Below are 50,056 nucleotides of genomic sequence, written 5' to 3'. Positions count from 1 at the left end.
GCCGTTCACAGCGATAGCATGAACGCATGATTTGACGGAACGCGATCGCGGAGGAATGCATCGGTTCCGGCAAGCAGGTGCGAACTGAACATCGCTGTCGAAATAGTGAGGAATCCAAATGCTTAACGTCTCTTCCGTCCTGATCAGCCTCGCTCCGATGTGGGCCATCCTGCTCGTTGCGTCTTCGGCAGCCGCCTATTTCGTGTTCTGGCGCAAGGTCATCAAGTAAGCGCGGCGGGAACGCCGGTGCGGGCGTGGGCGGTAACGCGGAACGCGGTAACGCACACCGGTGTCGCACGGCTCGCTGCAAACCCGTGGTCCGTCAGCGAACGGCCGCCGTCGCGTTGCCGCGCGTCATCGCCGTCATTGCACGGCCGTGACCGGCACGTTCGTAATCCGCACCAGCCGGCTCATCACGCTGCGGCGGAACACCGACATCAACGCATGTAACGGATCGTGCCGCGGCGCGGCGACCACGATCTCGTCGCACCCCGTCTCGGCCGCCACGGCGGCGATCGTATCGGCCACCGGGCCGACCTTCATCACGACGCTGTACTTGACGCCGGCTTCCTGCAGGATCCGCTCTGCCATGGCCAGGTCGGCGGACGCGAACTTCTCCTCGATCGAACGCAGCCGCGACAGCGGATGGTAGGCCTCGAGCCGCGTCGATTCGAGCGGCGCCTGAACGTTGATCAGTACGATTTCCGACGCGCACCGTTCGCGATACAGGAATGTCGCGTGGCGAACCGCCTGAAGCGAGCGGGGCGAGTGGCCGACCGGAACCAGCAGCTTGAGCATGAACGTTGTCCAGGAAACGAGATGATTCCAGCGTAGCGTGCGGCCGGGACGAACGATCTAAAGAGAACGGGCGGCCGCGTAAAAATGTCGTTAACGCGCACCGTCTCGTCCCGCACCTGATAGAAATATAAGAAATTTAAGTTTATGCGCATAAACGATTTCATCCGCGCGGGCGGCGCGTGCGAAGCGCGGCCTGTCGCCCCGATTCAGTCGGAACCGCAATGAATCGCGGCGGAAAATATCGGAGGTTGCCGATCCGGCGTCGCGTAGAGTAGTGCATCGGCCGCGGCGCGGCCCCCGCCCGGCCGTTTCGGGGGCGTCCGCCGCCATGCGGGCCGCCATTCCATTCCGATTCCAGGAGACTCCGCATGCCGCACGGCGCCCCGCAGCTTCTCGCTCCCGCTTCCATCCCCGTCGACCCGATCGTGCGCCTGTCGGCCGGCGAACTCGCGTCGGCGATCCGCGGCAAGGCCGTGTCGTGCGTCGAGACGATGCGCGCGTATCTCGATCACGTCGAGCGCGTGAACGGCGCGGTCAACGCGATCGTCGCGCTGCGCGATCGCGACGCGCTGCTCGCCGAAGCCGCGGAAAAGGATGCGGCACTGGCGCGTGGCGAGTACCACGGCTGGATGCACGGGATGCCGCAGGCGCCGAAGGACCTGGCGATGACGAAGGGGCTGCGGACGACCTACGGCTCGCCGATCTTCCGCGAAAACGTGCCGCAGGCCGATTCCGTGTGCGTCGCGCGGATGCGCGCGGCCGGCGCGATCTTCATCGGCAAGACCAACACGCCCGAATTCGGGCTCGGCTCGCACACGTTCAACGAAGTCTACGGCGCGACGCGCAACCCTTACGACCTGACGAAAAGCGCGGGCGGCAGCAGCGGCGGCACGGCGGCGGCGCTCGCGTCGCGGATGCTGCCGGTCGCGGACGGCAGCGACTTCGGTGGTTCGCTGCGCAATCCGGCCGCGTTCTGCAACATCTACGGCTTCCGCCCGTCGCAGGGGCGCGTGCCGCGCTGGCCGGGCGTCGACGTGTTCGTGCAGCAGCTCGGCATCGAAGGGCCGATGGGCCGCACGGTCGGCGACGTCGCGCAGCTGCTCGCGATCCAGGCCGGCTACGACCGCAACGATCCGCTGTCGCTCGCGGAGGATCCGGCCGTGTTCGCGCAGCCGCTCGACACCGACCTGCGCGGCAAGCGCGTCGCGTGGGTCGGCGACTGGAACGGCTATCTCGCGACCGAGGCCGGCGTGCTCGCGCTGTGCGAACAGGGGCTGGCGACGCTGCGCGAGATCGGCTGCGACGTCGATGCCGCACTGCCGGCGTTCGCGCCCGACCGGATCTGGCGCCTGTGGCTCGCGCACCGGCACTTGTTGTCCGGCGGCGGGCTGCTGGCGCACTATCGCGACCCGGCGCGGCGCGCGTTGCTGAAGCCCGAGGCGATCTACGAGGTCGAAGGGCTGCTCGCGATGCAGGGCGCGGCCGTGTTCGAGGCGAGCGTCGAGCGCACCGCGTGGCATCAGGCCGTGTTGAGCTTCTTCGACCGTTACGACTTCATCGCGGCGCCGACCGCGCAGGTGTTCCCGTTCGACGTCGACCAGCGCTGGCCGACGGAGATCGCGGGCCGTGCGATGGATACCTACCACCGCTGGATGGAAACGGTCGTGCCGTGGACGCTGGCCGGCTGCCCGGTGATCAGCGTGCCGGTCGGCTTCAACGACGCGGGGCTGCCGATGGGGATGCAACTGATCGGGCGTCCGCGCGGCGATCTCGCCGTGTTGCAGCTCGCGCGCGGCTATGAGCAGGCGGCCGGATGGGTGGACGGGCGGCTGCCGGCGTGGATGGCGGGGTGATACGGCGGCCGGGCGATAGCCGGTTGCGGATGGCGGATGACCAAGCGGGCGGCGACAAGCCGCTCGCTTTGCTTTTGTTTCCGAACGTGTTGCCGGGGCATGTCACGCCGAGCCCGTGCTGTTCGTCGGCGCGCATCACGCTGATCCCGGCACGGGCGCATTTGCGCGACGGTGTGGCGTCATGTGATTGATGCGGCACGGCACGTTCCGCGTCACGCCGCGCCGTGCTGTTCGTCGGCACGCATCACGCTGATCCCGGCACGGGCGCATGTGTGCGACGGTGTGGCGTCATGTGATTGACGCGGCCCGGCACATTCCGCGTCACGCCGCGCCGAGCTGTTCGCCGGCGCGCATCACACTGATCCCGGCACGGGCGCATGTGCGCGACGGTGTGGCGTCATGTGATTGACGCGGCCCGGCACATTCCGCGTCACGCTGCGCCGTGCTGTTCGTCGGCGCGCATCACACTGATCCCGGCACGGGCGCATGTGCGCGACGGCGCGGCGTCATGTGATTAATGTGGCCCGGCACGTTCCGCGTCACATGCCGCCGGTCGATGTTGAATCCGACGTGCGGTTCAAGACGTGCGACGGCTGGCAGGCCACCGGCCGCGTCACCGTGCAGACGCCGACATTCACCGACATTGATGCGCCTCGAGAACGAATGTCGGCACACGCGCGATATCGCGCGGCAAACCGGGACAAATCCACTCGAGCGCGTACGCCGGCCGCGGAATTGCAAGCCGCTGCACCGCATGATTTCGTTTCGATGTGTTTCAGTCGTTGCGGCGGCGCGCGGCGCGCTTCGACAATATCGGCCTCGATCATTCCGGCACGAGGAACACACATGAAACACATTCGCGCGACGGGCCGGTACCTGGCCTCGGCAGGCATCGCGTTCGGCATCCTGGCAAGCGGCGCCGCGCACGCGCAGCTCGACCTGCAGTCGCTCGGCGCGTCGCTGCTCGGCGGCGGGCAGCAGCAGGCGGCACCCGCGCAGGGCGGCGTTTCCCAATTGCTGCAGGCTTACGTCGGCGCGAACCAGCAGGTGCTGACCGGCCAGTCTTCGCTCGCGTCGGCGATGGGCCTGACCGGCGCGGCCGGGCAGGCGCAGCAGGCCGCGAGCCAGCTGGCCGGCGGCGATGCGCTGACGCCGGCCGCGCTGTCGCAGATGGGCGGCGCGCAGCAATCGGTGTCACAGGCGCTCGGCCAGGCGTTCGCGAGCGGCGGCGCGACGCACGGGCCGATCGACAAGCAGGCGTTCAGCAACGGCCTCGCGTCGCTCGGGCAGGGGCTCACGCAGTATTCGCAGCTGCAGTCGGGGCTCGGCAATCTCGGCTCGACGAGCGCGGCGTCGCTGTTGCAGTCGGGCCTGAACCCGCAGAACATGCAGGCTGCGTCATATATCGCGCAAAGTGCGCCGGGCCAGTTGCAGTCGCTCGCGGCGACGCTCAGCCAGGCCGTGCAGTTCGCGACGAGCCAGGGCATCTCGGTGCCGTCGGTCGCGTCGTCGGCGCTGAAGCTGCTGCCGTAACGTTGCGCGGGGCCGCGCGATGCAGTGCCGGCATCGCGCGCGACGGCGAAGATCGCCCCGCACAACATGGGGATTTCGCGCGATGTTATCGTGGCATGTCCCTTTTTTCGGTGCAGGTTCATGACTGACTCGTTCGACCTCTCGCGCTATTTCTCCCGCATCGGCTACGACGGCCCGGTCGAGCCGACGCTCGACGTGCTGCGCCGGCTGCACCTGCTGCACCCGCAGGCGATTCCGTTCGAAAACCTCAATCCGCTGACCGGCGCGCGCGTCGCGCTCGACCTGCCCGCGATCGTCGACAAGGTGATCGAACGCCGCCGCGGCGGCTACTGCTTCGAACTCAACAAGCTGTTCTACACCGCGCTCACGACGATCGGCTTTCGCGTGACGCCGATGATCGCGCGTGTGCGCTGGATGCAGCCGCCGGAAGTCGCCACTGCGCATACGCACATGCTGCTGCGCATCGATCTCGACGGCGCGGCGTGGCTCGCCGACATCGGCTTCGGCAGCGCCACGCTGACCGCGCCGCTACGGTTCGTGCCGGACGAGCGGCAACTGACGCCGCACGGCGCGTTCCGCGTCGTCGCCGCGCCGGTCGACGGTGAATTCGACATGCAGTTCGAGACGCCGGACGGCTGGCAGACCACCTACCGCTTCCAGTCGAAGCGGGTCGAATGGATCGATTACGACGCCGCGAACTGGTTCACGTCGACGTATCCCGAATCGATCTTCCTGCACAACCTGATCGCATGCCGCGTGCTGCCGGACGGCCGCGCTGCGCTGCGCAACACCACGCTGACGATCCGCGATGCGGCGGGCGCCGGGCACTCCGTCACGTTCGACGATGCGGCCGAATGGGGCGCGTGCCTGCGCGACACGATCGGCATCGATACGACGGGATTCGATCTCGACGCGCTGTTCGCGCGGCTGGTGGCGCGCGCTGCGACGTAACGCGGGCTCACGATACCCGATCGCGGCCCGCGCAAATGGGCTGCATCCGCACTTGATTTTTGCTAGATTACTAGCATACTAGCCGCCATGACCGACGAAGAAGTGAAGCAATTCAACGTGTACCTGCCGCTGAGCCTGATCCGGCAGGTCAAGCATCGCGCCATCGAAACGGAGCAGTCGCTGTCCGCGCTGGTGGCCGATGCATTGCGCGCGTACCTGGCCGCGCCGCAGCCGGGCGCGGGGCCGTCCATCGAGGAGGAGTGACATGTCATCCGAGCGAATCGAAGCCGTGTACCTGACGACGCACAACTGGGGCAAGTCGGCGAAGTTTTTCCAGGCGCTGGGCTTTACGCTGGAGTTCGAAACCGATCACAACTCGGGCCAGCTGCGTCGTGGCGACGGCCCCTTCCTGTTCATCGCCGAAGTGCCGCCGGGCGAAACGCCGGACATGCAGGTCGTGCTCAAGGTGCCGAACGAACAGGCGGTGCAGCCGCAGCCGATCGTCGACGTCGTCACGCCGTTCGAGGATACGCACTGGGGCACGCGCGACATGACCGTACGCGATCCGGACGGTCGCGTGTGGCGCCTGCAGGCGCCAGGGCAGCAGGGCGCGTGAGGCCGACATGAGCGAACCCCGCGAAAGCGCTCCCGACAGCACCGCCGCGCGCGTCGCGCTGTGGCGTGCGCTGCACGTCGAACTCGATGCGCCGCCGCATGTGCTCGCCGACGAAGTCGGGCGGCAATTGCTCGCACCGGAACCCGGCTGGCAGCAGCGCGGTGACATGGATCCGCAGTTCACGCGGCCGTTTCGCGCGTCGATCGTCGCGCGGGCGCGCTTCATCGAGGATCTCGTGGTGGAGCAGGCCGCGCGCGGCGTGAGCCAGTACGTGATCCTCGGCGCAGGGCTCGACAGCTTCGTGCAGCGTCGGCCCGACATGGCGTCGCGTGTGACCGTCTTCGAAGTCGACCAGCCGGCGCCGCAGCGCTGGAAGCAACGGCGCCTCGTCGAGCTGGGCTTCGGCGTGCCCGACTGGCTGCGTTTCGTGCCGGTCGATTTCGAGGCGAAACAGTCGTGGCGCGCGGCGCTCGTCGGTGCGGGCTTCGATGCCGGCAAGCCGGCGGTCGTCGTGTCCACCGGCGTCAGCATGTACCTGACGCGCGAAGCGAACGCGGCCGCGTTGCGCGAAGTCGCCTCGCTCGCGCCGGGCTCGACGCTCGCGATGACGTTCCTGCTGCCGCTGGAAAATGCGGATCCGGACGTGCGTCCGGGGCTGGAAATGGCCGCGAAGGGCGCGCGCGCAAGCGGCACGCCGTTCATCAGCTTTTTCATGCCGGCACAGATGCAGGCGCTCGCGCGGGAGGCCGGCTTCACGAAGACCGAGCACGTTTCGGCTGCCGAACTGACGCGTCGCTATTTCGCGGATCGTGCGGACGGACTCAGGCCGCCGAACAACGCGGAGGAACTGCTGGTCGCGACGGTCTAGCCTCGCGCGTGCGCAAGCATGCCGGCAGCGAGCGCGCCGGTTCCGGTCACGCGGAACCGGCGACGCTCGTCCACCGGGCGCCCGCCAGCCTGGTCACGCGCGTTCGAGCACGGCCATTTCCCGCACGACCACGAGCAGCACCGCGAGGCTCGCGCCGCCGGACGCGCGCAAGTCGGCGAGCAGGTGTTCGTAGCGTGCGAGCGCGGCTTCGCGGCGCGCGCGCCACGCGCCGACGATCGTCTCCGGCGTGGTCGAATCCGGCGATTCCGCAAGCGCGCTCGCCGCGAGCGTGCGCTTGAGGCGCGCGACTTCCGCGAGCGCGGCCGCGCGCGCCAGCATGTCCCAGTGCGTCGGGGTCGGCAGCGTCGCCGCGCGCTCGCCGATCCAGCTGTAATTGAGCAGCGTGCCGAGCGAGAAATACACGCCCGCGACGAGTTCGAGGCTGCGGTTGCTGGTCGCGGCCACTTCGGCGATGTCGAGCAGCGCGGCCGAGATGTCGCCGCTCGCGACGCGCACCGCGAGCGCGCTGTCGACGCCGGCTTCCACCAGCACGCGCTGCCGCCCGGACAGCGCTTCGAGATCGTCGGCCGGCAACAGCGACGGCAGTTGCGGCGCAAGCCGCTCGGCCGCGTCGCGGCAGCGCGCGATCAGCTCGGCGACGCCGCCGTCGGCCACCGCGCCGGATTGCAGATGCCGCAGGAACCACAGCGCCGCGCGCTCCAGCAGCCGCGCGACGTCGACGAACATGCGCGCCTGCACGTCGTCGGCGACGCGGTTGTCGAGCGCATCGATGTCGCGCCACACCGCATCGAGGTCGAACACGTCGCGCGCCATGATGCACGCCCGCACGATGTCGCCGGGCTTCGCGTCGGTTTCTTCCATCAGCCGGTGCACGAATGCGCAGCCGACGCGGTTCACGAGCGCGTTGGTCAGATGCGTCGCGAGAATCTCGCGGCGCAGCGGATGGCGGCGCATCGGTTCGCTGAAGCGCTGCTGCAGCGGCTTCGGGAAGTAGTCGACGAGCATCGCGGCAACCAGCGGATCCTCGGGCACGTCGGATTCGAGCAGCGCGTCGTACAGCCACATCTTGCTGTACGCGAGCAGCACCGCGCGTTCCGGCGACGTGAGGCCGAGCTTCGCGGCTTGCCGTTCGGCGACTTCGTCGTCGGTCGGCAGGAATTCGATCACGCGGTTCAGGCGGCCCGCGCGTTCGAGCCAGCGCATCAGGCGCGCCTCGGCATCGAGCAGCTCGACCGCATAACGGCCGGCGATCGACAGCGCCTGCGTCTGGTAGTAGTTGTCGCGCAGCACGAGCAGCCCGACTTCGTCGGTCATCTCCGCGAGCAGGGCGTTGCGCTGCTTCCCGGTCATCTCGCCGTCGGACACGACGAGCCCGAGCAGGATCTTGATGTTGACTTCGTGATCCGAACAATCGACGCCGGCCGAGTTGTCGATCGCGTCGGTGTTGATGCGGCCGCCGCGCTGCGCGAACTCGATCCGGCCAAATTGCGTGCAGCCGAGGTTGCCGCCTTCGCCGACGACCTTGCAGCGCAGGTCCGCGCCGTTCACGCGCACCGCGTCGTTCGCGCGGTCGCCCACTTGCAGGTGGGTTTCGCGCGCCGCCTTCACGTAGGTGCCGATGCCGCCGTTGTACAGCAGGTCGACCGGCGCCTGCAGGATCGCGCGGATCAGCTCGGCCGGCGGCAGCGCGTGCGCGTCGATGCCGAGCGCGGCCTGCACGGCGGGCGACAGCGGGATCGTCTTCGCGGTGCGCGGATAGACACCGCCGCCCGCCGAGATCGCGGCCGGATCGTAGTCGGCCCAGCTCGAGCGTTCGAGCGCGAACATGCGCGCGCGCTCCGCGAAGCTCGTCGCGGGATCGGGGTTCGGGTCGAGGAACACGTGCCGGTGATCGAACGCGGCGACGAGCCGGATATGCGGCGACAGCAGCATCCCGTTGCCGAACACGTCGCCCGACATGTCGCCGACGCCGACCACGGTGAAGTCGGTCGTCTGCGTATCGATGCCCATCTCGCGGAAGTGGCGCTTGACCGATTCCCACGCGCCGCGCGCGGTGATCGCCATCTTCTTGTGGTCGTAGCCGACCGAGCCGCCGGACGCGAACGCGTCGTCGAGCCAGAAGCCGTATTCGTGCGAGATCGCGTTCGCGTAGTCGGAGAAGGTGGCCGTGCCCTTGTCGGCGGCGACCACCAGGTACGGATCGTCGGGGTCGTGCCGCACCACGTCGGGCGGCGGCACGATCGCGTTGCCGGCCAGGTTGTCGGTCAGGTCGAGCAGGCCGCGCAGGAAGGTCTGGTAACACGCGATGCCTTCGCGCATCCACGCTTCGCGATCGCTCGGCGGCGGCGGGTTCTTCACGACGAAGCCGCCTTTCGAGCCGACCGGCACGATCACGACGTTCTTCACCATCTGCGCCTTCATCAGCCCGAGCACTTCGGTGCGGAAATCCTCGCGGCGATCCGACCAGCGCAGGCCGCCGCGCGCGACGCGCCCGCCGCGCAGGTGCACGCCCTCGACACGCGGCGAGTACACCCAGATCTCGAACATCGGCTTCGGTTCGGGCAGCCCGGGCACCTTCGCCGGATTGAACTTGAACGACAGGTACGGTTTCGATTCGCCGTTCGCGTCGACGAGGAAGTAGTTCGTGCGCTCGGTCGCGTTGATCACGCCGAGGAACTGCCGCAGGATGCGGTCTTCGTCGAGGTTCGGCACCTGGTCGAGCGCGCCTTCGATCGCCTTCAGCAGCCGCTCGGCCTGCACGTCGCGCGTGTCGCCGGTGGCCGGGTCGAAGCGCAGCAGGAACAGCTCGACGAGCTGCCGTGCGATCGCCGGGTTGCCGGTCAGCGCGCGCTCGATATACGCGTCGCTGAAGGTCGAGCCGACTTGCCGCAGATACTTCGCATACGCGCGCAGGATCGTCACTTCGCGCGCACTCAGATGGGCGCGCAGCACGAGGCGGTTGAAGTCGTCGTTCTCGATCCGGCCGCTCCAGATCTGGTCGAACGCATCCTCGAACAGGCCTTTCACGCGCTCGATGTCGAATTCGGTGTCGTCCGCGAGCTCGAGGCCGAAGTCGTGCACCCACGCATGCGCGGCGTCCTGCGTCTGGATCCGGTACGGCCGCTCCTCGTCCACGCGCACGCCGAGATGCTCGAGCATCGGCAGGCTGCGCGACAGCGCGATCGGGTCGCCCGCGCGATAGACCTTGAAGCGGAACGCACGCGCTTCCGCCTCGATCGGCCGGTACAGGTTCATCGCGAGCTGCCCCGAATCCTTCACCCGCTCGATCAGCTCGATGTCGCGCACGGCCGTGCGCGCCGGATAGTCGTCGCGGTAGCCGGCCGGGAACGAATCGGCATAACGCTGCAGCAGCCGGTTGCCTTGCTCTTCACCGAAGGCGTCGAGCAGCGCGTCGGCGAGATCGTCCTGCCAGCGGCGCGTGACCTGTACGAGCCGCGTTTCGAGCTCGCGCGTGTCGACGTCGGGCATCGTGCCTGGTTCCGCATGCACGACGAAATGAATGCGCGCGATCGCAGATTCGGACAGCAGCGGCGTGAATTCGACGTTCACGCCGTTGTACGCATCGACGAGCAGCTTCGCGATGCGCCGGCGCAGGTCGGTGTTGTACTTGTCGCGCGGCACGAACACGAGGCACGACACGAAGCGGTCGAAGCGGTCGCGCCGCACGAACAGGCGCGTGCGCTGGTGTTCCTGCAGCCGCAGGACGCCGAGCGCGATGTCGTAGAGCTGGTCTTCGTCGGCCTGGAACAGTTCGTCGCGCGGATAGGTTTCGAGCACCGTCACGAGCGACTTGCCGAGATGGCCCTTCGGCAGGAAGCCCGCGCGCCGCACGATGTTCGCGCACTTGCGGCGCACGATCGGGATCTCGGTATACGAACCGAAATAGGCGGTCGACGTATAGAGCCCGATGAAGCGGCGTTCGCCGGCGACCTTGCCGTCGGCGCCGACGAGTTTCACGCCGACGTAGTCGAGATAGCCGGGCCGGTGCACGGTCGCGCGCGAATTCGCCTTGGTCAGGAAGATCGGCCAGGGGCCGGTGATGATGTCGGCGGCGGCCTGCGGCAGCGGCGTGACGTCGGGGGCGCCGGACGTGCGCAGCGATTCGCGCAGGATGCCGAAGCCGGTGCCCTCGATTCCGCGCAGCCCGAAGCCCGTGCCGTCGGACACGAGCGCGTAGTCGCGCTGGCCGAGGAACGTGAAGTGATCGGCGGCCATCCATTCGAGGAACGCGCGCGCCTCGATGTCTTCCGCGGTCGATTCGCGCGCCTTCATCTCCTTGATCGTCGCGCGGGCGATGTCGACGATCTTCGGCCAGTCTTCTACCGATGCGCGCACGTCGCCGAGCACGTGCGCGATGTCGTTGCGCAAGGTGTTGAGCAGCGCGGCATCGCCGCAGCGATCGACTTCGAAATGGATGAACGACGCGAGCTGCGACTGGCCGTCGCCGGGCGTCGCGCCGCCCGCATCGACGCGCTCGATGCCGCCATCGGCGCCGCGCCAGATGCGGAACACCGGGTGCAGTGCCGAATGCAGCGCGAGCCCGAGGCGGTTGACGGCCATCGTCACCGAATCGACGAGGAACGGCATGTCGTCGTTGACGATCTCGATGACCGTGTGGTCGGAATGCCAGCCGTGCTGTTCGAGGATCGGGTTGTACACGCGCAGCCGTTCGCTGCCGGGCACGAATTTCTGGGCGGTCTGCCAGTGCGCCATCGCCGCGCCGTAGAGATCGGCGATGCTGCGGCTCTGCAGATCGTCGGCATCGGCGAAATCGTAGTAATGACGCAGGAAGGGTTCGACGATCCGGAACGTGGCTTCGGGCAGGCGCCCGCGCGCGAATTCGACGACGTCCGAGAGCAGGTGTGCGACGACTTCCTCGTTCTTCGCTTCCATGGCGGTCTCCTCGTCGGGTGGCCATCGGCTGCTGCGTCTGAGCCGCATTATATGCACCGATCGCGTGACAATGCGATGTGCGCGCGCACAACGGGAGGCGGAGAAGGAAGCCGCCTGCAGCGCCGCCGGGCGGGCGCCGCAGGTGATGTATCAGTGCGATGCAGGCGGGTGTTCAAGCATCGCCGGGGGTGACGTTCAGCGCTCGTCGCTCCACAGCTTCCCGGCCGTCGCCCAGTTCTCCTTCTTCACGTCGGTGAGGATGATGTCGACCGCGCCCGGCTCGCAGCCGAGCGTCTCGCACGTGACGCGCGTGATTGCTTCGACGAATTCGCGCTTCTGTTCGACGGTGCGGCCTTCGAAGAGCTGGATATTGAAAGTCGGCATGACAAGTGCTCCGGTTGAGTGTGTCGGGTTCGGCCGCGATCGCGGCCAGGGATGCGTCAGTCGCGATACGACGGATCGATCCGGTCGAGCCGGCGCAGCAGCGCCGGCCATTCCAGTTCGCCCTCGATCGCGCCGCCGTCGCGCAGTTGTTCGGCGGTGCGGTCGGCCACTGCCGGGTCGGGCAGCACGAGCGGCCCGCCGCCGGCCTGCGCGCGCACCTGGATATCGCAGGCCTTGATCAGCGTGTCCATCAGCACATAGGCTTCGGCGACGGTGCGGCCGACCGTCAGTGTGCCGTGGTTGCGCAGCAGCATCGCGGATTTCGCGCCGAGGCTCGCGGTCAGCCGCGCGCCTTCCGCCGGCGAGAACGCGAGCGCCTCGTAGTCGTGGTACGCGAGGTCGCCGTGGAAGCGCAGCGCGTGCTGCGACGCGGGCAGCAGCCCGTCGCGCTGGATCGATACGGCGATGCCGGCCGTATTGTGCAGATGCATCACGCAGACGGCGTCGGCGCGGGCGGCATGCACGGCCGCGTGCAGCGCGAAGCCCGTCACGTTGACCGCGTGCTCGCCGGCGCCGATCCGGTTGCCGGCCAGGTCGATCTTCACGAGGTTCGATGCGCGGACCTCGTCGAACGTCAGGCCGAACGGATTGATCAGGAAGTGGCCGGGCTCGCCGGGCACGGTCGCGGAAAGATGCGTGTAGATCAGGTCGTCCCAGCCGTTCAGCGCGACGAGCCGATAGGCGGCGGCGAGGTCGACGCGCAGCCGGCGTTCGGCGTCCGAGATCGGGCCGCCCAGTTTCACGGCATCAGGACGGTGTGCGAATGACGACATCGGGTTCTCCGAAGGTGAGGCGGCGCGCGACGGCTACGGTCACCCACGATGCAAGGGCGAACGGCGCCGTGAACACGGGGATGCCGGCACGCATCGCGAGCCACTGGATCAGCGCGGCGAGTGCGGCGGCTGCAAGTGCCGCGCGCGGGCCGCGCGACATCAGCGCCAGTGCGGCGAGCGCGCCGTTGAAGCCGAGCAGGCCGTCGGCGAACAGCGCGCCGGTCGCGCCGAGCATGAGCAGCAGCACGGTCGACACGATCGCGCCGCCGAGCGCGAACGCGGCCGCGCGGCGCGACGCGACGGCGAGGCCGGCGACGATCAGCGCGCCGGCCCATGCGCCTTGCGCGAAGGTCGTCTGAGCAACTCCCGACAGCAATGCGTCGGTGACGGACGACGGCGTCAGTGCCATGCCGGCCGTCGCGTCGGTCGCGTGTTGCGGTGCGACAAACGGCAGCCACAGCGCGGTGACGGCGAGGCACGGGCTCGAATACGGGCACTGGCGCCAGCGGGCGAGCGGCGTGCGCATCGCGCGCTGCACGAGCGCCGCGCCGATCGCGGCCAGCGGCGCCAGCGCGACGGCTGCAAGGGAAGCGGGCGCGAACAGCGCCGCGATCAGCGCGGCGAGCGCGCCGTTGAAGCCATGCAGTCCCTGTTCGACGTCGTGGCGCGCGGCGCCCGTCAGCACGGCGGTCATGCTGGCGGCGGCCGAGCCGAGCAGCGCCGCGCATGCCAGCCGCAGATCGGTCAGCGCCAGCGCGGCGAGCAGCAGCGCGCCGGTGAGCGCGTTCGCCTGCAGTACGATCTGACCGATGCCGCGCAGCAGGATGCGCAGGTCGATCGACGGCGAGGCGGAGCGGGCGATAGGCATGATGGCGGCGGAACAGGACGAGCCGCGAGCATAGGACACAATCCGATGCACCGGAATAGGGAATTCTGGATAGTCAGGATTTGTCGGCGCTGCCCCGAAATGGGGAATGCGGGCGGCCGGCCGTGTCCAGGCGGGTGCCGCATGGCGTTTTTCGAGGCGAACGTTTCGTGGTGAGCGAATTCAGGCATCCGCCGGCGTTTTCGTCGGCGGATTCGTGCGACAGTGTCCCGCAGCGGGGAAACCGGGAGGGGGAACGATGCGTGAAGTGCGATGGGCGTCGCTCGAAGGCGACGGGGTCGAACATCTGGCGTTCGACCGGAGCGGCGGCGGGATCGTCGTCGAAAGTGCGGTGGTCGGCCAGCGGTACGGCCGTGCGTACGGGCTCGCGTATCGCGTCGAGTGCGACGCGCACTGGCGCGTGACGTATGCGGTGTTGAAGGTGATGGGCGGCGGCACGCTCGAACTGCGCGGCGACGGCGAAGGCCACTGGCGCGACGGCACGGGCCGTGCGCTGCCCGAACTCGACGGCTGCATCGACATCGACATCGCGGCGACGCCGTTCACGAACGCGCTGCCGATCGGCCGCCTCGGGCTCGCGCGCGGCGAGCGGCGGCCGATCGACGTCGCGTACATCTCGACGCCGGACCTGAAGGTCACGCCGGTCAAGCAGGCTTACGCGTGCATCGAGCCGGGCCGGCGCTACCGCTACGAAGGCATCTTCCGGAATTTCGCCGCCGAGATGGACATCGACGAAGACGGGCTCGTGATCGACTACGAGACGCTGTTCAGACGCCTGCCGGCGCCGACGGGCCGTTGAACCGCGGCGTTCGAGACGATCCTCGCAGTGGTCGCGGGCCTCACGCCCGCCGGCGCGACGATGATCTCGCAAGACCTGTACGCGCAGATGTGGGCGCGCGGCAAGCCCGACGAGCGCCTCGAGATGCGTATCTCGCGCGCGGCGACGATTGCGTTGTCGGTGGTCGCGATCGGGCTGCCGATCCTGTTCGAGCACGTGAATGTCGCGTTCATGGTCGGCCTCGTCGCGGCGGTGGCCGCGAGCGCGAATTTCCCGGTGCTCGCGATGTCGATCTTCTGGCTCGGGATGACGACGCGCGGCGCGGTGCTCGGCGGCGGCCTCGGTCTCGTGTCGGCGGTCACGCTCACGGTGCTGTCGAAGTCGGTATGGGTCGACGTGCTGCATCACGCGCACGCGCCGGTGTTCCTCGACAACCCGGCGCTCGTGGCGGTGCCGCTCGCGTTCGTCGGAATCGTCGTCGGTTCGCTCGCGGATCGCGGCGAGCGTGCACGGCGCGAGCGCGACGCGTTCGCGCAGCAGGAGTTCTACGCGCAGACGGGCTTGCTGGCGGGCGAGGCGGTGCAGCACTGATCCGTGATTGTGGGTGGTGAAACCCAGAGGATCGAGATCTCTCGGGGTTTCGTTTTTTTGGGGGGCGAGGCGCCGAGGTAATCGCCAGTAGAGACGGAATTTGCGACAAGGTGGCCGGGGCAATCTGGCTCGATCGCGGATACGACCAGGGCAACTCACGAATATGGTGGAGGCCAAGTCGCGGAAAAAGCGCAACTTTCGGATTCGTCCAATAGACGGGGATCTCGCAATAGTTAATCGTTGCCGCTGGGCGTTCAGCGAGCAGCTTAACTATGGCTATCCAATCCGACCTGCGCTTTACCTTCACCGCTGGCAACGAGTCGTTCGAAGTGGTGGAGTTCACCCTGCACGAAGGCCTGTCCGAGACCTTCCTCTTGCAGGTGGAATTGGCCAGCACGAATCCCGACATCGACTTTGGCGAGGTGCTTGACCGCAACGGCCTGCTCACGATTTGGCAGGGCGGCGTGCCGGTGCGCTACGTGCACGGCGCCATCTCATCGCTTGCCCAAGGCGAGACGGGGTTTCGACGCACCCGCTATTCCGCCGTGGTCGAGCCGCGCCTGGCGCGCCTGAAGCTGTCCTCCGACTGGCGCATCTTCCAGACGCTGAGCGTGCCCGAGATCGCGACGGCCGTGCTCAAGGCGCACAACCAGACGCTGGACTACGAGCAGCGCATCACCGCCGAGCACTTGGCGCGCGAATACTGTGTGCAGGCGGGCGACACCGACTACGACTTCATCGAACGTATCTTGCGCGAGGAAGGCTTCTTCTACGCCTTCCAACACAAGGCCGACGGTCATCGGTTGATCCACTGCGACCGCCTGTTCATCTACGGTCGGCAGCAGGGCGAGCCGGTGCTGTACAACCCCACGCCTGGCGGCGATCAGCCGCGGCCTTGCCTGCGCACGTTCTTTTACACGGAGAACGTGCGTACCGCGCGTCAGGTGCAGCGCGACTACACGTTCAAGAGTCCACGCTATCCGCACGAATATCCGCGCGAGGGCACCGACCTCGATCATCAGGGCCGCGGCTACGCGCGCTACGACTATCCCGGCCGCTACAAGCACGAGGGCAGTGGCAAGGCGTTTACGCAGGATCGCTTGCGCGGCCATCGCCGCGACGCATGCATTGCGCGGGTGAACGGCGACGATGCGCGCCTGCAACCGGGAGTCGCTTTCGATCTCACCGGCCACCCGCGTGAGGACATGAACCGCGGCTGGCGTCCGGTCAGCATCGTCCATCACGGCAAGCAATACATCAGCCAGGCGGAGGAGAGCGCTGACGCGCAGCAAGGCACGCACTACCGCTACGAAGCGGTGCTGGTGCCCGACGACGCCGAGTGGCGCGCCGAGCCGCTGCCGCACCCGCGCATCGACGGCCCTCAGCCGGCGACCGTGGTGGGTCCGGAAGGCGAAGAGATCTACACCGACGCGTACGGCCGAGTGAAGGTGCAGTTCCCGTGGGATCGCGAAGGCAAGTACGACGAGCACAGCTCGTGCTGGATTCAGGTCGCGCAGAACTGGGCCGGCGCGACCTGGGGCCACATGGCGATCCCGCGCATCGGGCAGGAAGTGATCGTGGTCAACCTGGATGGCGATCCAGACCAGCCTCTCATCATCGGGCGGGCGTACAACCGGCTGCAGTTGCCGCCGTACGAACTGCCGCGACACAAGACGCGGATGACGATCAAGAGCCAGACGCACAAGGGCGAGGGCTACAACGAACTGCGCTTCGAGGACGAGAAGGATCAGGAGGAAATCTACGTCCACGCGCAGAAAGATCAGAACATCCACGTCAACCACGACGAAACCACCTTCGTGGGCAACGACCGCAGCGAGCAGGTCGAGCACGACGAAACCATTGCCATCGGCAATGACCGCAAAGAGACCGTGGGGCGCGACGAGCAGGTCACCATCGGCCAGGATCGCCGCCACGATATCGGGCAGGACGACTTCCTGACCATCGGCCGAAACCACACCATCCACACAGCCAAGGACCGCACGGAGGAAGTCGGCAACCATCGTCGCGACAAGACCGCAGCCAACCACACGGTCGATATTGGCGGGCATCTGAAACAGCGCGTGGCAGGCCATGCCGAGCTGGAGGCCGGGCAGGCCATTCGACATCGCACCAAGGTCTATGAAATCCACGCCGCCGAGCTGCTGGAAGTCAAAGGCCCCGGTGGCACCGTGCGCATCGACAACGGCGGCATCACGCTGGAAGGCGTGGCGATTCGTGTGAAAGGGCCGATGACCCAGAACAGAGGGGGAGCGCAAAACGCACTCGCGTTGCCTGCAGCGCCCCGTAAAGGGCAAGGTATGGACCGCGCCTGCGCGATGCGTGCCGATGGTTCCTGCCCACGCAAGCCGTGTCCCTGCGGCAAGGGGGCAGCGTGATGAATACGACGACCGATCAACCCCAATGGTCGCGTCAGGTGGTGAACACACTGCCTCGTACGAGCTGGGCGACGCTGGAGCAGGGGCCGCGCCCCTGGCTTTGGTTAAGCGGCGCACACAGCGAAACGCTCGAAGAGGAAGTGCAGGCGATCATCAAAGGCTTTGATTATCGCTGGGTCTGGCGCAACACGGCCTGGGAGTACGGCTCCCCGGGCTATCGCCAAGGCCCACTGCTGGTGCCGCTCAATGAGTCGGTGTATGTCCACGCCGTCGACCACTGGCTAACTCAACAAGCCGGACTGATCCTGCTGGGCCCCGACGATGGCGACAACCTGATGCTTCACCTCCAACGATTGCGCCAGTTGACGGCATCCGACGGATTTCCGCTCGGCTTCAGCCTGCATGCTGCACGGCAGCTCGAAGAACTCTGCGAAGCCTTGCCGACCGAATGCCTGTCCGAACTGTTCGGTCCCATCCAGCGGTTCATCTGGTACGCAGGTGATGAGCGGACGGGGGAATGGTTGTTTGCCGATTCCCCCTCGACTGGCCGTCCTGCGTCGGTAACCAATGAGCCTATCGCCTTGTCCTTGGACGACGAGGCCGCGCTCGATCAGGCCAGTCTCGCATGGTTCATGCGCGACTGTGCGCGCGAGTTCCGTCAACGCTTTCCGGCCTACGACCATCCGGATAACGAACCGGTGCTATGGCAGCATCTGAACCACTTCGCCAACGAAGCGACTGATCAACTGTCGCTCACTACGGAACGGGACGTGCGCCACTACATGGAACTGCGTTTCGAGTACCCGCATGATTTCTTTGCCAAGGACGCCACCTTGCGTGACATCTTGCTCCAGCGGCAGGTGAAGGGAAAGCAGCGGTTGTTCGACGCCGAGGCGCGATTGGCAACGCGGGCCGCTGCGACATCCTGAAGGAAACGACATGGCAACCAATTCTAAAAAAGCCCTGGGTCCGGATCGTCCCGGCGAGAAGAAAATCCGCCAAGCCGCCTCGGCGCCGCCGTGCGAGCGGGGCGTGCCTATCTACCCGTTGCGCTATGGCATTGCCGATAGCGCTCTAGACAGCAAAGTGTTTTCGACGCTCAGTACCGAGGGCTATCCCGCGCTCAAAGGGGGCAAGGCCTACGGCTTGCGCGTGCTGCGTCCAGGCACCTACGTCTACCTCTGCTATTTCGAGAACGGCCGCATGTGGACGCAGCACTACCAAGTCACCGACGACATGCGCTTTGCTCGTATTTGGTGGACTCGCGCCGATGACAACGACGCCACCCCGGGTCGGCTCGCACGCCCCGATATGGCCGGTGCCAAACCCTTTCTACTTGCCCCGGAGAGCAAAACCGCAGAGATCGTCTATCTGATGGTTAGCGAAACAATGCTAACCCACGCAAGGCTGTGGAATATCGAGATTGATAAAGGTGGCGTCCGCACCAAGCTGGCGACAAAGGTCAGGCCATCCGGTGGTGTCGAACAAACGCACGCATTTAATATCGCACTGATCGCATCCGCCGCACCGGAGCTCGTAAGACCGACATTGAATGGGAAGTCGGGGTACTACAAATGGAGCGAAATAACCGCGCCAGAAAAGTATGCGACCTACGACGTGGTGATTACGGGCGCCCATATGGCGCTTGCTCCGACAAAGGGCGTCGTTCCTTTAGCGGTGGCGCTGCACGATCCGATTGGCATCACCAGTGAGCTAGGACATCTCGCCGCAGTTGCTGCGGCCGAACGGCAAGTATACGAGGCCGACAATAATCATGCTTATACCAGCGCTACCATCGTAAAACTGTATTTGCAGAACCTTCAGAAGAATGCGGATTCTGAGTTTTATGCAAAGCGTCAAAAACTCGTTCGCTACTACGAGAACGAAAATGCAGATCGAGCTTATGGGAATGCCATACCGTTCATGTTTTCATATGAGCGCACGATAAAGAAAAAGCAAGCCGATATAGAGAAGCGAGTGAGCGATCTTGAGCGTTGGGTCAGAACGGCCGGCAGTGCAATGGGCAAGGATTGGCACGATGATTGGCTAAGCAAAGTTTTTGCTTGTTTCGATTTAGGCGCAAAAGAAAACGCGCAAGACTATGAGCGTGTTGTCACGCTATGCGTGGGCGATCTTACTCATAGTGAAGCTGGCCGCGCTGTGTACAAGGACCTCCTCTTGGCGGCCCCTGAAAAGAGCCCAGTATGGCTTTCTTTGGCGCACGGTATACCTGAACTTCACCAGCGTTTCGCCAATCCCGATCTGCTAAAGAATGTGCTTGATATAGGTGTTGCAGGATTTGCGCCAATCTTTCAGTTCAATATCGATCGACCGGCAACGCCGTATTCCGGCACACTAGTCAATTTGATGATGCCGCTGCTCGCTGATAAGGCCTTGCCTAATCCCAAGGCGGATGTGATTACACGGCGCCTGCGTCTATTTGCAGAAATTCGCGTGGGCGAAACCCTGGTCACATACCGAGTTAGCAGTGCCGAAGCCACAAAGCAATATTCTCAGTTCCGTGGCGAACAGATCATGAGCCAAAAGCAACTGAGAAAATGGGGTATTACCCTCGCGAGGCCGTTGCGCAACCTGTCGGCCAAGGTGACGCTGTTCGAGGTGGTCTCCAAGGGGGCTGGCAAAGACTACATCAGTCCGTCTCCCGCAGGTGCGGAGCAGAAGTTCAAGCTGGAGGGTAACGTATTCCAGCGCATGCTAAAGAAAATGCAGGCAAGTCACGGTTATGCTACTGCCCAGCGAGGTATCGTTGGCGGGGAGTATGCGATCACCGGATTGGCCGCGGTGTCTGCGGTGATGGCCTTGCGAGCGTCAACGAGTGATCTTATGCAGGATGGATTTTTGTCAAAGGATTTGCAATCAAGAACCATGTCCGCTGCTACGTTTCTGTCGGCAATATCTGCAGTCCTTAGTGCAGGCTACTACATAAAAGGCGACTTGCTACAACTCCGTTTACTGGCGAGTGGGGCAACACTAAAAGCGTCGAGACTCGGCGGCGCACTAGCGGCGCGAACAGTGGCTACCCGTTTCGGTGCGGGAGCAGCTGCACTAGGCGCTGTAGCTGATGTCGTACGGTCCGCGCGGGCATTCGGCGCTGCCCAGAATAATGAAGCTGGACGAATATATCTGGCTTCAGCGGGTTTCGGCGCACTTGCCGCGGCCAGTATGTTTTTCAGCACGACATCTGTGACGGCAGTCGTGGGTGGATTGGGCATCGCGGGACCAGTAGGTTGGCTAATTCTTGCCGCCCTAGCGACAGGAGCGGTCGTCTACTTTTCCTATCGAGCGTTAGCTGCAAAGTTCCAGCCCGATGAAGTATGGCTTGCACACAGCTTCTGGAGCCGGGGTGATGCTCGTTACCGTTTTCGAACCCTTCAGGAAGAATTGGCGGCCTTCCATGGGGCGGTCTATGGAGCTCGTGTAGTTGCGGAGTGGGAAGATCCGAAGAGTGCTGTGCCACTCACGCTTAGCAATTTAGCTTGGCGCTCTTTTGTCCCCTTCTATGGGATGTGGCAAGACGCCAAGGCGCTTCATCAAGAGATAACCGCCGACGGCGTCGGTACTCTGATTCTTTCGATCGTATTGCCCGGCTATCCAAATGATAGCGAAAAGGTCTCTACGCAAGATCTTGAAATTTTCGCTCCATTCCTTCACAGCTTGCGCGTACATCGCAACGGTAAGTCCTTGAAGCAGGTTGACGGACCGCTTTTCGTGCCTCTGGACTATCGATTTCCCTACGATGATGCGTTTATGTTTACAGGTACTGATGTCACACAGAACGGGGCTCGCGTACTGACGTGGCGCATTACCATGCGTGCTGATGCAAAAGTCGAGTTGGACTACTGCTACCGTCCGGATCCGGGCGGTCAACCTGAATTAGCATTATTGCCGCAACGCCAACCTTTGATATTTACCCGGGGAACCTGGCTAACCGAGCCTATTTCGCCTAGCTTGCTCGATCCGGTGAAGGAGCCACAATAATGGCTGCGTCGAGGGCACGGCGGTTGCCAAAGTTATCTGAAATTCAGGCGCGCTGGAACTCGTTTCGGTCCGCGTGTGATCTGCTGCCGCGTGAAATTGATGGTTCCGCTAAAGCTAGTATTTCCATCTTGCGTCAAAGTGGTCATTGTGTCGAGATCACGTCTGATACTATGCAGCGCGACAATAGCACTTTTGAAATCATAATTTGGTCTTTGGTTGTTTATGTGGTATTGGTTATTTTTTTGGTCTTGATTTTTGGTGGAGGTGACGGATATTTGTTTTTTTTGTTTTTGCCGATTTCTTATATTGTTGGAATTTTGTCTTCTCGGATGCTGGGGGCGAGATATCGTTGTCGGTCATCTCGTGTGAGAATTGAGCGGCGAGAGCGAAAAGTTTACTACGTTTCATACAGTGACGATGGGCAAGGTATGCTTTGGGTGCTTGATTGGGATGATTTACTTGCTGTCGACTATTATCACGGCAGGGGGCAAGGCTATCTCTATCTAGTGGGATATCCGTCAAATCTGACAGGTGAAGAACTCGTCCGAATTCCAATCATTGGCTTACGCATTGGATATAGCAATGCCTCAACATGGGTATGGCTGCAGCGCTACATGGCAGGAGACACAGGCCTTCCGGCCCCCACGATTGAATCGCCGCCTCGTACTTGGCGCGATGTTCTACAGCGTTGCGGGGGGCGCTGGGTGCTGGAATCCTTCACCGATACGAAGCGCCGCTGGTGGCTTCCGCTGACGATCTGGGTGGACCTGGTCATCGTACTGCTGATCATGCCGGTGATGGCGCTGCCTCAACTGGTCATACTGACGTATTCAGAACCTCAGTTCCCTCCCGATAACGACCGGCTCTGCGGTTTTGCTTTGAATTGATCGACGTCCTGACGCCCAAGCTTCTGCATCAGTTGCGCGGTCACGCCGGTATCGAGTGGTGTCAGCAAGAGGTGAACGTGATTGTCCATGAGCACGTAGGCGTGAAGAAGGCTACCCGTGTGCAGCAACGCATCGCGGAGCAGATGCAGATAACGCTGCCGGTCGGCGTCATCGAGAAAGCAGGGGAGGCGATTGTTACCCCGCTGCACGATGTGCTGAGGAATGCTGGGCAAATCGAGTCGAGGAAGTCGGGCCATGAATCCAATGTGGCGACACACCCAAGCTACTGGAGTCATCGGGGATGTGCGGATCGTATCAGCCTTCGGCATGCTGTTGCGCCAGAAGTAAACGTGCCCCCGTTCTTCAAGGCGAATCAGGCGATGTCTGGTCCGATTGAGATTTGGTTGAACCACGGCGCTTGGGGGGAAGCCAGCAAGCACTACTCGCTGAGTCAAGAACTCGAAGCGTGGTACAGCCTGCACTCTCGTCCGCGTGTCGCCGCCAGCCTGGTTTGGCATCTTCCGGAATTTCACCGCGGAGATGGACATCGACGACGACGGGCTCGTGATCGACTACGAGACGCTGTTCAGACGCCTGCCGGCGCCGACGGGCCGCTGAACCGCGGCGTTCGCGACGGGCGGCCGCTCCTGCGCGGACGCGAAGCGGTCGATCCGCGACGCGATGATGTCGGGGTGGCGCAGCACGACCCAGTGGCTGCCGTCGATTTCCTCGCGCACGTGGTCGCCGAGCCAGCGGTCGAGGTCGACCGACATTTCGGGCGTCACGTAGCGGTCGCGCACCGGCACGAGGATCTGCACCGGCGCCTGCGCATACCGTTCGCGCGGTTTGCGCGCCCGCGCAAGGAAGTTCGCGCGGTAAAGCTGCATGCCGTTCAGCGCATTCTTCAGTTGCACGGGATCGCGCTCGGCACGCACGCGTTCGGTGATCTGCAGCCAGCGCGGCCACAGCGCCGCGCCGCCGAGCCGCCACACCAGCGACGGCACGACCGGCAGGTGGAAGAACGCGATGTACCACGACTTCAGGCTCTGCTTGAGCCGCATCTTCGCGCGGAACACGTGATCGAGGCATGGGCCCGAGATCGACGTGTACGACGTGATCCGGCCGCGGAACGCGGGGTCGGTCACGGCCTCCCAGCACTGGATCGAGCCCCAGTCGTGGCCGACCAGATGGAACGGCCGGCCGCCGCAGGTCGCGTCGGCCACGGCCTTCAGGTCGCCGGCGAGCCGTTCGAGCGTGTAGTCGGCGCGGCGGCGCGGCGCATCGGACGCGCCGGCGCCGCGCACGTCGTACGCGATCACGCGGTAGCGCTTCGCGAGCCGCGCGCGGATCGGCGCCCACACGGCCGCCGAATCGGGGTAGCCGTGCACGAGAATCAGCGGCGGGGCGCGACGCGACCCGCTCACGTAGACGGCGAGTTTTACGTCGCCGGACTGGACGGTCAGCATCTCGTGGGCGCGCGCCATGGCGTCATGCCTGCGCAACCGGGTGCAGCGGCACGCGGCGCGGGGCGGCTTGCGCGGCGTAGCGCGCGTTGGTCGCGTCGATGTTCTCGAGCAGCGTGTCGAGCCCCTGCAGGTACTGGTGGTTGTCGTGGTCCCACGGGTGGAAGCCGGGGCGGAAGTAGTCGAGCCATTCGCGCGCGATGCTCGGGAACACGCCGTGTTTCGGGCCGTACAGGTACTTCACGAGCCGCCACATGCCGCCGAACTTGCCGTGTTCGCGACGGTGCGCGCGCATCAGGCGCACGTGGAAGTCGAACACGATCGTCCAGAAGAACACGGTCGTCGTCAGCATCGTGCCCGTGCGCAGCAGGTAGCTGCCGAGGCCCGGCTTCATCACGGTGGTCCATACGTCGTACGACACGGCCTTGTGCTCGGTTTCCTCCATCGCATGCCACATCCACATCTGCTGGTAGCCTTCGACCGAGCCGTCGATCCGGTGCTCGTGACCCGACAGCAACTGGTTCGCGAGGATCGCCGTGTAGTGCTCGAGCGCGATCGTGATGGCGAGCTGCATCGAATGCGGCAGCACCTTCTTGAACCAGCCGAGGATCGTCCACAGGCGCTTGTCGAGCTTGTGCGCGGGCAGGCCGGACGACTGCAGCAGGTCGTTGTATTCGATGTGCTCGCGCGTGTGCATCGCTTCCTGGCCGATGAAGCCGAGTACCTGTTTCTTCAGTTCGGGATCCTCGATCCGGTCGCGATAGTTGCGTACCGAATCCATGAAGAAGCGTTCGCCGGCCGGGAACAGCAGCGACAGCGCGTTCATGAAGTGCGTGACCGGTACGCCCTGTACATGCCAGTCCTTCGCGCGTTCCGGCGGCAGCGCGAAACGGATGTCGCGCCGCACCGGCATCATGTTCGGGGTCGTCATGATTGTTCTCCTCCCTGATTGCCTGCATTGTTGTAGGTGGCGTGCAGCGGCGCGGGTGCCGGCGTGCCGCGCGCGGCGTCACGGCGCGCGCGGGCGGCCTCGCGGCGCGTCGCGAACACGACGAGCGCCTGGTACGCGGACGGCAGCACGCGCGCCATCCAGTCGCCGGCCTTCGCGTCGCGTCCGATCAGCACGCGGCGCTTCTTCTTGCGCACGCCCGCGAGGATCGTGCGCGCCGCATCGTCGGCGGTCGTGATGAAGAACTTCTCGAACGTGTCGCGGCCTTGCTGCTCGCTCGCGACCATGAAGCCGACCATGTTCTTCGACACGCGGCTCGCCTGCGCGATGTTCGTGCGGATGCCGCCCGGATGCACGCAGGTCGCCGAGACGCCGCACTTCATCATGTCGAGTTCCTGGCGCAGCGATTCGGTGAAGCCGCGCACCGCGAACTTGGTCGCGTTGTAGCCGCTCATGCCCGGTTGCGCGAAGATCCCGAACAGGCTCGACGTGTTGATCACGTGGCCGTCGCCCGATGCCTTCAGGTACGGCAGGAATGCCTTCGTGCCGTGCACGACACCCCAGAAATTGATGTTCACGATCCACTCGAGATCGTTGTAGTCCATCCCTTCGATCGTGCTCGACAGCGCGACGCCCGCGTTGTTGAAGATCAGGTTGACCTTGCCGTGTTCTTTCGCGGTGTCGTCGGCCCACGCGAACATCGCATCGCGCTCGCCCACGTCGAGCACGCGTGTCGAGACCCGCACGTTCGGCGCGATCGTGCGGACGATCCGTTCGGTTTCGGCGAGGCCCACGCCGTTCTTGTCGGCGAGCGACACGTGGCAGCCTGCCTGTGCGAGCTGGATCGCGAGCGAGCGGCCCATGCCCGAGCCGGCACCCGTGATCGCGGCGACCTTGTTGGCGAAATCTCTCATGTCGGTTGCTCCTTGTCTGGCTCAGGCCGCTTCGGCGGAAGTCGAAGGCGAAGCGGCAGCGGCCGGCGCGGCGGCGGGCCGCGCCGTGGTGTCGAGTTGCGGCGCGCGATACGCGTGGTAATCGGCGATCGAGAAATGCGCGGTCGCCTGGCGGAAGCGCCACGTGAAGCCCGGCCACAGCGTGGTGTTCTTGCCGGTGCGCGGATCGAGATACCAGCTCTTGCAGCCGCCCGTCGACCAGATCGCCTTTTTCAGCTTGCCCTGCAGGTCGCTGTTGAATTGCGCCTCGACGAGCGGGCGTACTTCGATCGCATCCGCGCGTTCGCGACGCATCGCCTGCAACGCGCCGAGGATGTACTCGATCTGCGACTCGATCATGAACACCATCGAGTTGTGGCCGAGGCCCGTGTTCGGGCCGACGATCATGAAGAAGTTCGGGTAGCCGGGTAGCGTCGAGCCGAGATACGCGTGCGCGCCGTCGCGCCATGCGTCGACGATGTCGAGCCCGCCGCGGCCGATGATCGCGCCGCGCGGAAACGGATCGGCCACCTGGAAGCCGGTGCCGTAGATCAGGCAGTCGACTTCATGGCGGCGGCCGTCGGTCGTCACGACCGCGTCGGCTTCGATGTGGTCGATGCCGGTCGTGATCACGTCGACGTTCTTGCGTGACAGCGCCGGGTAGTAGTCGTTCGAGATCAGCACGCGCTTGCAGCCGAGCGTGTAGTTCGGCGTGACGGTCTTGCGCAGCTCCGGATCGGGAATCTGCTTGCGGATGTGGCGCAGCGCGAGCTTCTGCACGTTCTTCATCAGCGACGGATGGATCGCGAAGCCGAGCACGCGCGATTCGAGCATCCAGTAGATGCCGCTGCGCACGGCCTTCTGCGTGAACGGCAGCGTACGGAACAGCCACTTCTCGAACCCGGTCAGGTTGCGGTCGGGTTTCGGCATGATCCACGGCGGCGTGCGCTGGAACAGCGCGAGTGCCTTAACGCGCGGCGCGATCTGCGGCACGAACTGGATGGCGCTCGCGCCGGTGCCGATCACCGCGACGCGCTTGCCTTCGAGCGCATAGTCGTGATCCCAGTGCTGCGAGTGGAACGCGCGGCCCTTGAAATTCTCGACGCCGGGAATCGACGGCAGCGCGGCGCGCGACAGGCCGCCCATCCCGGACACCAGCACGCGTGCCGACAGCCGCTTGCCGTTCGCGAACGTGAGGCGCCAGCGTTGCGCGGCGTCGTCGTACTCGGCGCGCTGCAGTTCGTGGTTCAGGCGCAGGTGCGCGCCGATCCCGAAGCGCTGCACGCAGTCTTCCAGGTAGGCGCGGATCTCGGGCTGCGGCGCGAACATGCGCGTCCAGCGCGGGTTCGGCGCGAACGAGAACGAATAGACGTGCGATTGCACGTCGCATGCACACCCGGGGTAATGATTGTCGCGCCACGTGCCGCCGACCGACGCGGCCTTCTCGAGGACGACGAAGTCGGTCACGCCTGTTTGCCGCAGGCGGATCGCCATCCCGAGGCCGGCGAAGCCGGTGCCGATGATGGCGATGTCGATGGTTTCGTCCAGGCCGTCGTGGCCGGGCGGACCGAAAGGCAACGTGCGAGCATTCATCCGGGTGTCTCCGATTTGGCTCATTTTCGAATGTTACATTGTTTGATGTAACGATAGTGGGTGAACCCGGAAACCGCAAGAGGCTAGAAGCGGCGCTCTAAGGGCCGGAAGCCAGGCTGGAAAAGGCTGAGCGGGGTTTGGAACAGGCCGGTTTCCGCATCGCGGAATGCGCGGAAAGGGCCGTCGGCAGGGCAAGAGAGGGAGCGGACGAGACCGCCGGCGTGCGGCGGTCTGTTTGAAACGGTATCAGGGACGGATCGGTTGGGCGGCCGTCTCATGGAAAACCCCGGCCACGATCGTGACCTGCGCGAGCGCGTAGAGGCCCCAGATCAGGTACTCGATGCCCGGAAAGCCGCCGAGGAAACGGCCGACGCCGATCAGCGTATCGGAGCCGACGAAGATCAGGCTGCCGACGGCCACCAGCGGGCCGCGCGTGCGGGCCGCGAGCGCGAAGCTCGCCATCACGCAGAGCACGAGCATGTAGACGGCGACGGGTGCGAGCAGCTCGCCGAGGTGCGGGAAGAACGCCACGTAGAACGCCGGGGCGGCGATCCACAGCCCGACGAGCGCGACGACGCGCCAGCCGTGCGGCCGTGCGCGCCAGCGCATGAAGATCGCGCAATAGCACAGGTGCGTGAGCAGGAATGCGCCGAGGCCGAGGACGAACGACAGCGGCCAGTCGGGCAGCGCGAGCAGCACGTCGCCAAGCACGGCGGTCACGAGCGCCGCGCACAGCCACGCGCGTTCGCGCGCCGCGCCGCAGGTGCTGCCCGCCGCGAGCAGCAGGATGCCCATCGCGGCTTTCGCGGCGGCCTGGCCGGGATAGGGGGCGGCAGCGAGCGACAGCCCGTACAGCAGCGCGGCGACGACGGCGAGCGGCCAGAGCCGGCGGTAGGTGGCGGGAAGCGTGGCGATCAAGGCGGGTGTCTCCGGTTTGTTGTTGTCTGCGGTGGACGGCGCACGGTCGAGGGCGCGGCTGCCGGCCATTATCCGGAAGAACGGGCGCGGGAAAACCGGCGAATCCTTCTAGGACGCGGCAGGCAGGGTACGCAAAGGCGCCTGGCCGCAACCGTGGCGGTCCGGCGTTGCCGCGCGCACGACGGCCGAACGCCTTCACCCGGTTTCTTCGACGTGTTGCCCCGGTCGAGCCGTGGCAACGACATCAATTCGGCTTGTTATGATCGCCGCGGTATTGCCGTTGTCGTTGTTCCGCCCGGCCGCGTGACAGGATGCGCAAGCCGGTGCGTGCCCGATGAATCCATGCCGTGCCCGCTCCGCGCGCCGATGCAACGCGGCGCGGGCCGGCCTCCACGAAAAATGGTCCGACCATGACCGAACTTCTCCATGGCGACGGCGCGATCCGTCGCACGACGCCGTACGGCTCGTCGATCGAAAACACCTATGCGGGCGTGCTGTCGTTCATGCGCCGCAACTATTCGCGCGCGCTCGACGGGGTCGACATCGCGATCTCCGGCGTGCCGCTCGACCTCGCGACGACCTATCGCTCCGGCGCGCGGCTCGGCCCGGCCGCGATTCGCGCGGCGAGCGTGCAGCTCGCGGAGCTTCACCCGTATCCGTGGGGTTTCAACCCGTTCGACGATCTCGCGGCCGTCGACTACGGCGACTGCTGGTTCGACGCGCACAACCCGCTGTCGATCAAGCCCGCGATCGTCGAGCATGCGCGCACGATCCTGCGCTCGGGCGCGAAGATGCTGACGCTCGGCGGCGACCACTACATCACGTATCCGCTGCTGGTCGCGCACGCGGAGCGCTACGGCAAGCCGCTGTCGCTGATCCATTTCGACGCGCACTGCGATACGTGGGCCGACGACGATCCGGACAGCCTCAATCACGGGACGATGTTCTACAAGGCCGTGAAGGAAGGGCTGATCGATCCCGCGACGTCGGTGCAGGTCGGCATCCGCACGTGGAACGACGATTTCCTCGGGATCGAGCGGCTCGATGCCGCGTGGGTGCACGACCATGGTGCGCGCGCGGCGGTCGAGCGGATCGTCGACATCGTCGGCGCGCGGCCCGCGTACCTGACGTTCGACATCGATTGCCTCGATCCGGCGTTCGCGCCCGGCACCGGCACGCCGGTCGCGGGTGGGCTGTCGTCGGCACAGGCCCTCGCGATCGTGCGCGCGCTCGGCGCGATCGACCTGGTCGGTGCGGATGTGGTCGAGGTGGCACCTGCGTACGACCACGCGGACATCACGGCGATCGCGGCCGCGCATGTTGCGTGTGACCTGCTGTGTCTGTGGCGGCAGAAGAAGGTGGCGGGGGCGCTGAAGTAAGCAGGCATGCCGGGTACGCGCGTTCCGGCGGCGCGGCGCGCGCAAATTGTCGGCTCGGCTCGATGCGCGGTGTGCCGATTGCCGTTTGCATCCGGTGGATCCGGCAACAGGCCATCGGGGAATTTCGTGGAAGGCCCTTGCCGATCCGTCGGCGACATCCGCGCAACGTCAGCGGGTGGCTGCCTTCGTCGTCCGGCGAGGCATTCGCGTGTCACCGATGTTGCGTGGCGGCGGCATCGAGCAAACAGCTATCGATTCCTGAAGAATGCGGAAAGCATGTCGTCTACCGGAGCAGCACGGTGCTGCGTCGCTCGCTGCTTTCCCGATCGTCCGCGGGATCGCGCGCGATCCGGCTCGACACCGGTGCCAACCGGCCATGTTCCTGTATAAACCGCACGCGGCCGGATGAGATCGGATTGCGCGCGCTGCTCCAGCCCGTGCGCGATCCAGCCGATCGAGCGGCCCAGTGCGAACAGGCCGAATGCGGCACCGACGGGAAGCCGCAAATGTCTGCGCAGTGCCACCAGCGCGAGATCCACGGAGGGCTTCTGGCCGGTGAGCGCGCTCCCTGCATCGAGCATCCTGTTCCATTGAGGATGGCGCGGCAGGATCCGCGACAACAGGTACGTCGCGCGCACGTCGCCGTCGGGATAGAGCGAATGCCCGAAGCCCGGCAAGCCGTCACCCCGGGCGAGACGCTCGCTCATTTTCCGTTCGACATCCTTATTGCCGATTTCGTCCCACAGCGCTTCGCCGCGCGCCGTGGTGGCGCCGTGACGTTCGCCCGACAGGCCGGCCAGGCCGCCGACCACGACGGCCCGCAGGCTCGCGTTCGTCGACGCAATGCACCGGCCCGTGAAGCTCGACGCGTTCAGTTCGTGATCCGCGCACAGCACGAGCGCCGCCCTGATCAGCTCGGCGCCCGCGGGCCCGACGCCCCATGCCCGCGCGCATTGCACGTGGACGGGGGCCGTATCGATCCGGGTGCGCAGCAGGCATGCCGCCAGAATCCGCACGAGATCGCCGCAGCCCTGTGCGTGACGATCGGACAATTGCTGCCAGATCGCCGTCGGCGCGTCCTCGCTCGCGACGGTGAAGAGCGGCAGCAGCGCCTGCTCGGCACGTTGGTCGCCGTAGTGCCTGAAGAGCGTTCGCAGTACCGCGGGCGTAGCAGGGGCCTGGCGGCCGAAAGCGGTCTGCTCGTCGTTTCGCCATAGCAGCGCCGCGACTTCCTCGAGGCTCGCCCGGCTCGCGAGATCGAGCGCATCCGTACCGCGATAGAAGAGCCGGCCGCCGTCGATCAACGTGATGCTCGATTCGAGCACCGGGGCGCCCCAGTTCAGCGCGGCCTTTGCCACTTCCTTCGGCTTGCGGCCTCGTGCGCGTTGATCCGCGAGCCGGTCGACGTCGGCCGCGAGGTAGCGGCTTTCACGGTGGCTGCCGCCGGGTTCCGCGCGAAGCAGGCCGCGGCTGACGTACGCATAAAGCGTTTGCCGCGAGACGCCGAGCCTTGCCGCGGCGTCGGTCGAATTCAGGTAGTTCGACATCGTGCGCAGAGTGAATCGTTCGACAGGTTGATCAGGATAATCAACGTTGACAGCAAATGCGAGCGAGACGATCTTTGCGTCACCTAATTCATGCGAGGCGAACATGCGTGTCGATCAAATATCGCGGGAACGGGCCACGGACGACGAGGATCGGGTGTCGCGCCATTTGCGGACGTTCTGGCTGGCGGCCGGCGGCTCTCCGGCGTTTCTCGAATCGTGCAGCTTCAGCGGCGCCGGAGAACTGGTCTCCGCGTTTCGCGTAACCGACATGGCCGCGGCGGCAATCGGGGCGGCGGGGACGTCCGTCGCCGAATTGCTGCATGCGTCGGCAGGAACGTTGCCGGCGGTACAGGTCGACCGGCGCATGGCGTCGCTGTGGTTCGGCACGTCGCTGCGTCCGCAGGGCTGGACGATGCCGCCTCAATGGGATCCGGTGGCCGGCAACTATCGGGCGCGCGATCGCTGGATCAGGTTGCACACCAACGCGCCGCATCATCGACTGGCCGCGTTGTCGGTACTCGGCTGTGCCGCCGATGCGGAGTCGGTCGCGCAGGCGGTGAGTCGCTGGGATGCCGGTGCGCTCGAGGAGGCGATCGTCGAGCGTGGCGGGTGTGCCGCGGCGATGTACTCGGCGCAGGAGTGGGCCGGGCATCCGCAGGGGCAGGCGGTCGCAACCGAACCGTTGCTGCACGTTCACCCCGCGACGGATGCCGTCGCGCATGCGTGGCGGCCTTCGAGCGATCGGCCGCTGCGCGGCATTCGCGTGCTCGACCTGACGCGCATTCTCGCCGGCCCCGTGGCGACACGATTTCTCGCGGGCCTGGGTGCCGAGGTGCTGCGCATCGATCCGTACGGCTGGGAGGAGCCGGGTACGGTGCCCGAAGTCGTCCTCGGCAAGCGCTGTGCGCGGCTGAACCTGAAGGATGCCGCGGATCTCGATACGCTCAGGCAGTTGCTGCGCTGCGCGGATATCGTCGTGCACGGTTACCGGTCGGACGCGCTCGCGCGCCTCGGGCTCGATGCCGCGCAACGGCGCGAACTGAATCCCGCGCTCATCGACGTGTCGCTCGACGCCTATGGCTGGACCGGCGCGTGGCGTTTCCGGCGCGGCTTCGACAGCCTCATTCAGATGAGCACGGGAATCGCCGAGGCGGGCATGCGCGTGACGGGCAGCGATGAACCGGTGAACCTGCCGGTCCAGGCGATCGACCATGCGACGGGCTACCTGATGGCGACGGCCGCCATCCGCGGGCTGACCACGCGAATGACGCAGGGTGTCGGTACCGAGGTCCGCGCCTCGCTGGCGCGCACGGCGGCCGTCTTGCAGTTGCGCCCGGAGCCGATGAGCGAGGTGGTCGAACTGGCCGCCGACGGTCAGCGAGATCGGGCGGACCATGTCGAGCTCACATCGTGGGGGCCGGCATCGCGGCTTCGCCCGCCATTGCAGATCGACGATGCGCCGCTGCGATGGTTTTATCCGGCACGTGCACTGGGTGCATATGAACCCGGGTGGTTGTCGTCGAACGACGATCTTTGAGGAAGCGCGTTTCCCGGTCTTCGGCGCCGCCCGCCCGGAAGGTCAACGTGACGCGAAGAAGGCGCAGGCGATGAACGGCCGGACGGCTGCCGACACCATCGGCCGGCACGTGACCACGTAGAGCAACCGGGTCAATGGTGGCGCCGAGCGGGGACGTTGGCGAAGCGGGCAGTTGCTCGCCGCCCCGATTCCGCAACGTCGGGCAATGCAGAAAAGGCCGGCGGGCAGCATGCCCGTCGGCCTTTTTCGTATGGACGTGTGCGAGCGTGGGTTCGCGCTACTTCGCGGCGAGCGCGGATGCGATGCTCTTGTCGCTCCACGCGTTGTCGGCCACGCTCAGCTTCTGCGGAATCAGCTTCGCCGCGTAGAACGCATCGGCGACGCCTTGCTGGGCCGCGACGATCCGGTCGTCGATCGGCACCGCGCCGAACGGGACACGCTTGATCCACGTCTCGACGAGCGGTTGCGGCAGGCCGACCTTCGGCGCGATCAGCGCGGCGGTGTCGGCCGGATGCGCGTTGACCCACAGGCCCGTCTCGCGCGCCTGCTTCAGGATCGCGCCGACCACGTCGGGATGCTGCTGCGCGAAGTCCCGCGTCGCTTCGTAGAAGTTGTTGGTCGCCGCGAGGCCCGTGTAGTCGGACAGCGTGCGTACCTTCAGCGTGTTTTGCGCGGCCGCGTAGTACGGATCCCAGACGACCCACGCGTCGACGTTGCCGCTTTCGAACGCGGCGCGCGCGTCGGCCGGCGCAAGGTACACGGGGTGGATTTCGTCATAGCGCACGCCGGCCTTCTGCAAGGCTTCGAGCAGCAGGTAGTTCGCGCTCGAGCCCTTCTGCAGCGCGATTTTCTTGCCGCGCAGGCCCGTAACCGAACGGATCGGCGAATCGGCCTTCACGAGCACGGCTTCGTTGTGCGGCGCCGGCGGTTCCGCGCCGACGTAGACGAAGTGCACGCCGGCCGCCTGCGCGAACACGGGCGGCGGCGCGCCCGTATAGCCGAAGTCGATGCTGTTCGCGTTCAGTGCTTCGAGCAGTTGCGGCCCGGCCGGGAATTCGAACCACTGGACGCCATAACCGAGCGGCTTGAGCCGCGCTTCGAGCGAACCTTGGGCCTTGACGACCGACAGCAGGCCGGCCTTCTGGTAGCCGATGCGCACGACCTTGTCGGCGCTACCTTGTGCGAAGGCCGATGCCGCAGACAGCGTGACGAGCGTGATGGCGGCGGTGCGGGCGATCCAGCGGGTGAAACGAATCATCGAACGGACTCCATGCAAAACGTCTTCGGGCGAGCGGCGGTGCCGCTCGGTTGGAAGAATCGTCGCATGGGCGGTCGCGCCCGCAAACGAAGCATTGCCGATATGAATATGACGGCGGCGCGCCTATGCTTCGTCGTCGTGTTCCGATGCCGGCGTGCCGGACTGCCGCGCGGCCTCGTCGCTGAGCTTTTTGTCGAGGATCGTCGCGACGCGGCCGCCGAGATAGGCGCTCGCGGCGGTTTCCAGCGCGCGGTTCGTCTCGCCTTCGACGAACACGGCCGCGAGCGGACGCAGGCGCCAGATCGCGTCGACAGCTCGGGCACGTCGGTGGCGGGCGGCAGCGTGCCGGCGTCGTAGCGGTCGAGCCGCTTCACGACGAGATCGACGAGCAGCCGCGCGATCGCGTCGAAATGCGGCCGCGCGAGGCTGATCACGTCGAGCAGTTCACGCGGCGGGATGCCTTCCTTCGTCATCGCGGCCGCCGCTTCGAGCAGCGCGGGGCTCTTCGCGACGAACGACAGGCCGCGCCGTTCGAGCAGGCCGAGTTCGGTGACGCGTGACAGCTGCGTGGTCGCCTGCGGGCCGAACATCTGCGCGAGCGCGGCGAGCGAATAGGTTTTCGGCAGTTCGTGCGACCAGCGGCCGCCGATCGCGTTTTCGAGGCCGAGGATCGAGCGCAGGTCGTGGCCTTCGTCGATCGCCTTGATCAGGTCCTGGATGTTCGACAGCGTGTAGCCGCGCGCGAGCAGGTGGTTGATCAGCTTCAGGCGCGCGACGTGCGTGTCGTCGTAAATGCCGACGCGTCCGCGCTTTTCCGGCGGCGCGAGCAAGCCGCGATCCTGGTACGCGCGGACATTGCGCACGGTCGTGTCGGACACGCGCGCAAGCTCGTCGACCGTGTACTCGTTGCGGGAGTCCGGCGCGGCCTCGTCGGGTGTGGAATGAGTCTGTTTTGACATGCGGCCATTCTAGCGCGACGTGGCGCGCCAGGGTCCGTTCACGCGCGTGAAGGGCCGGCGCGAGCCGGTCATTCGCATGACCGGACCTTATGGCGAGACGGGGAGCGTGCGCGCGCCGTCGCCGAGCGGCCGCTGCAGCAGCGCCGTATCGATCCAGCGGCCGTGCTTGAAACCGGCCGCCTTCAGCGTGCCGGCCGGCTCGAAGCCGAACGCGTGATGCAGCGACGTCGAGCCGCCGGTGCCGCCATCGGCGATCACCGCGATCATCTGCCGCCACGGGCCGGCCTCGCAGCGTTCGATCAGCGCCGCGAGCAGCGCGCGGCCGATCCCGCGCCCGCGCTGCGCATCGTCGATGTAGATCGAATCCTCGATCGTGAAGCGGTACGCGCTGCGCGCGCGGTACGGCGTCGCGTATGCGTAGCCGGCCACGCGGCCGTCGCATTCGGCGACGAGGTACGGCAGCCCGTGGCCCAGTACCGCGTCGCGGCGCGCGCGCAGTTCGGCGACGTCGGGCGGCGTTTCCTCGAAGGAGGCGACGCTGTGGTGCACGTGGTGCGCATAGATCGAGTGGATCGCGTCGAGATCGGCGTCGATCGCGTCGCGGACGACGCAGGCGGCTGGCGAGATGGACATGGCGACGTAGCGACAGGGTAGGGTGCGGGAAAACCACTACTATGCGGGCGAATGCCCGGCGCGTAAAGCGGTGGCTGCGGCGATGGCGATGGCGATGGCGATGGCGATGGCGATGGCGAGCGGCGAGCGGCGAGCGGCGAGCGGCGGCGACGCCGTGGTATCCGCGCGTTCGGCGCCGCGGGGTTCAGTTCGGCGCCCGCTTCTTCTGCGTGTCGCGCGGCAATTCGTCGAAGCGGGCGAAGTAGTAGGCGGAAAAACGGCCGAGGTGCCCGAAGCCGAACGTCAGCGCCGTATCGGTGATGCTGGCGGCCGGGTCGGTCAGCAACTGCACGCGCGCGGCGTCCAGCCGGATGTTGCGCAGCAGTTCCATCGGGGTCGCGCCGTGATAGCGGCGACACAGCACGTTCAGCGTCCGCAGGCTGACACCGGCCGCGCGGGCGAGATCCTCGAACGAGATCGGCGCGCAGAGCCGCGCGTGGATGAATTCGTGCAGCGCATCCATCTGCCGGATGTCGCCGCGCGATCCGGCTTGCGCGGAGGCGCCGCGCGCTTGCAGCGCCGGGCCGGCTTGCACGGCGGCGGGCGACGGCGGGCAATGCACGAGCAGGAACAGCGCGAGGCTTTGTTCGAAGTGGTCGCGCCATTCGGCTCGTATGCCGCCGTCGTCGGCAACGGCGAGCACGTTGAGCAGCGACTGCGCGATCAGATCCCACTGCGACGCGAGCGCCGTCGGCAACAGGAAGCCTGGCGCGAGGCCGGGCGCCGCGTCGTCGGGCCGGCGGCCGCAGACTGCGCGCATCAGCGAATCGGGCACCTTGACGATCAGCTGCCGGGTGCCGGTTCGCCAGCGGAGGCGCACGCGCGACGTCGGTGCCAGTACGGCGGTGCGCCCTTCGGACACGCCCATCACGTGCCCGTCGCACTCGATTTCGGCGCCGCCCGCGAGGGACGTGTGAACGAGCGAAAAGCCGTCGAACGGGCGCGGGGCGACTTCGACCTCGGCGCCGTACTGCAGCGCGTAGACGCTCAGGTGATTCAGTTGCCCCTTGAACAGCGCTGCGTCGGGTACGCCCTGCTTCCAGCGCAGCGCATGCTCGGCCAGTTCCAGCGAGACCTGCTCGTGCGCATCCGTGCGCAGGCCGGATCGGAACACGCAATTCCGATACAGCGCGGACAATGCGTCCGCATTCGGGGTGAGGGGCATGGGGCGTCTCCTGCGTGGCGTTTTTCGCGCAGCACATCAGCTGGCCGCGGATGCGCGTCGTGCCACATCGGTTTCTCTTGTGAGCGAGATATCCTGAAAGGATGATATTGATCTTTGTCAGGCTTGTCGAAAGTTTCGCAAGAATCGGATAGTCCCGTCCCCGCCGGGGAAAAATCCGGATAGCGCACGGCGTGCCGCACGAGAAAAACGAACCGGATTCGCGAGCGGCCTGCAAATTCCGGATAGTGGAAATCATTGTGGCTTCCTACACTGCGCCGGCAGCCGGACGAACAGCGGCGCATTTCACGGCAATGATTCGTACAACTACTAAATTGATGGGTCGATCGATCGTATTGGTTCGAACTCGCGTCATGCGACGGCTACCGCCGGGCCCGGATCCCCTCTGGAAAAGGAAGGAAGCTCCATGCGTCAAATCAACCTGCAGGCGCTCTCGGACGATGCGCGGCTGGGCAAGCTGCACGGCGTCGTGCTGTTCTGGTGCGCGCTGATCATCGTGTTCGACGGTTACGACCTGGCAGTGGCCGGCATCGCGCTGCCGGCGATCATGAAGGAGATGGGCGTCAACCCCGCGCAGGCCGGCTTCATGGTCAGCTCGGCGCTGTTCGGCATGATGTTCGGCAACATCGTGTTCGGGACCGTCGCCGAGCGGATCGGGCGCCGCCGGGCCATCGCGGCCTGCCTGACGTTGTTCAGCGTCTTTACCGCGGCGGCCGGGCTGGCGCCGACGCCCGTGCTGTTCGGCGTCGCGCGCTTCCTCGCGGGCATCGGCATCGGCGGCGTCATGCCGAACGTGATCGCCCACATGACCGAATACGCGCCGCGCCGCATGCGCAATACGCTGGTGACGCTGATGTTCAGCGGCTATTCCGTCGGCGGCATGCTGGCGGCGGTCATGGGCAAGGGGATGATCGACGCCCATGGATGGCAATCCGTGTTCGTCGCCGCGGGCGCGCCGGTGTTGCTCGTTCCGCTGCTCATGAAATGGATGCCGGAATCGCTGCCGTTCCTGATCCGGCACGGCAGGACGGACGAACTCGCGCGCATCGCGCAGCGGCTCGATCCCGCCTATCGGCCGCAACCGGGCGACTGTTATGTCGTTCCGCGCGCCGACCACGCGGGCAACGCGCCGGTCCGGCAGCTGTTCGACGACGGCCGCGGGTTCAGCACGATCATGTTCTGGATCGCGTGCTTCATGTGCCTGTTCATGGTGTACGCGCTCAGTTCGTGGTTGACGCGGCTGATGGCGGGCGCCGGCTACAGCCTCGGCTCGGCGTTGACGTTCGTGCTGGTGCTGAACGCCGGCGCGATGGCCGGCGCGATCGGCGGCGGCTGGCTGGCCGATCGCCTGCCGATCAAGACGGTGCTCGTGTCGATGTATCTCCTTGCCGCCGTGTCGATCACGCTGCTCGGCTACCCGATGCCGACCGCGCTGCTGTTCGTGCTGGTCGGCCTCGCGGGTGCGTCGACGATCGGCACGCAGATCGTCAACTGCGCGTACGCGGGGCAGTTCTATCCGATGGCGATCCGGTCGACCGGCATCGGCTGGACGTTGGGTGTGGGCCGCAGCGGCGCGATCCTGGCGCCGATCGTCATCGGCGTGCTGGTGGGCATCGATCTGCCGCTGGCGCAGAACTTCATGGCGATCGGGCTGCCCGCGCTGGTGGCGGCCGTCGCGGTCGGCTTGATCGATCAGCGGCGCTCGGCGTCGCGCCACGGCCTGGCGGCTTCCGCCGCCGAACGGCACGTGCCGTCCGCCCGGCAGTCCTGAACGGCTTATCCGTGGCGCCGGCGCGCGGCCGCCGGCCGTTCGCGCACGGCGACGCCGCGGCCCGCATCCTGTGAAGGGGACAGTCAGTCATGCATCTCGATTCAAGGGCGTCGAAGGCGATGCTGGGGTGGAGTGTGTTCGCATCGTCGCTGACCGCGACGACGGGCACCGTACAGGCGCAGGGCAGTGTGACGCTGTACGGCATCGTCGACACCGGCATTTCGTACTACAACCATGCGGCGAAGGGCGGATCGGCGGTGGGCATGCCGCATCTGACCGGCGAATTGCCGTCGCGGTGGGGCGTGAAGGGTACCGAAGACCTGGGAGGCGGCAACCGGGCGTTTTTCGTGCTCGAGAGCGGCTTTCAGCCCGGCACCGGTCGGCTCAACTACGGCGGGAGACTGTTCGGCCGGCAGGCGAACGTGGGGCTGAGCAGCGCATACGGAACGCTCACGCTCGGCAGGCAAATGAACATGACGGCCCATGCGCTGGCTAACGCCGACGTGATCGGGCCGTCCATTCATTCGCCGAGCAACTTCGACGCCTATCTGCCGAATGCGCGCAGCGACAACGCGATCGGTTACCTGGGCAAGTTCCGCGGGCTCACGATCGGCGGCACCTACAGCTTCGGCCGCGATGCCGCCGGGCCGGCCGGGCCTTCCGCGACCGGCTGCGCGGGGCAGGTGCCGGGCAATCCGCTCGCCTGCCGGCAATATACGGCGCTGGTCGCTTACGACGCGGCGCGCTTTGGCGTCGCGGCGTCCTACGACGTGAAGCGCGGCGGGGCCGGCGCATCGGCGCCGCTCGACAGCAGCGCCCATACGAGCACGCACGGCGTCGTCGGCGGCTACGCGGTGATGGGGCGCGCGAAGCTCGGTGCGGGATGGATCAGGAACAACGTCGCGGCGGCCGGCCATTTGCAGACCGATATCGTCTTCGCGGGCGTGGCCTATGCGCTGACGCCCGCGGTCACGTTCGATGCACAAGGCACGCGTTATCTGCAACGCGGGCCCGCGAGCAACGCGAACGCGACGTTGCTGGCCGGGCGCGCCAACCATCAGCTGTCCAGGCGGACGCGAGTCTATACGTCGGTCGGCTACATGCTGAACGGCGCGACCGCAGGCAAGGCGGTCGCCGCCGGTGGCACGGTCGAAACGGGGCAGAGCCAGTTGGGGATCATGGCCGGGCTACAGCAGCGGTTCTGACGAGGCCGGGGCGTCAGAGCCGCCCATCCGCCGCGCGAACCGCCTCGGCGATCGCATCCGCGACACGCTGTACGCGCGGCGAGCGGCGCACGTCCGGGTGGACGACGAGCCAGATTTCGCGCTCGATATCGCAACGCGGCGCGGCGGTCAGTTCGACGAGCGGCGCACCGGCCTGCGCAGCCGGATCGTCGACGAGAAAGCGCGGCAGCAGCGCGACGCCGGCGCCCGCCGCGCACGCGCGATGCTGCGCGGCGAGGTCGTTCGCGATGAACGCGAAACGGCGCCCGGCCGCGAAACGCTCGAGCCACTGCTGCTGCGGCGTTTGCGCGAGCGCGTCGTCGTAGCCGACGAACGGCCAGGTGTCGGGCGGCGCGCTCGCCCATTCCGGCGATGCGCACAGCGCGAAGCGCATCGTGCCGAGCCGCCGCGCCGCGAGCCCCGGCTCGGTCGGCCGCGACAGCCGCACCGCGAGATCGGCTTCACGCGCGTACAGGTTCGCCGCGTGCATCTCGCCCATCAGGTCGATCCGCAGCGCCGGCCATGCGCGCTGCGCGCGGGCCAGGCGCGGCGCGAGGAAATGGCTGGCGAACACCGGCGACGCCGATACGCGTACCACGCCGTCGAGTGCCGCCGCACCCTGGGCGGCGCGCGCGAACGCATGCGCGTCCGCTTCGAGGCGTGCGGCGTGCTCGGCAAGGTGCAGCCCTTCGTCGGTGGGCGGCCAGCCGCGCGGCAGCCGGTCGAACAGCCGGATGCCGAGCGCGGATTCCAGCGCGTCGATGCGACGCGCGACCGTCGAATGCTGAACCTGCAGCGTCCGCGCGGCCGCCGACAGGCTGCCGCCGCGCATCACCGCGAGGAAGTAGCGGATGTCGTCCCAGCTCATCGGCGGCGCGGCCGTGGGTGTGGATGCTCGATCGGTCGAATTTTGCACAGTGGATGGGTGATCAGCGGGAATTCCGATCGATTATGCACGATGGGATGATCGTGTCACTTCATTCGATTGCGAGGAACGTCATGACCCAAACCACGACCGCCATCCGGATCGGGATCGACCGCTACGGCGACGCCGGCGTGCTGCGCCGCGTCGATGCACCCGTCGCGCCGCCCGATGCCGGCGAGGTACGGATTCGCCAGACCGCGATCGGCGTGAATTTCGTCGACATCTATTTCAGGACGGGCGCGCATCCGTTGCCCGCGCTGCCGGACGCGCTCGGCGTCGAGGCGGCCGGCGTGATCGACGCGGTCGGGCCGGGCGTGACGGATCTCGTCCCCGGCCAGCGCGTCGCGTATGCGGGCATGCCGACCGGCAGCTATGCGAGCCTGCGTACGATGCCGGCCGAGCGCGTGGTGCCGATCCCCGACGGCTTGAGCGATGATGCAGCGGCCGCCGGGCTGCTGAAAGGGATCACCGTCTACATGCTGATGCATCGCGTCCGGCAGGTCCGCGCGGGCGATACGGTGCTCGTGCATGCCGCCGCCGGCGGTGTAGGACTGCTGGCGACGCAATGGGCACGTGCGCTCGGCGCGCGGGTGATCGGCACGGTCGGGTCGGCCGCGAAAGCCGCGCTCGTGCGCACGCATGGCGCCGAGGCGGTCGTCGATTATCGCGAGGAGGATTTCGTCGCGGCGGCGCGCGTGTTCGGCGGCGGCACCGGGGTCGATTACGCGATCGACGGAATCGGCGGCGACGTGCTGACGCGCACGCTCGGTGCAGTCCGTCCGTTCGGGATGGTCGCGAGCATCGGGCAGGTGGCTGCGATTGGCGCACGGCACACGTTCGATCTCGACGAACTGGGGCCGGCGCGCTCGATCGCGCTGGCGCGGCCGAGCGTGCTCGGCTTCATCGCGCGCGACGTCGACGGTTATCGGGAGGCTGCGCGCGCGACACTCGAACGGCTGGCGAGCGGGATGCACGTGGAGATCGGCGCGCGGCTGCCGCTCGAACAGGCGGCCGATGCGCACCGGCTGCTGGAGTCGCGCGCGACGACGGGCGGGGTCGTGCTGGTGCCGTAACGGCGGGTGGCGGCGAATCGCGAGGCGGCCCGGCGGCTGCATCGCGGTTCACCGGCCAGTCAGTTGTGCTTGCGCAGCGGCGCATCCTCGACGAACCACGCGAGCACGAACGCGATCGCGATGACCGTCGCCGCCGCGAGATAGACGACGTGCAGCGAGCCGGCGAACGCATGCAGGTACGCGTCGCGCACGGCATCCGGCAACTGGTGCACGGCGGCCGGGCCGAGCGCGGGCGGCAGCTCCGTGCCGGCCGGCAGCGCAGCCATCACCCGCGACTGCAGCCCGTGCGAGAACAGCGCGCCGAACGCCGCGACGCCGAGCGAGCCGCCGATCGAGCGGAACAGCGTCGCACCCGACGTCGCGACGCCCATATGCCGGAATTCGACCGTGTTCTGCACGGCGAGCGTGAGCACGGGCATCACCATGCCGAGCCCGATCCCGAGCAGCGCCATGTACGCATACATCGTGTGCAGCGGCGTATCGAGCGTCAGTGTGGACAGCAGCGCCATCGCGACGCCGCCGGTCAGCGTGCCCAGGATCGGAAACATCCGGTACGAGCCGAGCCGCGAGATCAGCCGGCCGCTGACGACCGACGTCACGAGCATCCCGCCCATCATCGGCAACAGCTGCATCCCGGCCTGCGACGGCGTCGAACCCTTCACGACCTGCAGGTAAAGCGGAATGAACGTGACCGAGCCGAACAGCGCGATGCCGACGACGAAGCCGATCAGGCTGACCAGCACGAAGGTGCGATGGCGGAACAGTTCGAGCGGCATGATCGGCTCGGCCGCGAGCCGTTCTTCGTAAATGAAGCCGCCGATCGCGACGACGCCGAGCACGAGCGTCATCCACAGCTGCGGCGACGTCCACGGCAGCAGCGAGCCGCCTTCGCTCGTGAACAGGATCACGCAGGTGAGGGCGGTCGCGAGGAACGCGGCGCCCATGTAGTCGATCCGGTGCTTCACGTGCGCGGTGTGCGGGCGGAACGCGACGCCGATCACCGCGAGCGCGAGAAAGCCGAGCGGCAGGTTGATCGTGAAGATCCAGCGCCACGACAGGTGCTCGACCAGGAAGCCGCCGAGCAGCGGGCCGACGATCGTCGCGAGGCCGTACACGCCGCCGAACATCCCCTGATAGCGCGCGCGGCGATCGGGCGGCACCAGATCGCCGATCGCGGCCATCGTCACGACCATCAGGCCGCCGCCGCCGAGCCCCTGCAGCGCGCGCAGCACGATCAGCTGCGTCATGTCCTGCGCGACGCCGCACAGCGCGGAGCCGGCGAGGAACAGCACGATCGCGGCCTGCAGCACGATCTTGCGGCCGTACAGGTCGCCGAGCTTGCCGTACAACGGCAGCACGACGGTGGACGACAGCAGGTACGCGGTAACGACCCACGACAACTGGTCGAGCCCGCCGAGCTCGCCGACGATCGTCGGCAGCGCGGTCGACACGATCGTCTGGTCGAGCGCGGACAGCAGCATGACGAGCAGCAGCGCGGCGACGATCAGCCCGGTCGGCGCGTCGCGGCGGGCCGTTTCGGCGGCCGGCGGAGTGAGGAGGGTGTTGGTAGTCATCGATATATCTGCCATGGCAGGGAATTGGTTCGAACTATAACGATGGATAGTTGACCAGTCAATTTCTGCCCAGCCTCGATCTGTTGCAACGGTAACAGTAGATTGCCGACGCGAAAAATTGACCGGGATCAGCCGGAAAGCGGGGCCGGGCTCAAGTTTTTTGCAGGCAAACCGTAATACAGCGTGCTGCGGACCGATTGCCGCGGCACTTTTCACCGCTCACGTCCCGTCATGAACCTGAACGCCATGTTTTCCCGTTTCTCGATCCGCACGCGGATCTTCTCCACGCTCGGCCTTGTCGCCGTGCTGCTCGTCGTGTCGGGGCTGATCGGCCTCGCCGGCATGCAGAGCTCGAACCGCGCGCTCGACGAGGCCTATACGCAACAGCTGGCGGCGAAGACCGCGCTGTCGGCGGCCAGTCTCAACCTGACGATCGTGCGCACGACGCTCGACCGCGCGCTGCTGCACCCGGAAGCGCCGGACGTGCCCGATCTCGTCAAGAAGGCCGAGAGTTATCTCGCGAAGGCCGACACCGCGTGGCGCGGCTACGCGTCGATGCCGCACGACGGCGACGAAGGCCCGCTCGCGAGCCGCCTCGATGCCGCGCGCCAGGCGCTGATCGGGCAGGCGCTGAAGCCGATGATCGACGCGGTCCGCGACGGCCGCCGCGACGAGGCCGACCGGCTGCTGATGTCGGTCGCGCCGCCGCTGTCGGTTGCGCTCACGCAGGCGACCGATGCGCTCGATGCATACCAGGGCGCACGCGGCAAGGAGGTGTACGACACCGCGCAGACCTACTACGGCTGGATGCGTGCGGGCGCGATCGCGGGTATCGCGTTCGGTCTGGCCGCGTGCCTCGGCTGCGCGATCGGCCTGCATTACGCGATCACGCAGCCGGTGAACCGCCTGCTGTCGCATTTCCGCCGCCTGTCGGAAGGCGACCTGACGTCGGAAGTGCGCTGGTCGTCGCGCGACGAGATGGCCGAACTGGTCAACGGCGTGACCGGCATGCAGCGCAGCCTCGCGGACACCGTGCGCCAGGTCAGCCAGGGTTCCGAGGCGATCTCGACGGCGACGCACCAGATCGCGGCCGGCAACACCGACCTGTCGCAGCGTACCGAGGAACAGGCGTCCGCATTGCAGGAGACTGCCGCGAGCATGGAGCAGCTCACCGCGACCGTGAAGCAGAACGCGGACAACGCGGTGGAGGCGCAGGCCTGCGCGGACACCGCGAGCGAGATCGCCACGCGCGGCGCGACCGTGGTCGGCGAGGTGATCGGCACGATGAACGAGATCGACCAGAGTTCGCAGAAGGTCGCCGACATCATCGGCACGATCGAGGGGATCGCGTTCCAGACCAACATCCTCGCGCTGAATGCGGCGGTCGAAGCCGCGCGTGCCGGCGAGCAGGGCCGCGGCTTCGCGGTGGTCGCGGGCGAGGTGCGCACGCTCGCGCAACGCTCGGCGTCGGCGGCGAAGGAAATCCGCACGCTGATCGGCGAATCGGTCGAGCGCGTCGCGAACGGCTCGCGGCTCGTCGGCGTGGCCGGTACGACGATGCAGGACATCCAGCAGGCGATCGGCCGCGTGACGGGCATCATGACGGAGATCGCGGCCGCGTCGAACGAGCAGCGCGACGGGATCGAACAGGTGAACCGCGCGGTGTCGCAGATGGACCAGGTGTCGCAGCAGAACGCGGCGCTCGTCGAGCAGGCTGCGGCTGCGGCGGCTTCGCTGGAGGAACAGGCGGACGGGTTGCGTCGCGCGGTGGGGGCGTTCCGGGTGGCGTGAGCGACGGCGTGGCGTGGTGGCGGGTTTGTCGGTTGACGTAACCCGTCTCGCGGATCAGTCCGTGTGCTCGCGGATGATCCGGTCGAGCAGGTCGGGGAGGTTCGATGGCGCCTCTGAGCCCGTGAACGTACACACTTCGATGTGTCCGTCACGAAATACGTCCACCTCGACGCGCATTGCGACTATCGTCATCGAGACCAGCACGCTGTCGGGGCGGTTGCGGCTCAACGCGTAATGGATCTTCGCGGTACCGAGGCGGTCGAGCAGGTTGAATAGCGGATGTGTGGCCATGATCCGAAGCGTTGTTTACCGGTCCGATGTTGACATGCGCCTTGGCGCGATCGCCCAGGTGCTTCGCTTGCCACTTCATGCTGTCGCAAGTTCAAACCTCCGGTCCCAGGCTCAACCCGATCGCCTCGCACAGCACGGCGACTTCCGCGCCGCATGACGGCTCGAGTACGAACAACGCCTTTCGATTCACGTCGAAATCGGCCAGATATCGATCGAGCAGCGCCCCGTCGACGCTTGCCGCGTCGAAATCTTCCCGGCTGTTCATCCACTTCAGCCACTTGCATACGTCGGCCGCCGAAAACGCGTATGCAGGGGATATCAAAAGGCGTGACACAACGTTCTGTGCCGCAAAATCGATGACGCGTTGGGAGATGACGCCGGTGAAGCGAAACGTGCCGATGCCTCCGTCGGTTCGGCGGAACCGAAGCCGCAATTCCTGATCAGTCGGACGATGGTCAATGGTGACGAGTTCGGCATCGTGAAAGGTCGGCATGTTGTCGAGCCCGATCACGCTTTGGTAAGTCACGTTTCCCATGAATGAAATCCCCTGCCGGTGTATGTAATCCAGCGCTCTGTGCGTGTCGTTCGCGACGCTTGCGGCCGGCTCGTCCGTGTCTCGTCTTGGTTGGAACGTCAATGCGCCCGGAGAAACGGGATTGTTCCAGGTGGCTTGCCTGCCGAAATCTAAAGCGATTTCAACCCGCCGCGAGCTGCGCGGCCGCACGCGACGACGCGACGATCAGCAGCTTCATCGTCGCGCGCGTCGCACCGACGAACAGCTTGCGCGCGGCACGCGCGTCGAGCCTGTCGAAGTCGACCTCGGTGAGGATCACGCACGGCGCCGACTGGCCCTTGAAGCGGTAGATCGAATCGAGCAGCACGTCGCCTTCGCGATATTCCGGGTTGCCGAACAGGTCGTACTTGCCGGTGAAACTCTTGAGCCGGTGCGGGCCGAGCTGGTCGAGCGGCGCGAGCACCGAGCCTTCGCGGCCGCGATACGACAGCACCGCGATGTCCTGCTTGCGAAAGCCAAGCGACAGCGCGTGCGTGATCGCCCGCTTGGTCGCGTCGACGCAGGCTTCGGCCAACGCGTCTTGCGACGCACCTTCTTCCCCGTACGCCGACACCGACGGATCCGAACCGTCGAACGGGCTGCCTGAGCGCAGCTCGGCCGCGAGCGGCTCGACCCTGCCGACGATGTCGCGCACGAATTCGAGCAGGTCGCGCGGGCTCCGGTAGTTCGTGAGCGCCTTCAGCGTGACCCAGCCCGGCAGCGCGACGGGCTCGCGCATGTACAGGTTCTGCAGCGGATCTTCCAGCCACCACCATGCGCCGTCCGGCACCAGCAGGCGTTCCAGCGCGGCCGCCCACGGCGCATGGAAATCCTGTCCTTCATCGACGACCAGCACGTCGAAGCGCCAGCGTTCGGAAATGGGCGTTTGCGCGAAGCGCGCCTCGAGCCGTTCGAATTCGCCGGGCACCTGGAAGTCCGGCGTATATCCGCCGTCGCGCGCGACCCAGTCGCACAGCTGGTGGTAATTCGCGATCTTCGCGCCGGGCGGCGCGATGCGCGTGATGTAGTCGGCGAGCGGCCGGTTGAAGCACACGTAGAGCACGCGCTTGCCGGCCGCGACGGCATCGCGCATCGCCTGCACCGCGAGCTGCGTCTTGCCCGAGCCGGCCGTGCCGGTGACGCGCAGCCGGAACGGCGCGAATTCGAGCTGGCGCGCCCATGCGGCGAGCCCGCCCGACAGCCGCGTGACAAGCGTGCCGGCCTGCCCGACGAGCGCGCTCGTATCGGGCGTGAGCGCGAGCTCGTCCGCGAGGAAATGGTGGAGTTTCGGCGCGTTCGGAAAGTGCTCGTCGTCCTCGGGCAGGATCCGCAGGATCACCTGCGCGAGCTGCGCCTTGCGCGACGCGTCGACGATGCGGTCGGCCGCGACGCCGGCGATCGACGCGTCGCGGATCGAGTAGTCGGGGCAGTACAGCAGCGCCTCGACGCCGTAGACACCCGCGCCGAGCGCGGCCGTCAGGCGCCGGTGCAGCGTTTCCTGCGTGCGCGCGAGCTGGATCGGGACGTTGCGTTCCTTCTGCAGATAGACCTTCACGAGCCCCTTCGGCGTTTCACGCAGGAAGCCGGCTTTCTGCTCGATCAGCAGCACGCGGCCGGCCGGGCTCACGACGACGAACGCGGCCTCGCCGAACACCGAGAACGCCTGGTCGGCGCGCGTCCAGTGCACGCCGTGATACACGGTGTAGCCGTCGGGCAGCGCGTGTTCGAGGGCCGCGAGCGTTTCGCGCTCGCGTTCGGCCGCGCCGGTCGCGGCGAGGCTTTTCCAGTCGTCGGGGATGAGGCGGGCCATGGCGTTGGGCGGCGGATGCCGGCGTGGGCGTGAACGGGTGCGGCTATTGTACTGATCCACGACCCTGTTCACGACCGCCGTGCCGCGCGGACGATGGCCGTCCGGACAGGGAACGGCCCGGGGACGTTACCCGCGTGCGAGCCGTTTCGCGAGATCGGCGCTGAGGATCGCCATGCGCGCGGGTTTTTCGTAGCAGACGACGTCGAACGCGCGGATCACTTCGCTGATGTCGGCCTCGCTCGCGCGGCCGGTGAGCAGGTCGCCCGTCAGCACGAAGATCGGCGCGCCCGGGTTGTCGGACGTGCGCACTGCCTTGATCGCGGTGGCGGCCGTGCTGTCGTCGAACAGCCATTCGGTCAGGACCGCGTCGAACGCCTGGCCCTGCAGCGCGTCGACGAACGGCGCGAGGCCGTCGAATGCGGCCGTCGCGAAACCCTGGCGTTCGAGATAGCGGCACAGCTCGGTCGCGCTGACGCGATCGGGGTCGATCACCGCGACGACGAGCTTGTCGCTCTCCGCGCGGCGCGGATAGATCTCGATCTTGTGCACGTCGTACGCGTTCTGGTACAGCACGCCGGTGTGGCGCAGCACGCGCCAGCGGCCGTTCTGCTCATATGCGACGAATTCGGGGCGCGCGCCGGCTTCGAGCGGCGCGCCGATCCATGCGGTGCACGGAATCTCGGCGACGCCCGCATAAAGTACGGCCTCCTGCGAATACGCGCCGACCATGCCGGGGTCGAGCGTTTGCGCGCCGAACAGCTGGGCGGCGGGTTCGCCGTACGCTTCGGCGACTTTCTTGATCTGCGCGAGCGTCCAGGGGCTGCTGCCGCGCAGCTTACGATGGCCTTGCGAAAAGCTCAGGTCGAGGATGCGGCACAGCTCGGTGGTCTGCTGGCGCTTGCCGATGCCGTTGCGGGTCATCAGCTCGCGCACGCGCTCGGCAACCGCGAGGGAATCCGTGGTGATTGCTTCAGTGGTCATGCTACGGGAACGGATCGTGACGTTCAGAACGACGCCTTGCGGCAGTCTCGACGGACAGTCTTCGTGACGTCCAGGGGCGAGCCGACCGGCCACGCGCGGAAAAGATAACTTTACCGCAAAATGGTCGTTATTCAGCGTGGTGAAAGGTGCGTTTGTGTGAAAGGTGTGTCACGACGTTACCACCGCCGCCCGTATCCGGATGCATTAACCCCTGACAGGAAACAATGACGACCACCTATCCGCTGCACGATACCCTGACCCTTGGCGATTCGCCATTCCCGGCCGACGCCGACGTCGTGATCGCCGGCGCCGGCATCATGGGCTGCGCAGCCGCGTATTACCTGGGTCTGCGCGGCCTGAAGGCCGTCGTGCTCGACAAGTCGCGTATCGCCGGGCAGCAGTCGACACGGGCGTGGGGCTTCGTGCGGCAGCAGGGCCGCGAAGCTGCCGAGGTGCCGCTGATGATGGCCGGCATGCGGATCTGGGAAGCGTTAGAGGAAACCCTCGGTTTCGATCTCGAATGGCGGCAGGGCGGCTGTCTTTATATTGCGGACAACGAAACGGACTGGGCGTCGTTCAACGCTTGGCTCGCGGTCGCGCGCGAACACGGCCTCGACACGCGCACGCTGACGCGCGCGCAGATCGACGAGCGCGTCAGCGGCCTTTCGCCGCAGGCACGCACGCTCGGCGGGCTGTATACCGCGACCGACGGGCAGGCCGAGCCGCGCCGGGTGGCTGCCGCGTTCGCCGCGCGTGCCGTCGAGGCCGGCGCGCGCTTCTTCGAGGGTTGCGGCGTGACCGCGATCGAGACGGCCGGCGGCGCGGTGGTCGGCGTCGTGACCGAGCGCGGCACGATCCGCACGCGGCGCGTGATCTGCGCGGCGGGCGCGACCAGCTTCCGGCTGCTCGACGGCGTCGGCATCCGGCTGCCGCAGCAGGCCGTCCGCGGTACCTGCATGCGCACCAATGTGGTGCCGCCGGTGTCGGCATCGACGGTATGGGGGCACGGCCTCGGCATCCGGCAGCGCAAGAACGGCGCGATCAATCTCGCCGACGACATGCAGGTCGACGTCGACCTGACGCTCGGCCACCTGCGCGGGTTGAGCCTGTTCTGGCCGGAGTTCTGGTCGCAGCGCGACAAATTCCGGCTGCACGTGAACGGGGCTGCCTGGCGCGATGCGCTTGCGCGCATCAACGGTGCGATCGGGCCGATCGAGCCGCGCGATCCGCAGCCGCAGCCGAATCGCGCGCATGCGCCGCGTGCACTCGCGAAACTCAAGACGATCTTCCCCGCGCTGAAGGACGCGCAGATCGTCGAGGCCTGGGCCGGCCTGATCGACGTGCTGCCCGACGGCATTCCGGTGAT

Annotated in this window: 40 protein-coding genes and 3 pseudogenes (1 of these 43 running past the window's edge); 20 read left to right on the top strand and 23 right to left on the bottom strand. The window is 66.5% G+C overall.

All coding sequences use genetic code 11. The features are described 5' to 3' along the window. Positions 1 to 363 precede the first annotated feature (363 nt). Positions 364 to 798 (bottom strand): universal stress protein, encoded by a 435-nt coding sequence (locus tag DPV79_RS19910; RefSeq protein WP_021161496.1) that lies wholly within the window; start codon positions 796 to 798, stop codon positions 364 to 366. Between the two features lie 368 nt (positions 799 to 1,166). Here DPV79_RS19910 and DPV79_RS19905 point away from each other — a divergent pair, with 368 nt between their 5' ends. Further along, positions 1,167 to 2,651, top strand: coding sequence for an amidase (locus DPV79_RS19905; RefSeq protein ID WP_113046281.1), 1,485 nt, complete (start codon positions 1,167 to 1,169; stop codon positions 2,649 to 2,651). Positions 2,652 to 3,190: 539 nt separating this feature from the next. Here DPV79_RS19905 and DPV79_RS42700 read toward each other — a convergent pair. Beyond that, a complete protein-coding gene (locus DPV79_RS42700) occupies positions 3,191 to 3,478 on the bottom strand; it encodes a hypothetical protein (protein ID WP_165843536.1) in 288 nt (95 codons plus the stop codon). Positions 3,479 to 3,497: 19 nt separating this feature from the next. Here DPV79_RS42700 and DPV79_RS19900 point away from each other — a divergent pair, with 19 nt between their 5' ends. The 5 genes from DPV79_RS19900 (at position 3,498) to DPV79_RS19880 (ending at position 6,619) form a co-directional block, all read left to right on the top strand. Beyond that, a complete protein-coding gene (locus DPV79_RS19900) occupies positions 3,498 to 4,184 on the top strand; it encodes a hypothetical protein (protein ID WP_027789362.1) in 687 nt (228 codons plus the stop codon). A gap of 120 nt (positions 4,185 to 4,304) precedes the next feature. Further along, positions 4,305 to 5,135 (top strand): arylamine N-acetyltransferase family protein, encoded by an 831-nt coding sequence (locus DPV79_RS19895; RefSeq protein ID WP_113046280.1) that lies wholly within the window; start codon positions 4,305 to 4,307, stop codon positions 5,133 to 5,135. An 87-nt stretch (positions 5,136 to 5,222) separates the two neighbouring features. Further along, positions 5,223 to 5,399, top strand: a complete 177-nt coding sequence (locus tag DPV79_RS19890; protein ID WP_021161490.1) for a ribbon-helix-helix protein, CopG family — start codon at positions 5,223 to 5,225, stop codon at positions 5,397 to 5,399. 1 nt (position 5,400) lies between these two features. Further along, complete coding sequence (locus DPV79_RS19885; RefSeq protein WP_060061464.1) at positions 5,401 to 5,751, top strand: VOC family protein; 351 nt, start codon at positions 5,401 to 5,403, stop codon at positions 5,749 to 5,751. 7 nt (positions 5,752 to 5,758) lie between these two features. After that, complete coding sequence (locus DPV79_RS19880; RefSeq protein WP_059686105.1) at positions 5,759 to 6,619, top strand: class I SAM-dependent methyltransferase; 861 nt, start codon at positions 5,759 to 5,761, stop codon at positions 6,617 to 6,619. A 93-nt stretch (positions 6,620 to 6,712) separates the two neighbouring features. Here DPV79_RS19880 and DPV79_RS19875 read toward each other — a convergent pair whose 3' ends face one another. From DPV79_RS19875 to DPV79_RS19860, 4 genes are all read right to left on the bottom strand, one after another. Continuing rightward, positions 6,713 to 11,554 carry an NAD-glutamate dehydrogenase gene (locus DPV79_RS19875; RefSeq protein WP_113046279.1) on the bottom strand — a complete coding sequence of 1,614 codons (4,842 nt, stop codon included), beginning with the start codon at positions 11,552 to 11,554 and terminating at the stop codon, positions 6,713 to 6,715. A 195-nt stretch (positions 11,555 to 11,749) separates the two neighbouring features. Continuing rightward, positions 11,750 to 11,938 (bottom strand): 4-oxalocrotonate tautomerase, encoded by a 189-nt coding sequence (locus tag DPV79_RS19870; RefSeq protein ID WP_021161485.1) that lies wholly within the window; start codon positions 11,936 to 11,938, stop codon positions 11,750 to 11,752. A gap of 56 nt (positions 11,939 to 11,994) precedes the next feature. After that, positions 11,995 to 12,771 (bottom strand): class II aldolase/adducin family protein, encoded by a 777-nt coding sequence (locus tag DPV79_RS19865; protein WP_113046278.1) that lies wholly within the window; start codon positions 12,769 to 12,771, stop codon positions 11,995 to 11,997. Further along, entirely contained in the window at positions 12,746 to 13,639 is an 894-nt protein-coding gene (locus DPV79_RS19860) for an urea transporter (protein ID WP_113046277.1), read from the bottom strand. Before DPV79_RS19860 ends, DPV79_RS19865 begins: the two co-directional genes overlap by 26 nt. 256 nt (positions 13,640 to 13,895) lie before the next feature. Here DPV79_RS19860 and DPV79_RS19855 point away from each other — a divergent pair, with 256 nt between their 5' ends. The 6 genes and pseudogenes from DPV79_RS19855 (at position 13,896) to DPV79_RS42160 (ending at position 22,308) form a co-directional block, all read left to right on the top strand. Further along, the gene (locus DPV79_RS19855) at positions 13,896 to 14,456 is read left to right on the top strand and encodes a putative glycolipid-binding domain-containing protein (protein ID WP_113046276.1); all 561 of its coding nucleotides are present in this window, start codon (positions 13,896 to 13,898) and stop codon (positions 14,454 to 14,456) included. Positions 14,457 to 14,465: 9 nt separating this feature from the next. After that, positions 14,466 to 15,026, top strand: a pseudogene (locus tag DPV79_RS19850) (sodium:solute symporter family transporter); the annotation flags it as partial. Between the two features lie 272 nt (positions 15,027 to 15,298). Further along, complete coding sequence (locus DPV79_RS19845) at positions 15,299 to 17,422, top strand: type VI secretion system Vgr family protein (RefSeq protein WP_113046275.1); 2,124 nt, start codon at positions 15,299 to 15,301, stop codon at positions 17,420 to 17,422. Then, positions 17,422 to 18,351, top strand: a complete 930-nt coding sequence (locus DPV79_RS19840) for a hypothetical protein (RefSeq protein ID WP_133295689.1) — start codon at positions 17,422 to 17,424, stop codon at positions 18,349 to 18,351. The genes DPV79_RS19845 and DPV79_RS19840 overlap by 1 nt, the downstream gene beginning before the upstream one ends. A 10-nt stretch (positions 18,352 to 18,361) precedes the next feature. Further along, on the top strand, positions 18,362 to 21,421 hold the full coding sequence (locus tag DPV79_RS19835) for a toxin VasX (protein ID WP_113046274.1): 3,060 nt from the start codon (positions 18,362 to 18,364) through the stop codon (positions 21,419 to 21,421). Next, entirely contained in the window at positions 21,421 to 22,308 is an 888-nt protein-coding gene (locus tag DPV79_RS42160) for a hypothetical protein (protein ID WP_133295688.1), read from the top strand. Before DPV79_RS19835 ends, DPV79_RS42160 begins: the two co-directional genes overlap by 1 nt. On the opposite strand, the gene DPV79_RS19830 is transcribed toward DPV79_RS42160, so the two are convergent. Beyond that, on the bottom strand, positions 22,260 to 22,565 hold the full coding sequence (locus DPV79_RS19830) for a transposase (RefSeq protein WP_113046273.1): 306 nt from the start codon (positions 22,563 to 22,565) through the stop codon (positions 22,260 to 22,262). The two genes, DPV79_RS42160 and DPV79_RS19830, sit on opposite strands and share 49 nt — an antisense overlap. A gap of 256 nt (positions 22,566 to 22,821) precedes the next feature. Between DPV79_RS19830 and DPV79_RS19825 the strand changes: the two are divergent. Beyond that, a pseudogene (locus DPV79_RS19825) lies at positions 22,822 to 22,926 on the top strand (putative glycolipid-binding domain-containing protein); the annotation flags it as partial. Here the strand turns inward: DPV79_RS19825 and DPV79_RS19820 are convergent. From DPV79_RS19820 to DPV79_RS19800, 5 genes are all read right to left on the bottom strand, one after another. Then, a complete protein-coding gene (locus DPV79_RS19820; RefSeq protein WP_113046272.1) occupies positions 22,881 to 23,792 on the bottom strand; it encodes an alpha/beta fold hydrolase in 912 nt (303 codons plus the stop codon). The pseudogene DPV79_RS19825 and the gene DPV79_RS19820 sit on opposite strands and share 46 nt — an antisense overlap. Positions 23,793 to 23,796: 4 nt before the next feature. Then, complete coding sequence (locus DPV79_RS19815; protein WP_021156859.1) at positions 23,797 to 24,702, bottom strand: metal-dependent hydrolase; 906 nt, start codon at positions 24,700 to 24,702, stop codon at positions 23,797 to 23,799. Then, on the bottom strand, positions 24,699 to 25,634 hold the full coding sequence (locus DPV79_RS19810; RefSeq protein ID WP_113046271.1) for an SDR family NAD(P)-dependent oxidoreductase: 936 nt from the start codon (positions 25,632 to 25,634) through the stop codon (positions 24,699 to 24,701). Before DPV79_RS19810 ends, DPV79_RS19815 begins: the two co-directional genes overlap by 4 nt. Positions 25,635 to 25,655: 21 nt before the next feature. Then, a complete protein-coding gene (locus DPV79_RS19805; RefSeq protein ID WP_059686114.1) occupies positions 25,656 to 27,245 on the bottom strand; it encodes a flavin-containing monooxygenase in 1,590 nt (529 codons plus the stop codon). A gap of 246 nt (positions 27,246 to 27,491) precedes the next feature. Then, the gene (locus DPV79_RS19800; RefSeq protein WP_048022562.1) at positions 27,492 to 28,163 is read right to left on the bottom strand and encodes a lysoplasmalogenase; all 672 of its coding nucleotides are present in this window, start codon (positions 28,161 to 28,163) and stop codon (positions 27,492 to 27,494) included. Positions 28,164 to 28,573: 410 nt separating this feature from the next. On the opposite strand from DPV79_RS19800, the gene speB reads away from it, so the two are divergent. Next, the gene (gene speB, locus DPV79_RS19795) at positions 28,574 to 29,542 is read left to right on the top strand and encodes an agmatinase (protein WP_113046270.1); all 969 of its coding nucleotides are present in this window, start codon (positions 28,574 to 28,576) and stop codon (positions 29,540 to 29,542) included. Between the two features lie 248 nt (positions 29,543 to 29,790). Here speB and DPV79_RS19790 read toward each other — a convergent pair whose 3' ends face one another. Beyond that, positions 29,791 to 31,089: a citrate synthase family protein gene (locus tag DPV79_RS19790; RefSeq protein ID WP_113046269.1), complete on the bottom strand. Its 1,299-nt coding sequence runs from the start codon at positions 31,087 to 31,089 to the stop codon at positions 29,791 to 29,793. A 103-nt stretch (positions 31,090 to 31,192) separates the two neighbouring features. On the opposite strand from DPV79_RS19790, the gene DPV79_RS19785 reads away from it, so the two are divergent. Then, positions 31,193 to 32,626, top strand: coding sequence for a CoA transferase (locus tag DPV79_RS19785; RefSeq protein WP_113046268.1), 1,434 nt, complete (start codon positions 31,193 to 31,195; stop codon positions 32,624 to 32,626). A gap of 277 nt (positions 32,627 to 32,903) precedes the next feature. Here DPV79_RS19785 and DPV79_RS19780 read toward each other — a convergent pair whose 3' ends face one another. The 4 genes and pseudogenes from DPV79_RS19780 to DPV79_RS19765 all read right to left on the bottom strand — a co-directional run bounded on the left by DPV79_RS19780 (position 32,904) and on the right by DPV79_RS19765 (position 36,680). Continuing rightward, on the bottom strand, positions 32,904 to 33,884 hold the full coding sequence (locus DPV79_RS19780) for a sulfonate ABC transporter substrate-binding protein (RefSeq protein ID WP_113046267.1): 981 nt from the start codon (positions 33,882 to 33,884) through the stop codon (positions 32,904 to 32,906). Between the two features lie 123 nt (positions 33,885 to 34,007). Beyond that, positions 34,008 to 34,843 (bottom strand): annotated as a pseudogene (locus tag DPV79_RS19775) (MerR family transcriptional regulator). 87 nt (positions 34,844 to 34,930) lie between these two features. Beyond that, positions 34,931 to 35,476: a GNAT family N-acetyltransferase gene (locus DPV79_RS19770; RefSeq protein WP_113046266.1), complete on the bottom strand. Its 546-nt coding sequence runs from the start codon at positions 35,474 to 35,476 to the stop codon at positions 34,931 to 34,933. A gap of 184 nt (positions 35,477 to 35,660) precedes the next feature. Then, positions 35,661 to 36,680 (bottom strand): AraC family transcriptional regulator, encoded by a 1,020-nt coding sequence (locus DPV79_RS19765; RefSeq protein WP_113046265.1) that lies wholly within the window; start codon positions 36,678 to 36,680, stop codon positions 35,661 to 35,663. Between the two features lie 424 nt (positions 36,681 to 37,104). On the opposite strand from DPV79_RS19765, the gene DPV79_RS19760 reads away from it, so the two are divergent. Further along, positions 37,105 to 38,469, top strand: a complete 1,365-nt coding sequence (locus tag DPV79_RS19760) for an MFS transporter (RefSeq protein ID WP_113046264.1) — start codon at positions 37,105 to 37,107, stop codon at positions 38,467 to 38,469. Between the two features lie 119 nt (positions 38,470 to 38,588). Continuing rightward, complete coding sequence (locus DPV79_RS19755) at positions 38,589 to 39,674, top strand: porin (RefSeq protein WP_113046263.1); 1,086 nt, start codon at positions 38,589 to 38,591, stop codon at positions 39,672 to 39,674. A 13-nt stretch (positions 39,675 to 39,687) separates the two neighbouring features. On the opposite strand, the gene DPV79_RS19750 is transcribed toward DPV79_RS19755, so the two are convergent. Further along, positions 39,688 to 40,560, bottom strand: coding sequence for a LysR family transcriptional regulator (locus DPV79_RS19750; RefSeq protein ID WP_113046262.1), 873 nt, complete (start codon positions 40,558 to 40,560; stop codon positions 39,688 to 39,690). Between the two features lie 131 nt (positions 40,561 to 40,691). Between DPV79_RS19750 and DPV79_RS19745 the strand changes: the two genes are divergently transcribed. Further along, positions 40,692 to 41,690: a quinone oxidoreductase family protein gene (locus DPV79_RS19745; protein WP_113046288.1), complete on the top strand. Its 999-nt coding sequence runs from the start codon at positions 40,692 to 40,694 to the stop codon at positions 41,688 to 41,690. 59 nt (positions 41,691 to 41,749) lie between these two features. Here the strand turns inward: DPV79_RS19745 and DPV79_RS19740 are convergent, their stop codons facing one another. Then, positions 41,750 to 43,264, bottom strand: a complete 1,515-nt coding sequence (locus DPV79_RS19740; RefSeq protein WP_059813787.1) for an MDR family MFS transporter — start codon at positions 43,262 to 43,264, stop codon at positions 41,750 to 41,752. Between the two features lie 231 nt (positions 43,265 to 43,495). Between DPV79_RS19740 and DPV79_RS19735 the strand changes: the two genes are divergently transcribed. Next, positions 43,496 to 45,055: a methyl-accepting chemotaxis protein gene (locus DPV79_RS19735; RefSeq protein ID WP_113046261.1), complete on the top strand. Its 1,560-nt coding sequence runs from the start codon at positions 43,496 to 43,498 to the stop codon at positions 45,053 to 45,055. A 54-nt stretch (positions 45,056 to 45,109) separates the two neighbouring features. Here DPV79_RS19735 and DPV79_RS19730 read toward each other — a convergent pair whose 3' ends face one another. From DPV79_RS19730 to DPV79_RS19715, 4 genes are all read right to left on the bottom strand, one after another. Next, positions 45,110 to 45,346, bottom strand: a complete 237-nt coding sequence (locus DPV79_RS19730) for a hypothetical protein (protein WP_113046260.1) — start codon at positions 45,344 to 45,346, stop codon at positions 45,110 to 45,112. 91 nt (positions 45,347 to 45,437) lie between these two features. Then, the gene (locus tag DPV79_RS19725; protein WP_113046259.1) at positions 45,438 to 45,881 is read right to left on the bottom strand and encodes a hypothetical protein; all 444 of its coding nucleotides are present in this window, start codon (positions 45,879 to 45,881) and stop codon (positions 45,438 to 45,440) included. A gap of 160 nt (positions 45,882 to 46,041) precedes the next feature. Further along, positions 46,042 to 47,709, bottom strand: a complete 1,668-nt coding sequence (locus DPV79_RS19720; RefSeq protein WP_113046258.1) for an ATP-binding domain-containing protein — start codon at positions 47,707 to 47,709, stop codon at positions 46,042 to 46,044. Between the two features lie 126 nt (positions 47,710 to 47,835). After that, a complete protein-coding gene (locus DPV79_RS19715; RefSeq protein ID WP_006485970.1) occupies positions 47,836 to 48,690 on the bottom strand; it encodes a helix-turn-helix domain-containing protein in 855 nt (284 codons plus the stop codon). A 224-nt stretch (positions 48,691 to 48,914) separates the two neighbouring features. Here DPV79_RS19715 and DPV79_RS19710 point away from each other — a divergent pair, with 224 nt between their 5' ends. Continuing rightward, positions 48,915 to 50,056, top strand: the 5' portion of a protein-coding gene (locus tag DPV79_RS19710; RefSeq protein ID WP_113046257.1) for an NAD(P)/FAD-dependent oxidoreductase. Its footprint extends 193 nt past the window's final position; 1,142 of the gene's 1,335 nt are visible here — the first part of the coding sequence; it begins with the start codon at positions 48,915 to 48,917; its stop codon lies off the right edge, out of view.

It is taken from the genome of Burkholderia reimsis (genome assembly GCF_003294055.1).
GTDB classification, from domain to species: domain Bacteria; phylum Pseudomonadota; class Gammaproteobacteria; order Burkholderiales; family Burkholderiaceae; genus Burkholderia; species Burkholderia cepacia.
This window is presented reverse-complemented; position numbering and strand designations above follow the sequence as displayed.

What these genes read in the sequence shown, in the direction of transcription:
- DPV79_RS19910 (WP_021161496.1), bottom strand. Translation starts at nt 798, where the DNA reads ATGCTCAAGCTGCTGGTTCCGGTCGGCCACTCGCCCCGCTCGCTTCAG.
- DPV79_RS19905 (WP_113046281.1), top strand. Translation starts at nt 1,167, where the DNA reads ATGCCGCACGGCGCCCCGCAGCTTCTCGCTCCCGCTTCCATCCCCGTC.
- DPV79_RS42700 (WP_165843536.1), bottom strand. Translation starts at nt 3,478, where the DNA reads ATGATCGAGGCCGATATTGTCGAAGCGCGCCGCGCGCCGCCGCAACGA.
- DPV79_RS19900 (WP_027789362.1), top strand. Translation starts at nt 3,498, where the DNA reads ATGAAACACATTCGCGCGACGGGCCGGTACCTGGCCTCGGCAGGCATC.
- DPV79_RS19895 (WP_113046280.1), top strand. Translation starts at nt 4,305, where the DNA reads ATGACTGACTCGTTCGACCTCTCGCGCTATTTCTCCCGCATCGGCTAC.
- DPV79_RS19890 (WP_021161490.1), top strand. Translation starts at nt 5,223, where the DNA reads ATGACCGACGAAGAAGTGAAGCAATTCAACGTGTACCTGCCGCTGAGC.
- DPV79_RS19885 (WP_060061464.1), top strand. Translation starts at nt 5,401, where the DNA reads ATGTCATCCGAGCGAATCGAAGCCGTGTACCTGACGACGCACAACTGG.
- DPV79_RS19880 (WP_059686105.1), top strand. Translation starts at nt 5,759, where the DNA reads ATGAGCGAACCCCGCGAAAGCGCTCCCGACAGCACCGCCGCGCGCGTC.
- DPV79_RS19875 (WP_113046279.1), bottom strand. Translation starts at nt 11,554, where the DNA reads ATGGAAGCGAAGAACGAGGAAGTCGTCGCACACCTGCTCTCGGACGTC.
- DPV79_RS19870 (WP_021161485.1), bottom strand. Translation starts at nt 11,938, where the DNA reads ATGCCGACTTTCAATATCCAGCTCTTCGAAGGCCGCACCGTCGAACAG.
- DPV79_RS19865 (WP_113046278.1), bottom strand. Translation starts at nt 12,771, where the DNA reads ATGTCGTCATTCGCACACCGTCCTGATGCCGTGAAACTGGGCGGCCCG.
- DPV79_RS19860 (WP_113046277.1), bottom strand. Translation starts at nt 13,639, where the DNA reads ATGCCTATCGCCCGCTCCGCCTCGCCGTCGATCGACCTGCGCATCCTG.
- DPV79_RS19855 (WP_113046276.1), top strand. Translation starts at nt 13,896, where the DNA reads ATGCGTGAAGTGCGATGGGCGTCGCTCGAAGGCGACGGGGTCGAACAT.
- DPV79_RS19845 (WP_113046275.1), top strand. Translation starts at nt 15,299, where the DNA reads ATGGCTATCCAATCCGACCTGCGCTTTACCTTCACCGCTGGCAACGAG.
- DPV79_RS19840 (WP_133295689.1), top strand. Translation starts at nt 17,422, where the DNA reads ATGAATACGACGACCGATCAACCCCAATGGTCGCGTCAGGTGGTGAAC.
- DPV79_RS19835 (WP_113046274.1), top strand. Translation starts at nt 18,362, where the DNA reads ATGGCAACCAATTCTAAAAAAGCCCTGGGTCCGGATCGTCCCGGCGAG.
- DPV79_RS42160 (WP_133295688.1), top strand. Translation starts at nt 21,421, where the DNA reads ATGGCTGCGTCGAGGGCACGGCGGTTGCCAAAGTTATCTGAAATTCAG.
- DPV79_RS19830 (WP_113046273.1), bottom strand. Translation starts at nt 22,565, where the DNA reads ATGGCCCGACTTCCTCGACTCGATTTGCCCAGCATTCCTCAGCACATC.
- DPV79_RS19820 (WP_113046272.1), bottom strand. Translation starts at nt 23,792, where the DNA reads ATGGCGCGCGCCCACGAGATGCTGACCGTCCAGTCCGGCGACGTAAAA.
- DPV79_RS19815 (WP_021156859.1), bottom strand. Translation starts at nt 24,702, where the DNA reads ATGACGACCCCGAACATGATGCCGGTGCGGCGCGACATCCGTTTCGCG.
- DPV79_RS19810 (WP_113046271.1), bottom strand. Translation starts at nt 25,634, where the DNA reads ATGAGAGATTTCGCCAACAAGGTCGCCGCGATCACGGGTGCCGGCTCG.
- DPV79_RS19805 (WP_059686114.1), bottom strand. Translation starts at nt 27,245, where the DNA reads ATGAATGCTCGCACGTTGCCTTTCGGTCCGCCCGGCCACGACGGCCTG.
- speB (WP_113046270.1), top strand. Translation starts at nt 28,574, where the DNA reads ATGACCGAACTTCTCCATGGCGACGGCGCGATCCGTCGCACGACGCCG.
- DPV79_RS19790 (WP_113046269.1), bottom strand. Translation starts at nt 31,089, where the DNA reads ATGTCGAACTACCTGAATTCGACCGACGCCGCGGCAAGGCTCGGCGTC.
- DPV79_RS19785 (WP_113046268.1), top strand. Translation starts at nt 31,193, where the DNA reads ATGCGTGTCGATCAAATATCGCGGGAACGGGCCACGGACGACGAGGAT.
- DPV79_RS19780 (WP_113046267.1), bottom strand. Translation starts at nt 33,884, where the DNA reads ATGATTCGTTTCACCCGCTGGATCGCCCGCACCGCCGCCATCACGCTC.
- DPV79_RS19770 (WP_113046266.1), bottom strand. Translation starts at nt 35,476, where the DNA reads ATGTCCATCTCGCCAGCCGCCTGCGTCGTCCGCGACGCGATCGACGCC.
- DPV79_RS19765 (WP_113046265.1), bottom strand. Translation starts at nt 36,680, where the DNA reads ATGCCCCTCACCCCGAATGCGGACGCATTGTCCGCGCTGTATCGGAAT.
- DPV79_RS19760 (WP_113046264.1), top strand. Translation starts at nt 37,105, where the DNA reads ATGCGTCAAATCAACCTGCAGGCGCTCTCGGACGATGCGCGGCTGGGC.
- DPV79_RS19755 (WP_113046263.1), top strand. Translation starts at nt 38,589, where the DNA reads ATGCTGGGGTGGAGTGTGTTCGCATCGTCGCTGACCGCGACGACGGGC.
- DPV79_RS19750 (WP_113046262.1), bottom strand. Translation starts at nt 40,560, where the DNA reads ATGAGCTGGGACGACATCCGCTACTTCCTCGCGGTGATGCGCGGCGGC.
- DPV79_RS19745 (WP_113046288.1), top strand. Translation starts at nt 40,692, where the DNA reads ATGACCCAAACCACGACCGCCATCCGGATCGGGATCGACCGCTACGGC.
- DPV79_RS19740 (WP_059813787.1), bottom strand. Translation starts at nt 43,264, where the DNA reads ATGACTACCAACACCCTCCTCACTCCGCCGGCCGCCGAAACGGCCCGC.
- DPV79_RS19735 (WP_113046261.1), top strand. Translation starts at nt 43,496, where the DNA reads ATGAACCTGAACGCCATGTTTTCCCGTTTCTCGATCCGCACGCGGATC.
- DPV79_RS19730 (WP_113046260.1), bottom strand. Translation starts at nt 45,346, where the DNA reads ATGGCCACACATCCGCTATTCAACCTGCTCGACCGCCTCGGTACCGCG.
- DPV79_RS19725 (WP_113046259.1), bottom strand. Translation starts at nt 45,881, where the DNA reads ATGGGAAACGTGACTTACCAAAGCGTGATCGGGCTCGACAACATGCCG.
- DPV79_RS19720 (WP_113046258.1), bottom strand. Translation starts at nt 47,709, where the DNA reads ATGGCCCGCCTCATCCCCGACGACTGGAAAAGCCTCGCCGCGACCGGC.
- DPV79_RS19715 (WP_006485970.1), bottom strand. Translation starts at nt 48,690, where the DNA reads ATGACCACTGAAGCAATCACCACGGATTCCCTCGCGGTTGCCGAGCGC.